This window comes from Halarcobacter bivalviorum (genome assembly GCF_003346815.1).
GTDB lineage: Bacteria > Campylobacterota > Campylobacteria > Campylobacterales > Arcobacteraceae > Halarcobacter > Halarcobacter bivalviorum.
Genome location: NZ_CP031217.1, coordinates 2,537,548 through 2,595,218, shown reverse-complemented (window position 1 = coordinate 2,595,218; position 57,671 = coordinate 2,537,548). Strand labels below are relative to the sequence as shown.

The following is a 57,671-nucleotide window of genomic DNA, read 5'->3' as shown; positions in this document are numbered from 1 at the left end:
TTTTTATATTTGAATATCATAATACCACTACACTCCTTTTTAAACTCCTGAGTTGTATTAAACCTTTTTAAACCAATATATTTATCTTTTTGGTTTTGGGCAATACAAAAATTATCATTAGTTTGGGAATAATTAAATAAGAAGATAAGTATAAAAATATGTTTTTTCATAGTTATAGAAATAAAAAAAGGCCAGCTAAAAGCTGACCTTTGGATAGAAAACGAATATTACAGCCTAGATTCGTATCTTCTAAGCATGTATAATCTCTTAAGCATTTTCTTTCTAGCGTTAATTTTTTGCTTCTTTCTTTTTTCAGTCATCGGCTCAAAAAATCTTCTAGCTCTAGTTTCAGTAACAATAAGATTTCTATCACATTGTTTCTTAAACCTTCTATATGCTTCGTCAAAAGATTCGTTATCTTTAACTTTAATGCCTGGCACTAAAATCACCCTCTTTCTTTTAAAATTTAGGCTCACATTATATTTAAAGTTTACTTAATTTCTATTTAACTAATAAAAAGATATAATAAAGTGAATAACTTTAAAGGTTTTATTTTGAAATTAACACACTTAGATGAAAATGATAGACCAAAAATGGTTGATGTATCAACAAAAAATGAAACAAAGAGAATTGCCGTTGCTTCGGGGCTTATTACAATGAGCCAAGATGCATATGATGCAATTATTGATAATACAGCAAAAAAAGGACCAGTATTGCAAACAGCAGTTATTGCTGCAATTATGGGAACAAAAAAAACAAGTGAATTAATACCAATGTGCCATCCTTTATTATTAACTGGTATTAATTGTGATATTGAAGAAAAACCTGAATTACCGGGTTTTAAATTAATGGTAAGCGCAAAGTTAAATGGACAAACTGGTGTAGAAATGGAAGCTTTAACAGGTGTTTCTATTGGCTTACTTACAATTTATGATATGGTAAAAGCTATTGATAAATCAATGGTTATTTCAAATGTTCAATTAGAATCTAAAAGTGGTGGAAAGAGTGGAGATTTTACTAGATGATTGATTTAAATAAACAACAACTTCAATTAGATTATCCATGTTCTTGGAAATATAAAATTGTAATTCTTGAAACAAGTAATGCAAGAAAAATTACAGAAGAGATATTAATTCAAAGAGAATTCTCTTTAGAAAAATCGAAAGTAAGTAAAAAAGGTAAATTTAAAAGCTATTCTTTAGAGCTATTAGTTCATAATGAAGATGATAGAAAAGAGATTTACAAAATGTTAGGCGATCATAAAGATATTAAAATGGTGCTTTAGGATATTAAATGAAAAGAAGAGATTTTTTAAAGTCTACGACTGCTTTTGCATCTTTATTTAGTACTTCAACACTTTTTGCAAATAATTCAGATAATAATTTTGAAAAGTTGTTAAATGAGATATTTGGATTAAAAGAAAATAGTGTTGAAAACTATGAAAAACTAAATAAAATAAAAGATGATTATATTCTTACAGAAGAAGAGTATATAGGGGAAGTTAAGGATTCAATAATTATTGAATCTAAAAGTGATTCAAAGGCTTCAATTATAAAAGAGAAGAAGTCTATTTTAGAAGATGTTTTTATTGAAGAGAAGTTTTTATCTGCTTTTAAAAGTGTAAGAAAAAAACTTAATTTAGTACAAAGTCATGTGGGTTATGGTAATTTTAATATTCTTAGTTTTGATGAGATGATTAAAATAGCTAAATATTCTAGTCAAATAGGAAGTTTCACTAAAGATGAATTAGCTTTTTTAGAATCTATTTTTTACTATGATCCTTCAATTCATGGATTTTACGGAAAGAAAATTTCTTTAAATATAACAGATAGCATAAATAAAAAAGAAGTAGTAAAGATTCCTTATACAGGACATTATTTATTTAAAGGTGAGCCTGAAAAAATCTATTATCAAATGGTTGCAGATATTGGGGATAGTTTAACTTTAACTTCAGGTGTTAGAAGTATTGTAAAGCAAACGAAACTTTTTTTAGATAAAGTACAAAGTGTAGATGGAAATTTAACGGATGCTTCAAAATCTTTAGCCCCACCAGCATATACTTACCATAGTATTGCTGATTTTGATGTTGGTAAAAAAGGTTTTGGGACAGCTAATTTCTCATCAAGATTTGCACTTACAGATGAATTTTTAAAGATGAGAAAATTAAAATATATTGATATGAGATATACAGTAAACAATAAGGATGGAGTAAGGTATGAACCTTGGCATGTTAAAATTATTTAAACTTTTTTTCTTGGTTATTATTTTACAAAATCTTTATGCTCATGAACATAACTTTGATTTTGATTTTATTAAAAAAGGTAAAGAAGATAATAATACTTTATTAATAATTGGTGGTATACAAGGAGATGAACCAGGTGGTTTTATGGCTGCTTCTCTTATTGCTACTCATTATAAAATTAAAAAAGGTTCTGTATGGATAGTACCTAATTTAAATTTTTATTCCATTATTAAAAGAGGTAGAGGTACTTTTGGGGATATGAATAGAAAGTTTGCCAAAATTTCTAATAATGACCCAGATTATAACTCTATTCAAAAAATTAAAAAATATATAGTTTCTGATGAAGTAAAGTTAGTATTAAACTTACATGATGGAAGTGGTTTTTATAGAGAAGAATATATTGATAATATGCATTCTCCTTTAAGATGGGGACAAACTGCTATTATTGATCAAGCTAAATTAGATACTCCGTATTATGGTAATTTAGAAGAGATAGCTCAAAAAGTATGTGAATCAGTTAATAAAAATTTAATTAATACTAAACATCAATACAAGGTAAAAAATACAAATACAAGACTTGGTGATAAAGAGATGGAAAAAACTTTAACATATTTTTCTATCAATAATAAAAAAGCTGCTTTTGCAAATGAAGCAAGTAAATCTTTATCATTACATGAAAGAACTTATTATCATCTTCTTGCTATTGAAAAATATATGGATATTATGGGAATAGAGTATGAAAGGTATTTCCCTTTAGAACCAGTTGCAGTTAAAAATGTGATTGATAATGATATTTATATTAGTTTTTATGATGAAAAAATACAATTACCTCTTAGTGAAATTAGAAGTACATTAAGGTATTTCCCTGTTAAAAAAGATGGAACTTTAGAGTTTAGCCCTTCAAGTCCTTTATTAACGGTAATTAAAAAAGAAGAGGGTTATGTAATTCATTATGGAAATAGAAGACTATCTTTATTAGCTCCTGATTATTTCGAGCATGAGAATATAGATGAAAATATAAATATTAATATTGATGGAAAAGATTTTGATGTTCCTTTAGGTTCAATAATCAATGTAAATAATAGTTTTAAGATTAAACCTATAAAAGATTTAAGAGTTAATGTAATTGGTTTTGTACATGAAGAGAATAATGAAGCGGGTGTTCTTGTAAATAAAAATAGTTTACTTAAAAGATTTTCTATTGATAAAAGTGGAAAAATATTCCGTGTAGAGTTTTATAAAGAGGATAAGTTTGCAGGAATGGTTCTTGTAAACTTTGATAAAGATTCTACAAGAGTTTCATATAATAAAACAAACTATAAGAGTTTTACAAATTCTTTGTAAAACCCTTATAAATCAACAAGTTCTTTTTTGATTTTCTCTTGATTTACTTTTTTGCAAGCAACTTTATATAGTTCTTCTACTCTTTCTTCATCATCTTTAATAAGTTCCATTGTTTCTTGAATAGATTTTCCCTCTTCAATGGCAATAAAAACTTTTAACTCTTTTTTTGTAAGTTTTCTTTTTAGTACTTCTTTTAAATCTTCTTCTGATTTTAAAGTTCCAACAAGCTTATCTATATGCTTTGTTAAAGATTCTGTAAAGTTCACTTTATTCCTTTATCCATGTATTTAATTTATCTATATCATCATATGAAGTTAAGTCTAGCATTATAGGAGTAATTGATATATAGTTTGCTTTAACAACTTCAAAATCACAATCTTTATTTTCACTTTCTTGCCAAATTAATGGATGTAGACCTATCCAGTAGTATTCTTCTCCTCTAGGATTATAATGTCTGTGTGTATCATTTCCATACTCTCTATAACCAGCTTTTGTGATTTTGATACCTTTACACTCCTCTTTTTTAATTGGAGGAATATTTACATTTAAAAATCTTCTCTCTCCTAAAGGGAATTGATTATTTAAAATCTTTTTTGCTAATTTTGCAATAGTTTCTTTAGCAAGTGCAAAATCCCAACCATTTTTAATATCCTGACATCTATCTTTGCATACTTGTGAGATAGCAATTGCAGGAACTCCTTGTAATACTGCTTCCATCGCTCCTGCTGCTGTACCACTGTAAGTAACATCTTCTCCCATATTTGCACCAATATTTATACCACTAATTACTAAATCTGGTTTATAGCCTTCTTTAAAGAGATTATTTAATGAGATAAAAATACAATCTGTTGGTGTTCCATCATCGATTTTATAAAAATCATCATCCACATGAACCATTCTTAATGGTCTATCAAGTGTTAAAGAGTGGCCACAAGCTGATTTATTTTTAGCAGGAGCTACAACAACAATCTTTGCAATAGGAGATAAAGCTTCAATTAAAGCTTTTAATCCAATTGCATCAAAACCATCATCATTTGTAATTAATATTTGTTTCATCATGCTACTACATAAGCCCCTTGTATTTGCTCGATTAAATTTTCAACCTTTGAGTTAACACTAAATCCTGTTTCAAGTTCCACATCTGCAAGCTTAGATTTTACAACTATTTTTAGATTTCTTTTTCCTTGATTATTTGCAACTATCTCAAAAAGTTTATACATAGTTTCATCACTATTTATAAAAGGTAAAGCAATAGTTATAGGTGGTTCTTCTTTTTCTCTATGTTTTGTTTTAATTTTCTCTTTTTGTGCATCTTCTAATGATTCAATCTTTAGAATATTCATTCTTGTAAAATCACCATCTTTTGTTACTCTTACTTTAAAAGCAATTGGCTCATTTAAATCAAAATTATCTTCTAACTCTTTTAGCCTATTTTCAAAAAGCATAATCTCAATATTCCCATGAAGGTCAAGGATATTGGCAATACCAAATTTATTACCTTTTTTAGAGATTTTTTCTGTGATTTCTTCAATCTTTCCTACAAGAATTGCTTGACTTCCATCTGCAACTTCATCAAGTTCAGAACTTAGAGTATATTTAATCTTATCTAGTTGTTCTCTATAACTATCAAGTGGGTGTCCAGATACATAAAATCCTAAAGAAGCTTTTTCAAATTCAAGTATCTCTTTTCCTTCATATTCAGGAAGGTGTTCTAACACTAATTCTACTCTTGTAAGTTCTTCACTATCACCAAAAAGTGAGCCTGTAGCCATTTTTTTGGCTTGCATTGCTTTTCCTACAGTATCCCCAATAATTTCTATTTGTTCTAATAGTGATTTTCTTGAGTATTTAAATGAGTCAAAAGCTCCTGCTTTTGTTAAAGATTCAATTACTCTTTTATTTACTTTACTTCCATCAATTCTTGAGATAAAGTCAGACATGTCTTTAAATTCACCATTTGCTTGTCTCTCTTTAATAATTGAGTTAATTGCAACATCTCCAGCACCTTTAATAGCACCCATTCCAAACATTACAACTTCTTTTCCATCAATTTTTTTTGCAGAGAATACTGAGTCTGATTTATTAATATCTGGTGGGAATAGGTCTAAACCTAACCTTTTTACTTCATCTACATATTTTACAACTTTATCTGTATTATCTTTTTCTAAAGTTAGAAGTGCTGCCATAAATTCTGCTGGATAATAGCACTTTAAATATGAAGTATAGAAAGTCACAAGACCGTATGCAGCTGAGTGAGATTTATTAAAACCATATCCGGCAAATTTTACAATAAGGTCGAAAAGCTCTTCACAATGCTCTTTTTTATAACCTTTAACAACTCCTCCATCGGCAAACTCACCTTTAAGTCTATCCATCTCTTCTTTAATTTTTTTACCCATAGCCCGTCTAACTAAGTCGGCACCACCTAGTGAGAAGCCACCAATAGATTGTACAATCTGCATAACTTGCTCTTGGTAAACAATTACTCCATAAGTTGGCTCTAAGATAGGCTTTAAAGGAGCTATAAATTCATCATAGAAGTAGCTGATTTCGGCACGACCATGTTTTCTATCGATAAAGTCATCAAGCATTCCTGATTCCATAGGCCCTGGTCTATACAGGGCAAGCATCGCAATAATATCTTCGAATCCTGAAGGTTTAAGTTTTTTTGCAAGATCTTGCATTCCTGAAGATTCTATTTGAAATAGTCCAATAGTATTACCAGTTTGAATTAACTCATATACTCCTTTGTCATCTACGTCAGTTTCAAGGAAATTAACTCTTTTCCCATGTCTTCTTTCAATAAGTTTATTTGCTTCTTCAATAACAGTTAGGGTCTTAAGACCTAGGAAGTCGAATTTAATTAAGTCAACATCTTCAACATATTTACCATTATATTGTGTTGCGATAGTATCTAAACCAGAGGGTTTAAAAAGAGGAGTTTTCTTCCATAAAGGTTCATTTGAAATAACTACACCAGCTGCGTGAGTACCAGCATTTCTATTTAACCCTTCAAGAGCAAGGGCAAACTCCCAAACTCTTTTTGCTTGTGGATCAGTATCACATAACTCTTTTATTTTTGGCTCTTTTGCATAAGAGTCTGTTAGATTAATTCCTAATTCATCTGGAATAAGTTTAGCCATTGCATCTGCTTTTGCATAAGGCATATCAAGAACTCTAGCTACATCTCTAATAACTCCTTTTGCAAGAAGTTTACCAAAAGTGATAATTTGAGCAACATTGGCTCTTCCATATTGTTGCACAACATAGTCGATAATTTCACCCCTTCTACTTTGGCAAAAGTCCATATCGATATCGGGCATTGAAATTCTTTCTGGATTTAGAAATCTCTCAAAAAGTAGACCATAGGGAATAGGGTCAATATCTGTAATTTCCATACTAAAGGCAACTAAACTTCCAGCTGCTGAACCCCTTCCTGGTCCAACAGGAATTTTCATCTCTTTTGCAACTCTTACAAAATCCCAAACAATAAGCATATATCCTGGGAACTTCATATTATTGATAATATCAATCTCTACTTGTAGTCTATCTTTGTACTCTTGATGTCTTTCAACAGCAACATGTTCAAGTCTTTTTTCTAAACCTTTCCAGCACTCATGGATAAATAGGGTTTTATCATTTTCTAAAGAGTATTCATTTTCAGGCTCAGGTATGGCGATACCTTCTTCTTCAAGTTTTTGTCTTGTAAATTTAAAGTTTGGTGGAGTAGGGTCTCCTAATTTTATCTCTAAATTACATTTAGCTGCAATCTCTTGAGTTGCTTCAATTGCTTCAGGAATATCTGCATAAAGCATGGCAATTTGTTCTGGAGATTTTAAATAAAACTCATGCACTGAGTGTCTTAATCTATTTGGGTCATCATAAAGTTTATTCATAGCAATACACATAAAAGCTTCATGTGCATCAGCATCTTTTTGTTTTAAGTAGTGAGTATCGTTTGTCGCAACTACTTTTATTCCTGTCTCTTTAGAGATTTTTAAAATTTGGTCATCAACAAAGTGCTGGTCACCAATACCATGTCTCATAATCTCTAAGTAAAAATCATCTCCAAAAATCTCTTTATACTCTAAAGCAATTCTTTTTGCTTCTTCATAACCTTTTGCCCCATTTTTTACATTTCTTTCATTTTGAAGATTTAGATGCCAGTTTACTTCCCCTTGTAAACAAGCGGCAGAACAAACTAGACCTTCTGAGTTTTCTCTTAATAGTTTTTTATTGATTCTTGGATAGTAATAAAAACCATGCATATATGCTTGAGAAGATAAATACATAAGGTTTTTGTATCCCACATCATTTTTTGCATATAAACATAAGTGAAATCTCTGTTTTGTAGATTTATCATCAATCTCTTCTGAATTGTGAATATAAGCTTCCATTCCAATAATAGGCTTTATTCCCTCAGCTCTCATTGCATTATAAAAATCAATGGCTCCAAACATATTACCATGGTCTGTCATGGCAACACTTTCCATTCCTAGCTCTTTAATTTTTTTTGCAAGGGGTTTAATTTTGTTTGCACCATCAAGTAGAGAATATTCTGTATGTAAATGTAAATGGGTAAATTTTGGTATATCTGACATAGTTTTACTTTTTTAGATTAATTTTATTATAGTATTGATTATATCTAAAAATGTTTTTGTGCTTCTTTATATCCTAAGTTAAAACAATTCTTTAGCTCTTTGAAAGTAAACATTTTAAAGTCTAAAATTTCATAGTTTGTAATATAGTGATTTGTATGTTCTATAGAGTATTTTGAGTTTTCAATTAGTTGTTTAAAGATTTTCTTTTTTATTTTTTTTAAGGGGCTAAAACTCTTTTTTGGATTGAAACTATTTTTACTAGGCATAATATCAACAGTATATATTTCATGTTTTCCATCAAGTAGTGGTTTAATAGGCATATTATCAAATAAACCTCCATCTATAAGTTCCATATTTTTATATTTTATAGGTTTAAATAAAGGAGTCAAAGCACTTGAAGCCATACAGAGTTTATGACTATCTCCTTTATCAAAATAGTAAAGTTTTTTCGATTTTAAATCATAGGCATTTACAAATACCTTTTTATTTAAATCTTCAAGTCTTTTAATTGGTAAAAGTTCATCTAATATTTTGTGTTTAGTGTCAATTTTTAGCAAACCTTTGTTGAGGTAGTTAAATTTTAAAACCTCTTTTATCTCTTTAGAAGAGAAGATTTTTAGTTGCTCTTTTGCACTTACTCCACTTGCATGAGAAACAGAGATTATAGCTCCAATAGAGCTACCAGAATAGGAATCTATATTTATATTTTGTTCTTCTAAAAATTGAAGTATTCCAAGATGAAAAGCACCTCTTGCAGCACCTCCACTTAAGACAAGTCCAAATTTCATTTGTTTAACCAATTAATAATTTTGAATTCTCCCTCATAGGTTTCAACAATAGCAGTACAAGATTCTACCCAATCTCCGCAATTTAGGTACTCAATACTATCTATATCTCGTATTTCTGCTTTATGTATATGTCCACATATTATGCCATCATATTGTTTATGTTTTGCATGCTTTGCTAGAGTATCTTCAAAGTCAGTTATAAAAGATACAGAGGATTTAACATTGTCTTTTACATATTTCGATAGTGACCAGTTTGATTTAATACCAAATTTATTTCTAAAGAAGTTTAAAAACTGATTTACTTCTAGTAATAAGTCATATCCATAATCTCCTAACACAGCAAGCCATTTTTTTGTCATTGTTATTGAATCAAAGAAATCACCGTGTGTTACAAGATATTTTTTACCAGATAAAGACTCATATTCATACTCATTTTTTATATCTAAAGAGTCTCCTAATACTAAAGGTACAAAGGGTCTTAAAAACTCATCATGGTTACCAGTTATAAAAACAATATTACAACCTTTTCTTGCTTTTTTCAAAATCTTTTGAATTACATCTGAGTGACTTTGAGGCCAAATAAGTTTTCTTTTTATTGACCAACCATCTATTATATCTCCTACTAAAAATAGATTTTCACTCTCATTATGTTTAAAAAAATCAAGAAGCATTTTTGTATTCGAATACTTTGTTCCTAAGTGAACATCTGAGATAAAGATACTTTTATATTTCATGAAAAGAAGTTTATGCCAACTTGGTTACAAGTTAATGACATGTAATACCTTTGTAATTATTGAGTAATAAAATATCAAAATGAAAGATATAAAAGTATGTTTAGTTAGTGATACAGTATATGACTTAAATGGAGTATCAAGGTTTATTCAAGATTTTGCAAAAGAAGCAAAAAGCTATAAGAAAGAGTTTACTGTAATAACATCAACTAAGAAAAATCATTATGAAAGTATTGAAAATATTTATAATCTAAAACCTATCTTTAGTATTAAAATGCCTTTTTATAAATCCTTAGATTTAGTAATGCCAAATTTTTTTAAAATAAAGAATAATATTAAAAAGTTAAAGCCTGATATTTTGCATATTTCAACACCAGGAACAGTTGGTTTATGTGCTTTGATTAGTGCAAAATTATTAAAAATACCAGTTGTAGGAATATACCATACTGATTTTCCCTCTTACTTGTATGAAAATACAAAAAGTGAGTTTGTAAGAAAAATCACACTTTTATATTTAAAAGTCTTTTATAAAAATTTTATTGCTTTATTTTCTCGGTCTAATGAGTATGTTGATATTATTCAAAAACAGTTAGTTTTTAAAAAAAGAGATTTGTATCTTTTAAAAGCAGGAATAAATATTAAGAATTTTGATAAGTCTTTTAAAGATGAAAATATTTGGGAAGAATATAACATTGATAAAAACAGTTTTAAAGTTTTATATACAGGAAGAGTATCTATTGAAAAAAATGTAGATAAGTTAATAAATATCTGGTTGGAAGAGAACTTTTTAGATATAAAACTAATAGTTGTAGGGGATATAGAGATAAAATTAGATAGTTCGAAACTAGAAGAGAAAGGAGTTTATCTCCTTGGAAGAAAACAAAAAGAGGCTTTATCTAAACTATATGCTTCAAGTGACTGTTTTATTTTCCCCTCTACCACAGATACTTTAGGGCAAGTTGTTCTAGAAGCCATGAGTTCAGCTTTGCCTGTAATTGTTAGTGATAAAGGTGGTCCTAAAACTTTTGTAAGTGAAGAGTTTGGTTATATTATAAATATTGAAGAAAAAAATCAAATAATTAAAGCCATCAAAGAATTAAAAAATAAAGATGAGGTATATAAAAATAAAAGTGAAAAAGCTTATAACTATATGAGAGATAAATCTATCTCTCATAGTTTTTTAGATTTTTGGGAAATAAATCAGAAGATATTAGAAAACTTATTTAAGAAGTAAATCTTCTTTTAACTCTTCATATATTTCATCACCTTTTAGAAGTTTCACTATTTCAAGTGCAAATTCTGCTGCAGTTGCAGGGCCTCTTGATGTAATTATTTTATCATCTAAAACTACATTTTGGTCAGCTATATAATTATCAGGATCTATTTTTTGCTCAAAGCTTGGATAACAAGTATAGTTTTTATTTAATACTTCTGCTTTGTGAAGAGCATATGGTGCAGCACAAATAGCTGCAATATATTTATCACTAGCTTTAAACTCTTTTAAAATATCTTGCACATACTTATTTTCAGCAAGAGTAAAAGCATTTGGAAGCCCTCCAGGAAGGGCAATCATGTCAAAATCATCTTCCTCAACATTTTCAATTTTGCAATCTGCTGTAATTTTTATATTATGTGCTCCTGTAGTTACTATATCTTCTACTGCTGCAATAACTACATCAATATTGGCTCTTCTACAAATATCGATAATAGAGATTGCCTCAATCTCTTCAAATCCATTTGAAATAGGAACTAATAGTTTTGACATATAATCTCCTTATAAATTTTTTCATATTTTAGACTATATTAGATTAAATTACTAAATGCTAAAATAAGGAGCTTTCAAGAATTTATAAGTTGTTTTTAAATAAAATTTATTCAATTATAAAAAGGGGACTTTATGCTTAAAACTTTCGCTAAAGCTTGTCTTGCAACAGCAACACTTACATTATTTTCAGGATGTCTTTCTCAAACTATGTCTGCTAGTAATTCTGCCGTTTCTTCAGCAGACAACGAAGTACAAGTTACTAAAAAATATATTGAGATTGCAGAGGATCAACAAATTAATGTTACAAATCAAAGAACATTAGAAGGTACAATCAATTCATTAGCTACTCAAATGATGAGAAACAAAAAGATGAATACAAGTAAACCTGTACTTATTACTTCATTTGTTAGATTAGATAATTTTAAAAAGACTACAGAATTTGGAAGAATTGTAAGTGAAAGTATGATCAATGAAATGTCAAATAGAGGTTTCAATATTATTGAATATAGAGGACAACTTGCAGTTTCAATTAATGAACAAGGTGAATACTTTATAACAAGAAATCCTTATAAATTAAAAGATGAAATACCAAATACATATGTAGTTGTAGGAACTTATTCTAGACAATTTGGTAAAGTAATGTTAAACGCAAGAGTTATTGATAATATCACAGGTAGAATAATCTCAAGTGCAAGAGCAACATATCTTCACAATAAAAGAGATGATTGTGTTTTATTTAAAGATTGTAAACCAGCAAGAACAATTAAAATTATTCAAGAAAAATAGATTTTATGAATAAAACTCTTTTTAGAATAACTAAACTAATTGTTTTAGTTTCTATTCCTCTTTTCTTATTCACTTCTTGTTCTTTAAAAAAAATAACAGGAAGTGAAGATCTTCCATCTTTTATGGATAAAATTGCAAAAAAATCTCCTGATAACCATAAAAATGTGACTGGTTCAAATGATTTCAATTCTCTTGTTTCTAAGTTGATTAAAAAAACTTCTACAAGATTTGACAAATATGTTTTAGAAGATGATGTTGTATTAGTTTCTGATTTTGTGAATATTGATAAATTAGAGAATAAATCAAAGCTAGGTTTTTTATTGTCTGAGCATTTAAAAGATGCTTTACTTAATAAAAATATCATTGTAAGACAAGTTGAATTAAGTGAGAACTTTACTTTTGGAGAAAGTGGATTAAATCTTTTAACAAGAAATCAAAAAGATATAACTAAAAAGACTGTTGATGGTAAGTTTGCAGTTGTTGGAACTTATACAATAACTACTGAAACATTAATTGTTTTTATTAAACTAATTGATGTAAATAATGGAAATATCTTAGCTTCTGCAAATTCAAGTACAAGTATAGATGATGAGATATTAGAATTAGAAGGAATCAAAAAAGGAAAAGAGATTTCTCTTCCTCCTCAAATGATTTTATAAAATATCTTGAATTAGAAATTGAGGACTTATTTGTCCTCTAAATTCATTTTTATTTACTGAAACTACTAAACTGATATTTGAATAATCAAGTTTTTCATCACAGTAAAACTTAATTGCTTCAAATAAAAAACCATCGCTATTTAGAGTTAATTTTAAATGATTTTTATCTTTTCCAAATAGTTCTGATTTTATAATTTGAGAGTTTGAGATACTAAAAATAGGTCTATGGTTTTTAAGTCCATAAGGTTCAAACTGTTCTATAATATTCAAAAACTCAATATCAACAGAAGAAACATCTAATTCTCCTAAAACATCATGTTCTATATGAAGTTCTTTTTTATGATTTTCAAGAGTTTTATTTATTCTATTTTTAAACTCTTCTAAATTTTCAGCTTTTAAAGATAATCCAGCTGCATTTTTATGGCCACCAAAACCTAATAATAAATCAGAAGTTTCTGTAATTATTGTATGGAGATTTATATTTGCATTCGCTCTAGCACTTCCTTTTGCAATTCCATTATTAATAGAAAAGATAAAAGCAGGTTTTTTAAAAGCATTTGATAGCTTTGAAGCAACAATTCCTATTACTCCTTCATGCCAACCCTCTCCCCAAACAATAACTGCATTCTCTTCTGGATTAGTTGCATTTGTAGCTTTTTGTGAAATCTCTTCTTGTAGATTCTTTCTAAAACAATTTAACTCTTCTAATAATTGTAAAGCATCATTTGCTTCATATTCAGAAGAAGCTAATAAAAAATTTAGTGCAATTGAAGCATCTTCCATTCTTCCTGCACTATTTATTTTAGGAGCAATAGTAAAACCAATATCATCTGAAACAAAAACTTCTTTAGAAATCATTTCATTGATTTTTTTAAAAGCAGGTCTTGAAGAATCTTTAATTTTTTTTAGTCCATGTTTAACCATTGTATAGTTAAGACTTGTCATTGGCATAATATCAGCAATAATTGCAACACAAAGTAAATCAAAAAACTCTTGAAGGTTAACATCTGCACTTATCTCTTTTTTTATTGCAGCACAAAGATACCAAGCTACTTGCGCTCCACAAATATCTTTGAAAGGAAAAGTGCACTCTTTTTGTTTTGGATTTATAATTGCAAAAGCCTCTGGGATTTCTTCTCCTACTGTATGATGGTCAGTAATTATTAAATCAATATTTTTTTCTTTTAGAAGTTTTGCAGCTTTACATGCTGAAATACCATTATCTACAGTTATAACTAAACCTTCTTCTATCATGTCAACAATTTTAGGACTTAATCCATATCCATGTTCAAAACGATTAGGAATGATATAGTTTACAGTTTTTCCAATTTTTTTAAAGAAATCAACTATTATTGTAGTAGAAACAACACCATCAACATCATAGTCACCTACAATTGTTATTGTTTCATTTTCAAGTAAGGCTTTTTTTATTCGTAAAGAGGCTTTTTTTATATCTTTAAAACTATCAGGTGAGGGTATATGTGCAAGTCGAGAATAGGGATTATTCTCGTGTCTTGCTGATAATAGTTCGTAAAGTCGGTCTTTAGTTACCTTAGACATTAGTCTTTTTTATTTGCTTGTTTTACAAACTCTAAGATAATTGGGTTTGGAGTCTCTAAGTGAGAAGTAAATTCTGGGTGGAATTGTACCCCTACAAACCATGGGTGGTCTTTAATCTCAACTGCTTCAATTAAACCATTTGATTGTCCAGAAATAATCATTCCTGCTTCTTCAAGTCTTTGTCTATATGCTGGATTTGCTTCATATCTATGTCTATGTCTTTCATAGTATACTTCTTCATTTCCATATGCTTTTTGAAGGTTTGTTCCTTTTAATGGCTCAAATGGATATTCTCCAAGTCTCATTGTTCCACCCATTGGTGATTCATGAGTTCTTAATTGTTTATCTCCGTTTTGGTCAATAAATTCATCAATTAAATAGATTACTGGCTCAGAAGTATTTTCATCAAATTCTATAGAGTTTGCATTTTCAATACCTAATACATTTCTTGCATACTCAATAATAGATAATTGCATACCTAAACAAATACCTAAATAAGGAATTTTATTCTCTCTTGCATATTTAATTGCTTCTAGTTTTCCTTTAGCCCCTCTGTGTCCAAATCCACCAGCAACTAAGATAGCATCAGAATTTCCAATGATTTCATAAGCTCCACTATCTTCAATTCTTTCTGAATCACACCAATGAATATTTACTTTTGTACTTAAGTGTGCACCTGCATGGATTAAGGCTTCAATTAAAGACTTATATGACTCTTTTAAATCTAAATATTTACCAACAAATGCGATAGTTACTTCATCTTGAGGAACAAGAATATTTTTAACTAAAGTATCCCATTTTTCCATATTTGGTTTGATTTTAATATTAAAATGCTCAGATAAAGGAGTTAAAATTCCTTCTTTAATAAAATGTAATGGAACTTGATAAATTGATTGTGCATCTCCTGCTTCAATTACTGCATTTCTATCAATATCACAAGATAAAGCAAGTTTTTCTTTTAGATTTTTTGGTAACTCTTTTTCTGTTCTACATACAAGCATATGAGGAGTAATACCAATTCTTCTAAGCTCTTGTACTGAGTGTTGAGTTGGTTTTGTTTTTAATTCACCAGCAGCTTTAATATATGGAACTAAACTTACATGAATATTCATAGTATTTGATTTTGGTTGCTCATGTCTAATAGCTCGAATTGCTTCCATAAATGGTAAACCTTCGATATCTCCTACTGTTCCACCAAGCTCAATAATTAGAAATTCATTCTCTTCTGCTGCATCATAGATTCTATCTTTAATCTCATCTACAACGTGAGGAATTACTTGAATAGTTTTTCCTAAGTAACCACCCTCTCTCTCTCTTTTAATTACACTTTGGTAAACTTGTCCAGTTGTAAAAGAGTTTTTTGCAGTAAGAGTTTTGTCAATAAATCTTTCATAGTTTCCTAAATCCAAGTCAGTCTCTGCTCCATCTGCAGTTACAAATACTTCACCGTGTTCAAGTGGACTCATTGTTCCTGGATCAACATTTAAGTAAGGGTCTATTTTTAGCATACTTACTTTAAATCCAGATTGTTTTAAAATTGTTGCAATAGATGCAGAAGTAATACCTTTACCAAGTGAACTGAGTACTCCACCCGTAACAAATATGAATTTAGTCATTAAAAAGCTCCATGAATTAATAATAGTTAAATATTTCGCGATTATATCTAATGCGAGGTTAATAAGTATTTAAGTGAAAGAGGCACAAGGCCTCTTTAAGATTATTTTAGTTTATCTGCTCTTGGATAGATAAATACAGCATCTCTTATTACTGATATTTTATTTGGCTCATCAACTGCATAAGCTCTCAGTTTTACTGGAATAGGAGTATCTTTTGTATTATCGTTTACAAGTATTTTATCTGTTTCAAGAATAATTACTTTTTTTCTTAATTTTCCAGGATTTAGTTTAAATGGGCTAAATCTTTTAATTACAATATCATCTCTACCTATAACTTCAATATTATATGTATGTGTTTTTGAATCTGTATTTTGGAAAAGTAATAAGAAGTTATTTGAAACAGTATTATTTTCATCAATTTTATATAATTGAGTTGTTTTATTAACATTTAATAACATATACTCTTTTTTCCCACCCATTACAAAAAGTAATCCAACAACAACAACTAAAGCAACAGCATATAAGATTGTAGATTTTCTCAGGAATTTAGTTGCTTGTCCTTTTTCAATATCACTTGTACTTGTCCATTGAACTAAAGACTCTTTCCCTAATTTACCCATAACTTTTGTACAAGCATCAACACACTCTAAACAGTTGATACACTCTAACTGTAAACCTTTTCTAATATCAATATGAGTAGGACATACAGTTACACATGACTCACATGTTGTACACTCATTTGTTTCCTCAGGTAAATCTTTTTGTTTGAAGATAATTTTTTCTTTACTATCATTATAAATATGTCCACCTCTTTTTGTAGAGTAGATAGCTTGATAAGTATCATCATCATAAAGTACAGATTGAACTCTTGAATAAGGACATACATATACACAAAAATCTTCTTTTAACCAAATTACATCATAAACTAAAAAACCAGCAATAGCAAGAACAAACCCAATTAAAAACCAGTGTTCTGTAGGGTTTTGAATATAAGCAAAGAAGTCTTCAGGTGGTACAAAATACCACATAAAATCAGCTGCTGCAATTAAAGAAAGGATTGACCAAAGAATAATAGCAACAACTTTTTTTGATGCATTTTCTGGTTTTGACCAATTTGGCTCTTTTTGTTTGTTTTTAATTCTTCTTAAACCTAAAAGTTTTGATTCAATTAAATCTCTATAAACTACTCTAAAAATAGTTTGAGGACAGGCCCAACCACACCATGCTCTCCCACCAATAGCAGTTACAGCAAAAATTCCTAAGAAAAGAAGCATTAATAAAAATGGCATAAGATAAAGTTCTTGCATATCAAATGCAATACCCATCAGATGTAATTGCTTCTTATCAAAAGATAGTAAAAATATATGGTTACCATTAATCTTAATAAATGGTAAACCTAAAGCAACAACAGTTGCTAAAATATATGCATAATATCTTTTAAATCTGTACGGCGTTTTTTTTAAAACAGCAGCATTTCCTTCCATAATATAATCCTAATATTTTTTTAAAATTATATATAAAGCTAGCTTATGATAAGCATAAATTATTATAAGCAGTAGTTATAATAATGGGCTAAAATACTTATAAAATTAAACAATGACAATTAATATTTATATTTAAATTATTTGATAGAAGAAAAAATAGTGATAAAACTACTTATATTTAAATGGAGAATTTCTTATGAAAAGTATAAATTTCCTGCAATAGCAAGGATAGTTAATACTTTTACTATTAGGATTTGTGCAATTTTATTCTTTTTTATTTTTTCAATCATATATATCCTTTTTATTTGAGCATAATTTCTAGACTAGAAAAATGACTTTTAGGAGTCAAATTTCTGGTCGAAGTAAGTATCTGATACTTACTTATTTTGTGTTTTGTACCTTAAATTTATGTACATGTGAATAATATCAAGTGCAGCAGGTGTTACACCCGAAATTTCACTAGCATTGAATAGTGTAGGTGGGTTAAATGTTTCAAGCTTTTCAACTACCTCATTTGAAAGTCCAGGAATTGATTTAAAATCAAAGTTTTCTGGAATTTTTAATTCAATCATTTTTTTCATTTTTTCTATTTGTTTTTTCTGCTTATCAACATATCTATAATATTTTGCTTCAATGATGATTTGCTCTTTTAAATAGTTATCTGTATCTTTTAATGAAGGTACTAATCTATCAAGTTTTTCTATAGTAACTGTATTTCTACCTACAATATCAATAAGTTTTGCTCTATCTTTGATTTTATCTTCACCAAGTTCTTCTAATAATTCAAGGTTCTCTTTCTTAGAAGTAAACCACTCTTCTGCCATAAGTTCTACAGCTTCATTGATTACTTTTCTTTTATGTTCAACTTTTTGTAATTGTTCGTCATTGATTAGCCCAAGTTGATGTCCATAAGGAGATAATCTTAAATCAGCACTCTCTTCTCTTAGAAGTAGTCTGTATTCAGCTCTTGAAGTAAACATTCTATATGGTTCATTAGTTCCTTTTGTAACTAAATCATCAATTAAAACTCCTATATAGGCCTCATCTCTTCTAAGAACGAAAGGTTCTTTTCCATCAATTGCTAAACAAGCATTGATACCAGCCATTAATCCTTGTGCACCAGCTTCTTCATAACCAGTTGTTGCATTAATTTGACCAGCATTATAAAGGTTTTTTATTTTTTTTGTCTCTAATGTATGTTTTAATTCTGTTGGGTCAACATAATCATATTCAATTGCATATCCATATCTAATAACTTTTGCATTTTCTAATCCCTCAATAGAGTGAATCATCTGTTTTTGAACATCAATTGGAAGAGATGTAGATAATCCATTGATATAATACTCTGTTTTCATTGCAGTTTGTGGTTCTAAAAATAGTTGGTGTCTATCTCTTTCTGCAAATCTATTTACTTTATCTTCAATACTTGGACAATATCTTGGCCCTCTTCCTTCAATTTGACCTGTAAACATAGGTGCACGGTGGAAGTTACCAGTAATAGTATCATGTGTTCCTGTATTTGTATATGTGATAAAACAAGGAAATTGTGTAGGATTAAAATTCTCTTTATCTGTTCTAAAAGAGAAAGGCATAGGTTTTTCATCTCCACCATGCTCTTCCATTACAGAAAAATCAATACTACTTGCATCTAATCTAGCAGGAGTTCCTGTTTTTAATCTTCCTACATTTAGCCCTAACTCTTTTAATTGGATAGATAGTGTTGAAGAGGGTAGTTCCCATGCTCTTCCTGCATCATAAGTATTCTCTCCAATGTGAATAAGTCCCCTCATAAAAGTACCAGTTGTAAGGATTACTTTTTTTGAATGAAACTCTTCTCCCAGTTTTGTTTTTACTCCATATACTTCATTATCATCTTTCACTAATAAAGCTGATACTTCATCTTGATAAACTTCTAAATTAGGAGTGTTATGACAAACTTCTCTCATATACTCTCTATATTTATCCATATCAATTTGGGCTCTACTTCCTTGAACAGCAGCACCTTTTGAAGCATTTAAAACTCTAAATTGAATACCTGTAGCATCTGTGCAAAGACCCATCTCTCCACCAAGGGCATCAATCTCTCTTACTAGGTGACCTTTTGCAAGTCCTCCAATTGCTGGATTACAACTTGCTGCTCCAATTTGCTCAACAAGCATAGTTATTAGAAGAGTTTTTTTACCCATTCTAGCACTTGCTAATGAAGCTTCAATTCCAGCATGACCTCCACCTACGACTATTACATCATACATATTATTTTCCTTAAAAATAGTCCTTGATAAAGGACTTTATTTTTTAGACTTCTTTTAAAAGGAAATAAACTAACCTTTAAAGAAGCAGACTCTAAGAAGAGTAACTTATTACTCTTATTGAATGTATGAAATCTCTTAGATAAATGTTTTCTTCCACTTATCTAAAAGATTTACATTAATAAATTTTCGGTATTATAACAAATTGATATTATGGAATACTTTATATTAGAAATTAATATATTTTAAAGCAAGGATATTTTTTGTTTACTGGTTTAATTCGAGAAATGGCAAAGGTTGTAAGCCTACAAAATAACTTCTTAACTCTAAAGGCAAAATACTCTCCTAAGATTGGAGACTCAATTGCAGTTAATGGAGCTTGTCTTACTGTTGTTAGACTTGCCAGTGATACTTTTACTGTAGAATTATCCCCTGAATCTCAAAAGATATTAGCAATGGAAAATTATAGAGGTGAAGTTCATATCGAACCTGCAATGATGATGGGAGATAGATTTGAAGGTCATATTGTTCAAGGTCATGTGGATTGTCTGGGAACTATCAAAGCTATAAATAAAAATGGAAATTCAACTGATTATATAATTTCATTGCCAAGTGAATATTCAAAATATATTATTCCTAAAGGTAGTGTTACTATTGATGGGGTTTCTTTAACTGTAAATGAGGTTTTAGAAAACGCTTTTAGATTAACGATTATCCCTCATACAATTGAAAATACACTTTTTAAAACTTATAAAATTGGAAGCAAAGTAAATCTAGAAACTGATATGTTTGCTAGATATATTTATAATATGTTTCAAGGAAACAAAAAAGAGAGTTTAACTTGGGATAAAGTAGAAGGAATTATGGCTTCTTATTAGAAGTTTCACTTTTCTCTTCTTTTATAGGTTCTTCTTTTAACTCTTTATTTTTATAAACAAAGAAATATTTTTGTCGTAATACTTTTGCATATGGCTCGATTTCAACTTTTTGCATATCTTGCATTTTCTTTATCTTTACAACTTTTCCTACTTTTAAGCCTTCAAAGAAAATATTGTCCATACCAGAAGTTATAACTTCATCTCCAATTTTTATGTTGTACCAAATAGGAATATATTTGGCAACAAGATTATGTCTATTCTTTGATTTATGAATAATTCCAGGAGCTTTCTCTTCTCCTACAAAAATAGAGTAGTTACATTTATCATTACCATTTAATAAAGCTTTAGCTTTTCCATCTTGATTTACTACAATTCCAGCTGCAAAGCCATTTGAAATAACTCCTAAAATAGAGTCATCTTCTTTTTTATAGTCAATCCAAACCTTTGTAAAATCATCAAATTTTACATAAGATAAAACTTTAGTAAATTTAATATCATCTTCTGTTTTTTTATTTGCATCAATTGCTTCTAAAACAGAGTGTAATTCATTATTAGAGGCTAAGTATAACTCTTTATAGTTTTTTAATGTAGCATTTTCTGTTTGTAATTTTGCAATTGTAGCTGCTTGATTAAAATATCTCTCAATATTGTTTTGTAATTTTGCAGCATTATTCACATATACTTTTTTTAATGTTGTAAGGGGGTTAAAATTTCTAGCAATTAGCTGGTCAATCTCAAAGATATAACCTAAGCTAACTGCTATAAAAAGAAGGAAGAATAGAAATTTATTCATTAGTTATTAGTTTTAATAATGCAGCCTGATCTAATACATTGCTTGTACCATAAGCAACAGCTAATAATGGCTCTTCCGCAACTTTTACTGGAAGTTTAATAATATCAGCTAAATATTTATCTAAACCTCTAATTAGTGCTCCACCACCTGTTAAAATAACACCATTATCTACAACGTCACCAGCTAAATCAGGTGGCATATCTTCTAATACCGATCTTACTGCAGATACAATTTCTCTTAAAGGCTCTTTTATTGCAGTGCGTACACCTTCACTACCTAATTCAATAGTAGATAAAAGACCTGAGTTATCTCTACCTTTTACTTTGATTTTTAGTTCACTATCAAGTTTAATAGCAGTACCAATTTCAATTTTGATATTTTCTGCTGTTCTTTCTCCAATATAAAGGTTGTAGTTTTGTCTAACATAATCAATGATTGATTTATCAAACTTATCTCCAGCTACTTTAATTGATTTAGAAAGTACAAGTCCACCAAGTGAAGTTACACCAATCTCTGTAGTACCACCACCAATATCAACAACAACATATCCTGATGGGTCAGAAACAGGAATACCAGCACCAATTGCAGCTGCCATTGGCTCTTCTACAAGGAATACTTCTCTAGCTCCTGCACTTAATGCTGATTCTTTTACTGCTTTTCTTTCAACTTGTGTAATTCCATATGGAATACAAATAATAATTCTTGGTCTAATAAAAGATTTTCTTGCATGTGCTTTTTCAATGAAATATCTAATCATTCTTTCAGTCATTTCAAAGTCAGCAATAACCCCATCTTTCATTGGTCTAACAGCTTGAATATTTAATGGTGTTTTACCAATCATCTGTTTAGCTTCTTGCCCAACTGCTAAAATCTTATCTTTTCCAAATCTATCGTTTTGTACTGCAACAACTGAAGGCTCATTAATAATGATACCTTTACCTTTGACAGAAACAATTGTATTGGCAGTACCCAAGTCAATTGCCATGTCGCTTGAAAATAGACCTATTAGTTTATCTAATAACATGTTCTTCCTTCTTTCTTAAGCTATTTTTGGTTCTTTTTTCTTTGTTACTACATCTTTTGTAATAGTAACAGTTTTATTCTCATATTCTGGTAGATCATACATAATATCAAGCATGATATCTTCTAGTATTGATCTTAAACCTCTTGCACCTGTTTTTCTTTCAAGTGCAAGTTTTGCAATCTCTTTTAATGCATCTTTTTCAAACTCTAATTTTACATTATCAAGTTCGAATAGTTTTATATATTGTTTAATAAGTGCATTTTTTGGTTCTGTTAAAATATGAACCATATCATCTTCTGAGATTTCATTTAATGTAGCTATCATATGTAGTCTTCCAATTAATTCTGGAATAAGTCCATATTTTACTAAATCATGAGCTTCTACATTTGAAATTAAATCTTTCTCTTCTTTATTTCCATTTTTCTTTTGGTTAAATCCAAGAACATTTGCACCTTGTTTTTTCTTTACAATCTCTTCAAGTCCATCAAATGCTCCTCCACAAATAAATAGAATATTTGTAGTATCAACTTGAATTGCATCTTGTCCCGGATGTTTTCTTCCACCTTTTGGCGGAACATTTACAACTGAACCCTCTACAATTTTTAATAAAGCTTGTTGTACACCTTCTCCTGAAACATCTCTAGTAATAGATCTATTTTCACTCATTCTTGCTACTTTATCAACTTCATCAATAAAGATAATTCCTGTTTCAGCTTTTTTTACATCTCCATTTGCAGCTTGTAAAAGTCTTGTGATAACATTTTCAACATCATCTCCAACATAACCAGCTTCTGTAAGTGATGTAGCATCTGCAATCGCTAAAGGAACATCAAGGTATTTTGCAATTGTTTGTGCAAGTAATGTTTTTCCTGAACCTGTTGGTCCTATTAATAAAACATTTGATTTACTAATTTCTGTATCATCATCAATTTCATCTTTTCTAAAGATTCTTTTATAGTGGTTATAAACAGCAACTGATAAAACTTTTTTAGCTCTATGTTGACCGATTATATAATCATCTAAAATCTCTTTTAATTGAGAAGGAGTTTTTAGTTTAATCTCTTTTGGTGTTTCAATATTTTCTAAATAACTACTATCTTCATCTTCTGGATGGCTACCTGTCATTATCTCATAAGCAGCACTTACACAAGCTTTACAAATAAAAGCATTATCTCCAGCAATTACAGGATTTGTTTCGCTATCTTTTGAACCGCAAAAGTCGCATATAATCTCTTTGCTCATTAATTATTCTCCTGTCTTTCTATCAAATGGAATACCTCTTGTCGTATTAATTACAAAATCACACATTAATTTAGTGTGTTCATTACTTGATTCTTCTAAAAGTTCTTGTGCTGAATCTTTTAGAGCTTTTGAACCTCTAAATAGAGCTTTATAGGCTTTTTTAATTTCATTGATATCTTCTTTATTTTCAAATCTTCTTCTAAGACCTGTTAAGTTAAGACCTTTTAGTTTAGCTCTATTACCTTCTGCTAAACAATAAGGAGGAATATCTTGAGTTACAACAGAACCACCAGCAATCATTGAGCCTGTTCCTATTTTACAAAATTGATGAATAGGTGTCATTCCACCAATTACTACAAAATCATCAATTTCAACATGTCCTGCTAGAGTTGCACAGTTTGCAAAAATACAACTGTTTCCAATAATACAATCATGAGCCACATGAACATAACCCATAAATAGATTATTACTTCCAATGATAGTTTTTGAACCACCACCTTGTGTTCCTGGATTAAATAGAGTATATTCTCTAATTTTGTTATTATCCCCAATAATTAATTCAACATCTTCCCCATTGAATTTTAAATCTTGTGGAATTGTTCCTATTGAAGCATGTGAAAAGATATGATTGTTTTTACCAATTGTAGTTTTCCCATCAATTACTGTATGAGAATCAACAACTGTTCCATCTCCAATTTTTACATCTTTACCAATAATTGTATATGCTCCAATAGTGATATTCTCTCCTAGTTGTGCGCCTTCTTCAATTATTGCAGTTTTGTGAATATTATTCATTTACGTTCCCGATTATTTATCAACTACCATTGCTTTTAATTCAGCTTGTGCAACTAACTTATCATCAACATAAGCTTTTCCATCAAGAACAATTAAAGTACCTTTTAGTTTGATAATTTCAATTTTATAAACTAATTTATCTCCTGGTTTAACAGGACTTCTAAATTTTGCTTTATCAATACTCATAAAGTAAATAACTTTACTTTTTAATTCTTCATTTGAAAGGTCATTACTTTTTAGTGCAAGTACTCCACCTGCTTGTGCCATACCTTCTAAAATTAGTACTCCTGGGTAAATTGGGTGTCCAGGAAAGTGTCCCATAAATGCAGGCTCACTAATTGAAATATTTTTATATCCCGATACACTAACACCTTTTTCCATCTCTGTAATTCTATCTACAAGTAAAAAAGGATATCTGTGTGGTAATATTTCTTGTATTTCGTTTATATCTAGCATTCTTATTCCTATAATTCAAGTTTTTTAAAAATCATTCATTTTATCTAAAAAAATATTAGCTTTGAATTATGTCAGCTACATTTTTAGAACTTCCATGTTTCAAATATTCTCTCAGTACTTTAGAGGTTTCTAAAAAATCATTTTTATTTATATTTTTATATTCAGAATAAAGGTTCTCAAAAGTTACATCCTCTTGGAAAAATTCTTTATGAATAGCCTCTTTGTCTGATTTATATAAAAAGATATTTGCTAAACCAATATATGGTAATTTAACAAAAAGTCTTCCTAAAAAGTAATCAACTTTTTTCGCCACATAACTCATAACAAAAGGAGTTCCTATTAGTGCTGCTTCAAGTGTAGCTGTTCCACTACAAATAAAACCAAATTCTGCTTCTTTCAACTCTTTATGTGAATCATTTGAAACTTTAAATAGTGAAATATCTCCATAGTATTTCTTGATAAACTCTTCATCAAATTTTTTAGGAATAATCAAAATATGCTCTTTATTTTCTATTTTTGAAGCTAACTCTCTATAAACATTCATATGATTTACAATCTCTGTTTTTCTACTTCCTGGCATATAGATAATTTTATTTGATTGTGTTAACTCTTCTTTGAATTCATGAATCTCATCAAGTAAGGGATGCCCCACATAAGTTATTTTTTCTTTGTCTGTATACATTTGTGATTCAAAGGGAATAATAGAACATAGTTTTGTACAATATTTTTCTAGTTTTTCTACTCTTTTTTTCTTCCAAGCCCAAGCTTGAGGTAAGATATAGTAGATTATCTCTTTGTTTGGATATCTTTCTTTTAGTTTTTTAGCTAAGGGAAGGTTAAACCCCGAGCTATCCATAAGTAAAACTTTATCACAATCATTTGCTAATTCTACAAGTTCATCACGAAGACGAAAAAAGAATCTAAGTTTTTTTATAGCATCAGTAAATCCCATGATAGCAAGAGAAGTTAGGTCATATAAAGGGTTCCCTAATGAGTTATCAAAAACTCCTTTTAGTTCAACATTGTCATTTAGGTGTTTTTTTAACTCTTTTAAGTGAATATTTGATGAAGCTTCCATTGCGCAAACTAGAAGTTTCATATAAGTACTTCCTTTACATCCTCATAAATTACTGAGTCAAGTTCAATCTCATATTTTCCATCAATTACTTCATCAACAATTACAATAGTTGAAAGACCATAAGGATTTTGAGTAATTGCATTTCTAATATTTAATTCTGATTCAAATGTTGGTGGGTTATACATAAGTTTTAATACATTTCTAAAGGTGCTATTCCCAATAGAGTTGAACATATCGATACTTAAAACTTTTACTTCATCTCTATTTAAATAAGCAATCTCATCTTTTTCATAAGCAATAGTACCGTTCATCTTTTTTCTATTTAATGTTGAATAACATAAAAAATATGAAGGAACTGTTTGTTTATTGATTTTAACTTTACCACTTAAAAGTCTATAGTTTAAAAATCTTTGTTTAATGATTTGATATGGAATACCTTGCTCTTCCATTTCATCTCTTTTTTTATATAGTTCAAGTCTACTTTCAATTGATTCTGGAAGTATTTGGTGAGAAAGGGGAGAAAACATCTCATCCATAATTTTCTTTTGTTGTTCTCTTTGTTGTGTTAATCCAAATAGACAGCCACAGTAGTTTTGTCTATATAGACTATTCTCTTTTACAACTTCACCTTGAATTTGAGTTCCATTTCCACTTCTATAATCTTTGAAAATAAACTCACAACCAAGTTCTTCTGTTAGTTTTGCTCCAATTTTTTCTAATTTATCTTGAGATTTTTTTGGAGAGATAAGTAAAGAAGTAGTAAATTTATCATGTCCTAATTCAATAGCTTTTTTTGCACTAACTTCCAGTCTATCATCATAACATACTGTGCATCTATCACCTTTTTCAGGTTCATTTTCAAGACCTTTTACTTTTTTTAGCCACTCTTCTAAATTGTATGGACCTTCAAGAAGTTCAATTCCTAATTTTTTACATGAGTATTCAACATCAAGATATCTAAGTCTATATTCATTATAAGGATGAATATTTGGGTCATAAAAAAAACCTACAAGTTTTTCCTCAGGAAAGTCTTCTTGTAGTCTTTCAAGAAAGTAATGTGAATCTACAGCGCAACATATATGTACTAACAATGATAACCTTTGATTAATTATAAATTTTGTTGTATTATAGTGGAAATTTTTATAATAAAGGATTAGGTATTAAAAAATTATCTTTCTTGATTTTATCTATTTTTCTTTTTGCAGGATGCTCTTTTAATCAACCAAAAATTGTTTCAAGTGCCACTATACTTATAAAAACACCTAAGTTAAAATTTTATGATAAAGGCTTTATTTCTAAATTTCAAAATTTTACTAGAGTTGAGGTTTTTTCAGCTGGTGTTACTGTTTTACGCTTAGATATTTATGAAAATCAAATCTGCAAAGATACCTTTAAATGCCAAAAAAGTGAGAATTTTAATCAAGAATTTTTACATAGTTCTTATGAAAAAGATTTTTTAAAAAAACTTTTTGAAAAAGATGAAAGAAATATTATTCATAAAGATAATCAACACTCAATCTTAATAAAAATCAAAAAAGATTAATAGTACAATCCAAAAAAATAGACAGAAATAGAATAAAACTGTTCCTTTAAATATGGAACATTTTGAAAGGACTTAAAGATGAAATATGTTGGAGCACATGTAAGTGCAAGTGGAGGAGTATATAATGCCCCAATAAATGCTGCTAAAATTGGCTGTAAAGCCTTTGCTCTTTTTACAAAAAATCAAAGACAATGGAAAGCAAAAGAGTTAGATACTAAAACTATTGATAAATGGTTTGAAGAGTTAGAAAAAACTGGAATTCAAGCAAAACATATCTTACCTCATGATTCATATCTTATTAATTTAGGTCATCCAAGTGAAGAAGCAAGAGAGAAATCTTTAGATGGGTTTATTCATGAAATACAAAGATGTGAAATTTTAAAGCTTGATAGATTAAATTTTCATCCAGGTTCTCATCTTAGAAAAATCTCAGAGGAAGAGTGTTTAGATAGAATTGCCTTATCTATGAATCAAGCAATTGACGCTACAAATGATGTAAAACTTGTAATAGAAAATACAGCAGGACAAGGTTCTAATCTAGGGTATAAATTTGAGCATTTAGCTTACTTAATTGATAGAGTTGAGGATAAAAGTAGAGTTGGTGTTTGTATTGATACCTGTCATATGTTTACGGCTGGTTATGATATAAGAACTAAAGAGGCTTATGATAAAACATGGAATGAGTTTGATTCTATTGTAGGAAGACAATACCTTATGGGAATGCATATAAATGATTCAAAACCAGAACTTGGAAGTAGAGTCGATAGACACCACTCTTTAGGTATGGGACAAATTGGTTGGGATGCCTTCAAATTCATTATGAATGACGATAGAATGGATGATATTCCTTTAGTACTTGAAACAATTGATGAAGAGATTTGGGCACAAGAGATTCAAGCTTTATATGATTTAGTAGAGAAGTAAATACTTCTTTGCTAATTTTTTAATAATAATTTTTCTATACATATGTCTCCATTTTCAAAAACAAAAAAATTTATACCTTTTTCTTTTTCAAAAATTTGATAAAGAGTAATCATCTCTTTTGTTTGTATAGCAGAAGAAATCATTCCTTGGGAATTCTTTATTAATATCGAATTTGCCCTTTGCCTATAGCTTTTATAACATAAATATCTTGTCATTAATTTTTCATTCTCAATAATTGAGATTATATTTTTCATAATAATAATACCTTTAAATACTAAAAACTTTTTGAATTATCCAGTTAAAAATATTAATATTCCCTATAGGGAATATAATAATAATTCTATCTCTTATAAACTTACAAAAAACTTCACTATAGGGAACAGCTTGCTATTGCATTTAGATATTGATGAACAAGAGATTGTAGAACTTCATAAAACTATTGCTGAAAATGTGAAAAGAATAAGAAAGAATAAAAAAGTTTCTCAAACAGATTTAGCACTTAGTATTGGGCATAAATCAGTAAGTATGGTAAGTAAAATAGAAGCTGGCTTAGAAAATAAACACTACAATATAGAACAACTTTATAAAATATCAAAAGCATTAAATGTAGATTTAGCAGAGTTTTTTAAATAATAATACTTATAGAAAATCCTTAAAGCTAAACTAATAAAAAAGTTATAAAATACCATAAAATTAATATTACTTTTGAAGGATTATTATGTCAAAAATAGGAATTCTAGTTGCAAGTGCAAATAATAACCTAAAATTAGGACAAAGATTAGCTCAACTTGCAGAAGAGTTAGGTGTAGAAACAGAACTTATTAACTTAGTTGACTTAGATTTACCACTTTATAGTACAGTTGAAGAGGAAAGAAATGGTCTTCCAGCTTCTGCTCAAGAGTTAGCAAATAAAGTATTAGCATTAAAAGCTTTTATTGTAGTAGCTCCTGAATATAATGGAGTTATGCCTCCTGTATTAAATAATGCAATGGCTTGGACTTCAAGAAGCACAAAGGATTGGAGAGATGCTTTTAATGAAAAAGTTGTAGGTTTAGCAACTCACTCTGGTGGTGGAGGACAAAAAGGTCTTCAAGCTATGAGAATTCAGTTCCAACACTTAGGTGCAAATATTTTAGCAAGAGAGATTTTAACAAGTTATGATAAACCGTTAAATGAAGATACTGCTAAAAATATGATTCAACAATTAGATAAACTTTCAAGGGTATAATTTCCCCTTGAAGTAATAATACTTAAAAACTTTCTTCTAAAAAGCAAAAGAAGAGTATAATCTCTTTATGCAAAATATTATAGAAGCCTTATTACCAATTTTTTTCCTTATTATTTTAGGATACTTTTTTAAAAGAATAAAATTCCCAAATGAAGAGTTTTGGGCAAGTTCAGATAAATTTACCTATTATGTACTCTTTCCAGCTCTTTTAATATATAAACTCTCAACCGCTTCCTTAGAAGGAATTGATGGCTTTAACTTTATTCTTTCTGCTTTTTTAACAATGATTGTTTTAACTCTTTCTCTTATGTTATTTAATCGTTTTATAAAGAAGTTCAAAGGGGATGCTTTTACCTCTATTTATCAAGGGGCAATAAGGTTTAATACTTATGTTTTCTTAGCTCTTATAGATGCAATTTTTGGAGATAGTGGTTTAGTATTAGCTGCTCTTCTAATGACTTTTATGATTCCTCTTATAAATGTTTTTTGTATCTCTATTTTTTCTGTTTATGCAGCAAGTAATAAGATAACTATAAAATCATTTCTTTTATCAATTATAAAAAATCCTCTAATTATGGGATGTGTAGTTGGTGGTTTATTAAATTTCTTTGGTATAACTCTTTTTACTCCACTTGAGAAAACTCTAGGTATTTTAAGTTCAGCAGCACTTCCTTTAGGTCTTTTATCAGTTGGGGTTGGACTTCATCTATCTCATATAAAAGAAGCAAAACTTGAGTTAATAGTAGCAATTATTGTAAAGCTTGTAGTTTACCCTTTTGTAATCTATTTTATTGCAAAGGCTTTAGGAATTACAGGTTTAGCTCTACTTGTTTTAGTGGTTTTTGGTTCTATGCCAACAGCTTCATCAGCATATATTTTAGCAAGGCAACTAGGAGGGGATTTAAAGCTAATGTCTGCAGTTATTACAATGCAGACACTGCTTTCTATTTTATCTATTTCAGCAATATTAATGATTTTACAAAATCAGTTTTAAAAGATAGATTACTTTTTTAGTTTCTCTATCTTTTCTAACTCAATTTTTGCTTTTGAATGTTTTGATTTAAGATACCAGCTTTTAGCTTTTTCAAGATCTTTTTTTACTTTACCTTTTCCATAATGATAAACTAGTCCTATATTATAAGCTGCAACATCTTTTTGCGATTTATCATAATAGTTTTCATAAGCTCTTTGGTAATATTTAACAGCTTCTTCTACATTTTTTTCTGTACCTAAACCTTTTTCATGCAGAATCCCAAACTCAATTTCAGCTGCAGCATCCCCTTTATCTTTTCCAATTTTAAAGTATTTGAAGGCATTTTTATAATCTTTTTTCTCTTTATAATATTTAGCTAAGTGAATAGCTGCGTATTTATCATAATAAGCTGCTTTTTCAAATAAAGGAATTGCTTTAGTCATATCTTTTTTTACACCTAAACCATCTTTATAGAATACACCAAGTAGATTCATACTTTCATAATGATGTTTTTCAATTCCTTTTTCTAAGTACTCTTTTGCTTTTAGATAATCAAGTCTAATTAATTTTAAATCTTTAAATCTATCATCTTTATAATATAACCAAGCTAAATTATAATATGCTGCATAATAACCTTTTTGGGCAGCTAATAAATAATACTCTTCTGCTTTTAATAAATCTTGTTCAACACCTTTTCCATAATTATAAGACCATCCCATTGAAGCATAATCTCTTGGTGTTTTTCTTATTTCAAAAAGTTTTTTTAAGTAGTAGAAACCTTTTACTTCATCCTGTTTTGGACTCTCTTTACAAGAATTACAAAGATGATAATTTAAAAGTTTTTCCATTGCTTTAATATCGCCTTTTTCAGCTAATTCTTCATAAACAGCTAATCCTTTTTCATGATTTGGCTTTTCATCCATATAATAAGGAGGGTTCATATAAAAATCTGCAAGTCTATATGTAGCTTTAACATCACCTTTTTGAGAAAGATTAATTAAGATTTTTTCTGCCTCTGCATATTTTTTAACTTTTCTACCTATATAGATATTGATTAACTCTAAAGAACTTTTAATATCTCCAGCTTTAGAAGCTTTTTCGTAAAATTTGATGCTTAACTCAGGATTGTTGTATCTATTTTTTTGTGCAAATTCTCTAAGCTCAATAATATTATTAGAAGCTAATTTTTCTTCATTAAGTTTCTCTATAAGGTCAGGGAAAGCAGTTTTAAATGAGTAGTTTTTAGTAGCTTTATCTAAAAAGTTAGTTTTTAATTCATCATCTTTACTTTCAAAAATATATTTTTGCCATTTTTGTGATATTACATACTCTTCTGGATTGAAGTAATATCTTGAAGGAATTCTAAGAGCTAAATCTATAATTGCTTCTTGATTTCCTAGTGTTGCAAGTTTGTCAAAGATTGCATCGGCTTTCTCTGTTTGTCTTTTCTTTTTATAATATTTGGCAAGAAGTAAAAGAGTCTCTGGATTTTTTTCTATTTTATGTTTTAGTTTAAAGTATTTATTTACTGTCTCTCTGTTTTGAGAATAAGCTTTTAGAAGTTCTAAAGTAGCTTCTTCGTGATTAAGAGCAGCAGCTTTTTCTAAATACTCTTCTGCTTTTTCAACATCTTTTTTGATATTTTGTCTAGAGTTTCCATTAGCATAAATTGTTGATAGTTTGAAATAAGCATTTGCATTGTTAGTATCAAGTTTTAAAATCTCTTCATATATTGTTGATGCTTCTTGGAATCTATATTTATCTTTAAATAAATCAGCAGCATTTGACATTTTTTCAATATCTTGAGTTTTTATAACATTTGAAATAAACGCCTCAATCTTTTCTTGAGAATCAACTTTAAAGAAGATACTTTTTATCTCTTTCATTTGTTCATCAAAAGGAAGTGAGCCACCTCTTTCTACAATATATGAAACAACTTTTTCTGCTTCAATTCTTCTATATTTATCTGTATAGATAGTATATAGATTTTGAAGTTGTTCTAATGAAAGTTTATCAATAATCTCTTCTTCTAACTTTTTTGCTTCATAAATTTTATATGTAGTTACATAGTGTTTGATTAAAGTAACTTTTGCTTCTAAGCTTCCTTGATTTGCAGCTTGATTTAATAGTTTTAACGCTTTGTTCTCTCCATCTAAGAACATATCATTATATGTATAATAAATATCTGCAATTTGAGCAACTAACAGGGGGTCATCTTTTTCATCAATAGATGCATACCATTTATCAAAATATTGTAATCCTTCTATTACTTCAGGATATTTATAATATTTTGCCAATTCTAACATGGCTGTAATATCGCCATTATTAGCCTTTTTAATTAAAGTCTCTTTAGAGTATTTACTCTCAGTTGGAAGATTGTTTACCGCACATCCAGTAAGAAATAAAAACACTAAAATAAGTGATAAAATTTTTTTCATAATTTTTTCCTAACAATTGAAAAATAAACTAGAATCGAATCTTATAAAAATAATCTTAATATAGATTTAATAACAAAAAATATAGCTCATTAATAGTTAAGAGATTTTAATGTAATATGATTATAAATTGATATAATTGAGGTAAAATGATTTTTCTAATTTTCTTTGGAATTATTGCACTAATTTTTCTTGGCTTAAATATTTATGACAATTCTAATTTACAAAAAATTGAAAATTATTACTTAAAGAAAAAATGCTTAAATGTCGTCTACTCAAAGGGGGAATACAAGGGATTTTGTCAAGATTCTATTGTAAAAATACCTAACAGTTTTACTCCGGATTTACAAAAAGACAAAGAAATTGTAAAATTTAGTGAAATAAATGAAGTAAAAAAAGAAAATTTAATGATAATTATAAATAAAAATTATAAAATACGGTTTCAAAACAAAGAGAACCTCGAAAAATTTTATAAAATAATTGAGGAAAGAAAAAATTGATGAACGAAATAATAGAATTTATTAAATGTAAAAATGTTGAAAAGTCAACTTTTTTCAAACAACTAAAATGCTCAAAAGAAGAAGCACAGATTTTACAATTCATTACTAGACAATATATCTCAGGTAGAGATACTTCAATGGTAATTGATATTTTAAGTGAATTTTATGATGTAGAAAATTATGAGCATTTAAACAAAATTCAATTAATTAAATCATTATTAGAGTTTGGATGGCTTGTTCAAAGTGGTTTTGACCAAATAAAATTGAGTGAAATGTCTCAACTTGAACTTTTAAATTCTATCGTAACTCTATCTCCTGCATTTTTAAAACTTTTAGAAAAAGGTTCTTTAGAATTTGTTTTGCCAGAAGTAAAAAAATATGAAGATCATTTAGAGTATTTACAAGACCAATTTTTTAGAATTGATTTAGCACAACAGTTAAATTTAGTAAAGAGTAATTTTGATGAAAACTCACCAAATATAAATAGATTAAGGTCAAAACTAACTCTTCTTGAAAATAGAATAAAAGAGAGAATAAAAGAGACTGATGGCTCAATTATGCTTGAAGACTTTTTTAAACAGCACTCTTTAAATGAACAAGAACAAATTTTATTTTTAGCTCTTTTAAAAGAGGAGTATTCAGGTGGAGATGGAACTTTAAGAGATATGAACTCTTTAATTACTTTGATTTCAAGTGATGATTATGAAAAGATAAAGTTTAGGTCTCTTCTAGAAGAGGGTTCAAATTTAGTTTCAAACTCTTTAGTTGATTATGATGAGGTTTTAACTCCTTTTGGAGGAATAAATAGAAATTTCTATATTCCTGATGATATCTTATATAGAATCTCTCATCCAACTAAAAAAACAAGTAGAAGTACAAAAATGAAACTTGATTCTTTGATAAAAGAGCAAGAGACTTTTGAACTTGTTACTACAAATAAGACTTTAGATGATGTTGTTTTAAATGAAAAAACAAAAGAAGTTTTAGACTCACTTTTAAAGCAGATGGATAAGCAAGTATTCACAAGACTTAAAGAGTGGGGAATAAAAGATAAAAGAAATATTGAAGCAAGAATTATCTTTTATGGTTTTGCTGGAACAGGTAAAACTTTAACAGCTCTTGCTTTTGCAAAGACTTTAAAAAGACAAGTTCTAAGTTTTGATTGCTCTAAAATTCTTTCAATGTATGTGGGAGAGAGTGAAAAAAATGTAAGAGCTATCTTTGATAAATATTATGAATTAAGAGATAAAAGTAAGTCTGAACCAATTTTATTATTAAATGAAGCAGACCAGTTTTTAAGTTCAAGAACAACATCAAATGCTAGTGGAAGTGAAAAGATGCATAATCAAATGCAAAATATTTTCTTAGAGCAGATTGAGAGATTTGATGGAATTTTAATTGCTACAACAAATCTTTTAGAGTCTTTAGATAAAGCATTTTCAAGAAGATTTAACTATAAAATTGAGTTTAAAAAACCAAATTATGAACAAAGAGTTGAACTTTGGAAAAAGATACTTCCAGTAAATCTTCCTTTGTCAAAAGATTTTAATCTTGAAGAGCTGGCAAAACATGAGCTAACAGGTGGTCAAATTGAGATGGTAATCAAAAACACAGCATTTAAAATTGCTGTTGAAGATGCCCCTTTATTTAAAAATAGCTCTTTTGAAGAACAGATTTCAAAAGAGTTAAAAGGGAATTTTGACTCTGAAAATAAAGTTGGATTTTTTTAAATTAGACTTTATAAATAAAAATTAACTATAATTAATAACTATAAAAAAATATTAAGCAATCTTATAGGTTTGTAAAAGAGATAGTTATAAACTAAAATTTTTTAAGGATAAAACATGACACATATGGAGTTTTCACATCCGTATTTTGGCGTTTTTGTTATGTTTGTTTTAAGTTTTGGTATTTTTCTTACTGTAGTTTATATTGCAAGAGTTCTTGGTAGAAAAATTGCAAGATTAAATACAGAAAAGCTAAAAACTTCACTTTATGAGTGTGGACCAGAAGTTACAAAACAACCAAGTAGTGTATCTATACAATTTTATTTAATGGCACTACTTTTTATTTTATTTGATATTGAAATTATATTTATGTTTCCATGGGCAATCAATTTCCAAGTACTTGGATGGTTTGGCTTTGTTGAGATGATTTTATTTATTTTATTATTAACAATTGGATTTATATATGCTTGGAAAAAAGGAGCTTTAGAATGGCACAACATAAAGTAGACTATTTTAAAGATGGTGGAGCTCCAATTGCTTTAACTACAGTTGATAAGTTAGTAAACTGGGGAAGGTCAAACTCTTTATGGCCTTTAACTTATGGATTAGCATGTTGTGCTATTGAGATGATGGCAACGGGTGCGTCAAGATATGACTTTGATAGATTTGGAACAATTTTCCGTGCAAGCCCAAGACAAGCAGATGTAATTGTAATTGCTGGAACACTTACAAAAAAACACGCAGAGTTTATGAGAAGACTTTATGACCAAATGCCTGAACCAAAATGGGTTATCTCAATGGGTTCATGTGCTAATACGGGTGGAATGTTTAATACTTATGCAACAGTTCAAGGGGCAGATAGAATTGTACCTGTTGATATCTATCTTCCTGGTTGTGCTCCTAGACCAGAGACTTTACAATATGCACTAATGATGCTTCAAAAGAAAATTAGAAGAGAGTCTATCTTTAGAAAAATCAAGAAAAAGAGGCTTGTATAATGAGAAAATATACTCCTAAACATGATGTACAAAAAAAGTCTTATTTTAGTGATAGATTTTATATTACTCCTGCTACACCTAAAAAAGAAGTAAGTAGTGATGAAGTATATGCTTTAGATACAAAGCTTTTAAGTGAAAAGTATGAGATTTTAAATTCATATATAGAAATAGATGAGTTAGTTTTATATATAAAGCCCGAAGATAATGTCGCTGTTCTTACTTTTTTTAAAGAAGTTTTAGCTTACGAGATGTTAATGGAGCTTTCTGCAATTGATTATATTGCACAAAGAGGTGGATTTGAGATTTTTTATGAACTTTTATCTTTAAATAAAAGAAAAAGAGTAAGAGTAAAAACTTTTATCCGTGAAAAACAAGCACTTGAATCTGTATCTTCTGTTTTTAAAATGGCAAATTGGTCTGAAAGAGAGATGTTTGATATGTACGGAGTAAAAGTTGCAAATCATCCAAATCTAAAAAGAATTATTATGCCTGATGATTGGTATGACCATCCCTTAAGAAAAACTTATCCTCTACAAGGGGATGAGGCAGCATCTTGGTATGAAGTTGACAAAATCTTTGGTAAAGAAGCTAGAGAAGAGATAGGGCCTGAAATAAGAGACTCAGCAGCTATTGATAGATATGATACAAAAAGATTTGCAAGATTAGGACATGAAGTTCCATATGGAGTGGATATTACAAATGGAAATGAGCCTGAACATACACCTTTAGCTTATCAAGAAGAGGGTGGAGTTCCTATTATCAAAAAGTTTGATGAAAACAAAAGTGTTACACTAAAGAAGAGAAGATAAGATGCGACAAACAGCAAATAGATTAAAACCTTTCTTTGAAAATATTAATTTTGAGCGTGAAGATAATACCATGATGGTAAACTTTGGGCCTCAACACCCCTCAGCTCATGGTCAAATGAGACTTATGCTTGAACTTAAAGGGGAAGAAGTAGTAAAAGCAACACCTGGAATTGGATACTTACACAGAGGTATGGAAAAAATGGGTGAGAATATGATTTATAATGAGTTCTTACCTACTACAGATCGTATGGATTATATTGCTTCAACTTCAAATAACTATGGTTTTGCCTTAGCAGTTGAGAAACTACTTGGAATTGAAGCTCCAAGAAGAGCAGAGATAATAAGAACAATGCTTTTAGAGCTAAATAGAATTATGTCTCATCTTTTTTGGTTAGCAACTCATGCACTTGATGTAGGAGCGATGTCTGTATTTTTATATGCCTTTAGAGAAAGAGAATATGCAATGGACTTAATAGAAGACTATTGTGGTGCAAGACTTACTCATAGTGCAGTTAGAATTGGAGGAGTTCCTTTAGATTTACCAGATACTTGGTGTGAAGACTTAGAAAGATTTATTACTAACTTTGAAAAAGAAATTGATAGATACGAAGGCTTACTTACTGAAAATAGAATCTGGAGAATGAGACTTGAAAATGTAGGTGTTATAGATGAGAAACTTGCAAAGTCTTGGGGTTGTACTGGAATAGTTTTACGAGCAGCTGGTGTTAAATGGGATTTAAGAAAAGAGATGCCTTATGGTCTTTATCCTGAACTTGATTTTAATGTACCAATTGCAAGCACAGGGGATGCTTATGGAAGATATAAGTGTTATATTCAAGAAATGAGAGAAACAGCAAAAATCTTAAGACAATTAATTCCTATGTATAAAGGAAGTGAATCTTCTTTAATGGCTCATGCTCCTGAATATATCTCTGCACCAAAAGAGCAAATTATGACTCAAAACTACTCTTTAATGCAGCACTTTGTTCTTGTAACACAAGGAATGAGACCACCAAAAGGTGAAATCTATGTGGCAACAGAGTCTCCAAAAGGTGAGCTTGGGTATATGATTGTAAGTGATGGAACACCTTATGCTTATAAAATGAAATTAAGAGCACCATCTTTTTGGCACACAGGAGTTTTAGAAGAGATGTTACCAGGACATCAATTAGCTGATGTTGTAACTATTATTGGTAATTTAAATATTGTATTTGGTGAGATTGATAGATGAGAAGCATTAAAAAAGTAAATAGCTTTAATTTTTTAGCTTCAGAACCGAAATGGTTGGAAAGAAGTAAAGCCATGGAAGTAGGGTTATTATGAAAAGATTTGACTTAAGATTACTAAAAGATAATTTTTATGAGCGAATGTTAGAGCTTATGGATAAGGATATTTCAAAAGGTGAAAATGCAATTTTCCTTTTTGAAATAGGGGATTTTTCATCTGTTCAAAAAAGTGCAGATTTAATAAAAGAGCATGGATATACACTTATGAATTCAATTAAATTCAATGAGGTTGATTGGACAATTGTTGTAAAAAAAGAGACTCCAGCAGTAGAGATTAAACAAGAAGATAAAGAGGAAGAATGAATAATAAAATAGAGAAAATTTTAAATAGTGATTATATTATCTCATTTGGGTCATTTTTAGCCCAAGATAATGAGGAAGTGAAAGAGGCTATTATTCAAACAATAGCTAAAAAAAATGCAGAATTTATTTATATGCATCCTATTGATAATATAGATTTAAAAGTTTACTATTCACAATTAATTAAATATGAAGTTGGAAGTGAAGAAGGAATCGCCTCATTATTATTAGAAACTTTTGCTACTTCTCCAAGCTCAAAAATTCAAGGATATTTAGAAGATTTAGATATTGGATATATTTCTGCAGAGAGTTCAGCTGGAGAAGAAGAATTTGAAGAAGCAAAAGAAAAGAGTGAAGAGAAAACTTCAAAATCTTTACTTGTGGGAAGAGATATTACAACACACGAAAGAGCAGAAAATATTGTAAAAATATTAGCTGCAATAAAAAAATATACTGATTTAGACGTTATCTGTTTAGATGAGAAGACTCAAAAAGCAGTTGACTCTTGTGAAGATGAAAACTTAGAAGAAGTAGAAGAGTTAGATTCATATAATGGAACAGTTGTTTATACAATATTTGATGAAGAGAATTGCCAAAAGTTAGTAGGAAGCCAATCTTTTGCAAGAATTGCTAAGATTCAAAACAAAGATGAGGTTTATTTAAATTTCAATGGTCAAAAAGTAAAAAAAGAGTTTATTATAAATGAAGATTTATATGGAACTGTAGCTTTATGTCCAATTGAGACAGATAATATTAGCTTTTTAGCCGAAAATTATAGATACAAACAAGTTAGGATAGAGAAGGCTTAATTATGAGTGATTTAATAAGCTTAACAATAAATGGAAAGGTTGTTGAAGCTAAAAGTGATGAAACTATTTTAAATACAGCAAGAGCAAATGATATTTTTATTCCTGCTTTATGTTATTTAACAAGATGTTCGCCTACTTTAGCATGTAGACTCTGTCTTGTAGAAGCAGATGGAAAACAGATTTATGCTTGTAATGCTAAAGTAAAAGAGGGTATGAATGTAGTTACTTCAACTGCAAATATTGAAAAAGAGAGACGAGCTATTATGGAGGTTTATGATGTAAACCATCCATTACAGTGTGGAGTATGTGACCAAAGTGGAGAGTGTGAATTACAAAATTATACTCTTTATATGAAACTAGATTCGCAAAGCTACTCTATTAAAGATGTTCCAAGACCAACTCAACACTGGGGTGTAATGAATTATGACCCAGGACTTTGTATTGTTTGTGAAAAGTGTGTAACTGTATGTAAAGATATGATTGGTTCAAATGCTTTAAGCACTGTAAAAAGAGGTTCTGAACCAATTGATAAATATTATAAAGATGAGATGCCAAAAGATGCATACTCAATGTGGAATAAATTAAATAAATCACTTATTGGTTTTGAAGAAGATAATTGTACTGATTGTGGAGAGTGTATCTCTGTTTGTCCAGTTGGAGCTTTAGTTTCAAATGATTTTCAATATAAATCAAATGCTTGGGAGCTTACAAGAATTCCAGCAGCAAATCCACACTCAAGTGATTGTGCTTATATGTATTATGAGACAAAACATACTTCAATAGAAGATTCAAGTCCTAAGATTTATAGAGTTACAAATGAACATCATTATTCAACTTTAAATGGTGCAGCAAGATTTGCATATGATTTTGAAAATAAAGCACAAGGGAAAGATGAAAAAGCTTTTAATGAAGCAATTGAAGCTTTCAAAAAAGCAGAATCTATAAAATTTAATTCATATATTACAAATGAAGAGGCTTTATTACTTCAAAAGATTGCCCAAAAAACAGGAGCAAAATTAGTAAATAAAGATGCCTTTAGATTTAAAAGATTTTTAGAAAACTATAGTTTAACTTCTGGAAGTTCACTTTACTCTTCAACACTAAAAGATGTACATGATTCAAATTTTGTAATTTCTGTTGGTGCTTATTTAAAATCTGATTTACCTAGTGCAAGATATGCTTTAAATAACTCTGTTATTATGAATAAAGGAGCAGCTCTTTATTTCCATCCAGTACAAGACCCAGTTATTGAAAAAATTGGTAAGCGGGGAAAAACAACAGAGTTTATTTATCATAAGCCAAATGTAGAAAGCTCAATTTTATACCTTATCTTACATCTTTTTGCTAAAGATTTACCTCTTGAAGTTCAAGAATTTATAGATTCTAAAAAAGAACAAAGAGTAAAAACTGTTGTTGAAACAAAAAAAGAGCAAGTGGTTGAGCTTATAAAAGATGAAGAGACAAAAGAAGAGAAAGAAGTTAAAAAATTAGTTACAACAAAAGAGGAAAAACAAGTTGAATTTGAATATATAAAATTTTTAGATGATATTCAAAAAGATGAGACTCTATTGGAATTAATTGAGCTTCTAAGAGAGAAAAAAGATAAATTCTCATTAATTATAGGAGAGGATTTAATTCATAATGAAAATTATGAAACTCTAGGAAAACTTTGTGGATTAATTGATAAATATACTGCTTTTGATGTGGTAATTCTTCCTCCTCAAACAAATAGTTTAGGGGTAAGTTTAATTTGTGATAATCTATATGAAAAAGAGAGTGGTTTTACTCTTGGGTACAATGAGAAAGCAGATTTTGAGTTAAGTGCCTTAGGTGAAGCAGATTTAGATATTCCAGCTTTAAATCAGCAAGAAGGGACTTTTACTAATATTGATAAAAAAGTAATTCCTACAAATGCAGCTCTTGATTATAAAGCTTATGTTTTAAATGACCTTGCAAATAGACTTTTAGAAGTTGATGTGGATTATACGATTGAATATACAAAAGAGTTACCTGAAGATAAAGGTTTTAGTGCTATAGACTTTGATAGATTACCTAACTACTTTGGAAATAATAGATCTGAATATAGAGGTTATGATTTAAGAGAATTTGAAACTAAAACCAAACTAGAACTTAAAAAAGATGAAAGTTTAGCTTTAGAAGCAGAGGAAAACGAGATTATTATTTATAAGGCTAATCCAATAAATCAATTTAATGAGTTTACAGCAATAGCTCATGAGTTTAAAGAGAATCTTCAATCAGGAATATTCTTCTCTAAATCTTTATTTGAAAAACTACAATTAGAAGAGAAGCAAGAGCTTATAGTAGAAGTTGGTACGGTACAAAGAAAATTAAAAGCTTACTGTGAAAAACAGATTGAGGGAGAGATTGCTTTAGTCTCTACTTTTGAAAAAGAGTTAGATACAAAAGTTTTCTTTGAAAATTCAAGATATGCAAAAGCTACTGTGAAAAAGGCATAAAATGGAAACTGCAATTATTATAGAAACTATTATAAAAGCTGTAATTATTCTTTCTGTATTTGCTGCACTTGCAGGATTTACAACATATATTGAAAGAAAAGTTTTAGCCTTTATGCAAAGAAGGCTTGGACCTATGAATGTAGGACCACATGGACTTTTACAACTTGCAGCAGATGGAATAAAACTTTTCACAAAAGAGGATTTTATTCCTGCAAATGCTGCTAAACCTGTATTTATGATAGCTCCAATTATTACTGCTTCAACAGCTTTTATTGCTATGAGTGCAGTTCCTTTTTTCCCAGAGTTTGAGCTTTTTGGTTATACCATAAGACCAATTATTGCAGATATAAATGTTGGGGTTTTATTTGTAATGGGAGTAGCTTCAGTAGGACTTTATGGACCACTATTAGCTGGAATGAGTTCGGCAAATAAGTGGGCTCTTTTAGGAGGGGCAAGAACAGCAATCCAACTTCTTTCTTATGAGGTAGTTTCAGGGCTTGCTTTATTAGCTCCTTTAATGTTAGTTGGTTCTTTATCATTAATTGATATAAATAATTATCAAGCAGGTGGTATTTCAAATTGGATTATTTGGTATCAACCTTTAGCTTTTATTCTATTTGTAATGGCAGGTTTTGCTGAAACAAATAGAACACCTTTTGATTTACTTGAGCATGAAGCTGAAATTGTTGCGGGATATGCAACAGAGTATTCAGGACTTAGATGGGGAATGTTTTTTATAGGTGAATATGCAAATCTATTTACAATATGTTTTTTAATTTCACTTATTTTCCTTGGGGGATTTAATGATTTATGGTTTATTTCAGGTGGTTTAGCAATTGTTTTAAAAGTTATGTTTTTAATCTTCTTTTTCCTTTGGACAAGAGCTTCATGGCCTCATATTAGACCAGATCAACTTATGTGGTTATGCTGGAAAGTATTAATGCCATTAGCAGTGATTAATATTTTAATCACTGGTTTTGTGATGATGTTTTAGGATTTGATTATGAGTTTAGAAAAACTAAAAAATAGAGATGTTAGTGTAGATGATTATATAAATATATTTGAAGATGAATATCCAAAAACTTCATGGGAGCAATTTAAACAAGTATTAAGAAGGTCAGTAAAAGGTGAGCTTTTTAAAGGTTTAGGAATTGTTCTAAATATTATGAGACAAGCACTATTTAAAGGTGAGATGCAAACAGTACAATATCCCGCTGAAAAGCTTCCAATCTCTCCTAGATATAGAGCAGTACATAAATTACTTGCACTTTTAGAATCTGGAGAAAACAGATGTATTGGATGTGGTCTTTGTGAAAAGATTTGCATAGCTGATTGTATTAGAATGGATACTAGAATAGATGAAAATTCTAGAAAAGAGGTATTAGAATATACAATTAATATGGGAAGATGTATCTTTTGTGGTTATTGTGCTGAGGTTTGTCCAGAACTTGCAATTGTTCATGGTGGAAGATATGAAAATGCAAGTGAACAAAGAGCACACTTTGCTCTAAAAGAGGATTTATTAACTCCTCTTGATAAATTAAAAGAGCAAAAAGAGTATTCAGGTTTTGGTGCAATCTCCCCTGATGCAGATGAAAAAATTAAAAAAACACCACTATCATATTAAGGAGTTTGAATGTTTGAGATTGTAGCTTTTTATCTTTTCGCATTTTTAACTGTAACTATGTTTTCAATTACAGTTTTTACAAATAACTCCTTATATGCATTAAGTTCGCTTGCAGCAGGGATGATATTTATTTCAGCTTTCTTTTTTCTTTTAGGAGCTGAGTTTTTAGGAGCAGTACAAATAGTGGTTTATACAGGGGCAGTAATGGCTTTATATGCCTTTGGTATGATGTTTTTTGACTCTTTATCAACAGTTAAAGAGAATATAAAAAATCCAAGACTAGTATTTTTATTAACAGGTATTGCCTCTTTAATTGTAGTTTTAATTTTTACAGCTCCAATTATTGCAACAAATATTGAAGCACACTATCCTATAAATAGTGAGTGGGGAAATTCACAACAAGTAGGACTTGTACTTTTTACAAAATACTTAGTTCCTTTTGAAGTAGCAGCAGTAATGCTTTTAGTTGCTATGATAGGGGGAATTATTTTAGCTGGTAAAAAAATGGATGTTTCATATTCAGAATTAAGTGAAGAACAAATAGACAAATTAGAAGAGGAGAAAGAGAGATGAGTTTAAATGCCTATTTAATTTTATCAGCTATTCTTTTCTTTATAGGAATGATAGGTGTTTTAAGAAGAAAAAATCTTCTTATGCTTTTTTTCTCTACAGAGATTATGTTAAATGCAGTAAATGTTGGACTTGCAGCAGTATCAAAATTTCATGAAGATTTAACTGGTCAAATGTTTGCCTTTTTTATTATTGCAATTGCTGCAAGTGAAGTTGCTATAGGATTAGGATTACTTATTCTTTGGTATAAGAAAAATGGGTCAATCAATCTTGATAACCTACAAAATATGAAAGGCTAATGATGGAAAAATATCTATATATTGCTCTTTTCGCACCATTAGTAGGTTCTTTATTAGCGGCTTTATTTGCTACAAAAGAGAAGTTTACTTTTGTAGGAGTAATAACTTCTTTTTTAGTTGCTATTTCTATGTTTGCTTCTTTAAAACTTTTATATTTTGTTTACTCTACAGAAGTTGTAGTTTCAACAAAACTTTTTTCTTGGATAGAAATAGGTAATTTAAGTATTCCTTTTGGTTTTGTAGTTGACCAAGTAAGTGTAGTGATGATGGTAGTTGTAACAATTGTTTCAACAATGGTACATATTCACTCAATTGGATATATGGAAGCTGATAAAAGTTTTAATAGATTTTTCTCATATCTTTCTGCCTTTGTATTTTCAATGATGGTTTTAGTTATGTCTGATAACTTTGCAGGACTATTTATTGGCTGGGAAGGGGTAGGACTTTGTTCTTGGCTTCTAATTGGTTTTTGGTATCATAAAAAAGACCAAGAACTAACAAGTGAGATTAAAAAATCGCCATTTTCAACACTTTCGCCATTTTCATCTATCTCTCCTAGCTTTGCTGCAAATGAGGCTTTTATTACAAATAGAGTTGCAGATTTGGCTATGTTAATTGGAATGTTCTTAATCTATTGGAATCTGGGAAGTCTACAGTATGATATTGTTTTTGCAAATATTATGACTTTAGATAATAGTTTAATTATAGCAATTGCAGTTTTTCTATTTATAGGAGCTATGGGGAAATCAGCACAATTTCCATTTAATCAATGGCTTGCAAATGCTATGGAAGGACCAACTCCTGTTTCTGCCTTAATTCACGCAGCAACAATGGTAACAGCAGGGGTTTATTTAGTAATAAGAGCAAATGAGATTTTTGTAGCAGTTCCAAGTGTAGGAAACTTTATTGCCTCTCTTGGAGCTTTTGTAGCAATAGGTGCAGCACTTATGGCTTTAGTTGCTACAAATATTAAGAAAATCATTGCTTTTTCTACTTTAAGTCAGTTAGGTTATATGTTTGTAGCTGCTGGACTTGGAGCTTATTGGGTAGCACTGTTTCATCTTGCAACTCATGCTTTTTTTAAATCAGTTCTATTTTTAGGAGCAGGAAACGTTATGCATGCTCTTAATGATGAGATAAATATTAAAAATATGGGTGGTCTATATAAACATATGAAAGCGACGGCGATTATTATGATAATAGCTTCAGTTGCTCTTGCTGGTATCTTTCCTCTATCTGGATTTTTCTCAAAAGATTTAATTTTAGAAGTTGCTTTTGGAAATGGAAGTTTTATAATTTGGGCAGTACTATTTGTAACAGCAGGACTTACAGCTTTTTATTCATTTAGGCTTATTATGTATGTGTTTTTTGGAAAAGAAAACTTTAAAGAGTTTAATTATCATCCCCATGAAGCAAAGAGTTTTGTAATAGCTGCAATGTCTATTTTAGCAATTTTAGCAATTGTTTCTGGATGGTTCAAGCCTCTATTTATAGAGTTTACTACAAAAGTTTTACCTGAGTTAAATATTCATTTAGAGTATTCAACAATATATCTTTTAATAGTACTTACAAGTTTAATTGCACTTTTTGGTATCTTTTTTGCAATTATTAGATTTAGAAAAAAAGAGACTTATTTTTCACAAGCTTTTGAAAATAGATTTTGCTACAAATTATTAGCAAATCAGTTTTATATTCCTCATTTTATTGAGAGTGTTATAAACAAATCATATCTACTTCTTTCAACTATTGCCTTTAGAATTTTTGATATGAAAATCATTGATTTTATAGTTGATACAATAGGAAGAGTAATTTATAAGAGTGGTGATAAAGCAAGAGTTACTCAAAATGGAAACTTATCAAGCTCATTGAGGCTAATGGTTTTTGGAATAGTTTCTCTTTTAGTATTAGGTATTGTCTTAGCAGTGGCAAGCCAAGGGGTTTATTAAGATGGAATATATTTTAACAATATTAATATTTTTCCCAGCATTTGCAGCATTAATAGGGTTTATTGTAAAAGAGAACTCAATTAAAGCTTATGGGATTATTGTAACTTCTATGCAGTTTGTTCTCTCTTTACTATTATGGATAAATTTTGATGTAAATGAAGCTCAAATGCAGTTTACTCATATAATTCCTATAATTAGTGCATATGGGATAAACTATCATGTTGGAGTTGATGGAATTTCACTATTTTTAGTGATCATGACAACTTTTATGACAATGATTTCTATTATAGGTCTTAGTGAAAAAAGAGATTTAAAAAATCTAATTATTACTATACTATTTTTAGAAATGACTATGGTTGGAGTTTTCCTTGCACTTGATGCAATTATTTTCTATGTTTTCTGGGAATTATCATTAGTACCTATGCTTTATATTATTGGAGCATGGGGAGGAAGTTTAAGAATCTATGCTTCTGTTAAATTCTTTTTATATACTTTCTTAGGTTCTTTAATTATGCTTGTGGGAATGCTTTATTTAGGGTATGTATATTATATAACAACAGGAACTTATAGTTTTAGTTTACAAGATTGGAATATGATGATTCTTCCTTTTGATATGCAGTTTTGGTTATTTATTGCATTCTTTTGTGGTTTTGCTGTTAAAGTTCCAATGTTTCCCTTTCATACTTGGCTTCCATATGCCCATGGACAAGCACCAACAATTGGTTCTGTAATACTTGCAGCAGTTCTACTTAAAATGGGAACTTATGGTTTTGTGAGATTCTCTTTACCACTATTTCCTGATGCAAGTGTTTATTTTACAATTCCTATGGCTATTTTAGCTCTTATTGCGATTATTTATACAGCAATGGTCGCTTATGCTCAAGAGGATATGAAACAAGTTATTGCATACTCTTCTGTATCTCATATGGGTGTGATTATTTTAGGTATTTTTGCACTAAATGTTGAAGGAATTGGTGGAGCAATTTTTCTTATGATTTCACATGGTATTGTATCTGGGGCTCTGTTTATGTTAGTTGGAGTGGTTTATGATAGAACACATACTAAGATGATAAAAGATTATGGAGGAATAGCTTCTATAATGCCAAAATATGCAACAATTTTTGCCATTATGCTTATGGCTTCAATTGGTTTACCTCTAACAATAGGTTTTGTAGGAGAGTTTTTATCACTCCTTGGTTTCTTTAAAGTAAGTGCTTCTTTAACTTTTATTGCAGGTCTTACTATTATTTTTGGGGCAATTTATATGTTAACAATGTATAAAAAAGTTTTCTTTGGTCCTATTAAAAATGAGAAAAACAAAGAGTTAAAAGATTTAAACAAAAGAGAGTTAAGTGCTCTTATTCCACTTGTTGCTTTAGTTCTAATCTTAGGTGTTTATCCAAAACCTATTTTAGGTCCAGTTGAGAAATCAGCAAATCATCTAGTTGAGATTATGAAAATTAAAGCTTTAGAAGATAATACAAGAGTTGAAATATTAAATAGAAACTCAATTGAAGGAGCTAAATAATGAATAGTATCCCACCAATTGCAATTGAGTTTGCAAGTTTAAACTTCCCAACAATTATTCCTATGATTGTAGCTATTGTTGGGGCATTAGTTATTTTAATTATTGATTTAGTAAATAAAAATCTTGATAAATCACTTTATGTGATGATTGCAGTTTTATTTTTACTTATAGATTTAGGAACACTAATAGGTTTTACTTCTGATGTAAGAGGTTTTTTTGACCTTTTATTAGTTGATGGAATTGCTATTTTATCTCAAATAATTATTGTAATAGCCTCTTTCCTTTTTGTTTTAACTGCAATGGGAAAACTAAGATTTCAAGAATATAGATACCCTGAATACTTTGCCCTATATCTATTTATGGTAGCAGGTTTTCAGTTTATGGTAAGTTCTGATTCACTTATTTTAATCCTTGTGGGACTTGAAACAGCTTCAATGGCTCTTTATACAATTATTGCAATGCATAATAGAGCAAATGCTTTAGAAGCAGCTATCAAATATTTTACAATGGGTGCTTTATCAACTGCTTTTTTTGCTTTTGGGTCTTTGATTTTTTATGCTTTAACTGGAACTGTAGAACTTGGAAAAGTATCTGAGGTTTTAGTTGCTTCTGAATATGAGAATTATCCTTTAGTTCTGTTAGGTGTAATTTTTATGTTAGGTGCTTTAGGTTTTAAACTATCTCTTGTACCTTATCATACTTGGGTAGCAGATGTATATGAAGGTTCAACTGCAGCACTTGCAGGATTTTTATCTATTGTTCCAAAGATGGCAGGTTTTGTAGTAGCACTGAGATTCTTTGAAATTTTTATAGCAAGTAATGACCCTTTTGTTGAGATTATTTTATACCTAACCGTTGTATTAACAATTACAATTCCAAATATTATTGCTCTTTTACAAAATGATATTAATAGAATGCTTGCTTACTCTTCTATTTCAAATGCAGGTTTTGCAATGACTGCTATTTTAATTGGAAGTACACAAGCAACACAAGCACTATTTTTATATTGGTTAATGTTCTTAATTACAAACCTTGGGGCATTTTCAATGCTATGGATAAATAGAAGTAAAGATTATAATACTTTCTCTTCTGACCATGAGATGGAAAAATATTCAGGATTAATAAAAAAAGAGCCATTTTCTGCACTTATGATGGGACTATTTTTATTCTCTCTTGCAGGGATTCCTCCTTTTGCACTATTTTGGGGAAAACTATATTTAATAGGGAGTGCTGTAAATGCAGGTTATATAATTTTAGCCTTAATTATGGTAATCAACTCAGCAATTGCAGGATATTATTACTTAAAACCTATAGTATTTATGTTTTTAAAAGATGCAAATAAAGAAGTTGAGGTTAAATTTTTATCAAATTCAACACCAACAATAAAAGGTCTTATTGGATTTTGTGCTGTATTGGTAATATTTTCGATTTTCTTAATAGAGCCATTATTAGAAATAATCTCTTATTATGTACAAATATCAGGATACTAGGAAAAATCCTAGTATCTAAATTTTCTAAAAAGAGTAAGTTACAGTAAGATTTATTTGGTCTTGGTCTGTCTCTTCTTCGTCATCACTATCTACATTTACATGAGTAAGTCCAAGATTTGCACTTAACTCTTTATTTATTTTATATCCTAACCATAAAGTAGTTTCATCTTGGTCATAAGATTCATCTGCTTTATCATATTGAGTATTTCCATAAAGTAGTGTTGCACTTAAATCTCCAAAAGCTTTACTAAGTCCTAAATAGTAAGTTCTTGCATCTTTTAAATAGATTTGGTCACCCTCTTCAAATGGGTTAATAATCTCTCCTGCAAGATGAGTAAAACCTTGGTCTTTATCAATTTGAATATACCCTAAATATGGTGTGAATCCAGCTATAGAAGTACTAAGCATTAAATCAATGATACTAGAATCTTCTTCATTAGAATCATCTGGTTTATTTACAGCATAGTGAGCTCTAAATGAAGTATCTGCATATTTTAAATTTACTCTTCCACCAATAATATCTCTATTATCAGGAGCAATAAAATCATAAATAGTAGCAGAGATATTTTCATTAAATTTTTGTGTCAAAGCTATTTTATAAACACCTTTATTTTCATTCATTTTAGTCATAGGTCTATAATCTCTTGAATAGATTCTACCGTGTCTTTGAGACCAAATAGCTTCAATAGAAGTATTATCAAAGTTTGCATCAACTTTTAAGGCGTCTTGAGTTTTATTCATCCAATCTGTAGAGATAAATTGTCTACCAGCTTTTACAGAAATTGCTTCATAATTATAGGCTAAGAAAAGCTCTTCTAAATCTACACTTCTTCTACTTCCATCTTTATACCAAAATCTTTCAGCAGCATCACCTTTACCTTGATAATGAAATTCATCTTCTCCACCTTCAAAGATTGTTTTATAGGCTCTAACTTTTGAAGTTAAACTTAGATTATTCCAAATTCCACTTTCATATTTTAGTGCAAAAGAACCAACTGAGTAATCTGTATCATTATAATAGTTACCCCATTTAGTTAACTCTTTATCCATTTTCCTTTGTTCATATGTAACTGCAAACTCTCCACTTATCTTTCCACTTGTTAATGCTTCTTGTAAAGATGAAGCACTTGAAATAGAAGGAATACCAATTGCTAAAATAGCAATAAGACTTAATTTTGTAGCTTTCATTTTCTTGCCTTTATATAATATTTTAAATAAAACTAAAACTTATAAAGTAGTTTTATTTTTTATGTTTGGGAAGTATAAATAAAAAATGTAGATAAAAAATCGAATAAGTAAATTTGTAAAAAAATAGATATAATTTGTAGGATTTGCTATTTGCAAATAGCTTTTATCTTTATATAATAATAGAGAAAATTTTTGAAAGGATAAATTATGACATATACATATCATAACCCTACAGTTATTGAGTTTGGAAAGAATAAAATAGAGTCAATCACAAATTATATTCCAAAAGATTCAAAGGTATTATTTGTTTTTGGTGGTGGTTCTATTAAGAAAAATGGTGTTTATGAACAAGTAATTAAAGCTTTAGAAGGATATGACTTTTTAGAGTTTAGTGGTGTTGAACCAAATCCTACTGTTGAGACTATGAATAAAGCAGTAAAGTTAGTAAAAGAAGAGAATATAGATTTTGTTTTAGCTGTTGGTGGAGGTTCAGTAGTTGATGGTTGTAAATATCTAGTTGCAGCAGCCTTATATGAGGGAGATGCTTGGGATTTCTTAGATGGAAGTGCCCAACCTAAAGAAGCTTTACCTTTAGGTGTTGTTTTAACTCTTCCTGCAACAGGTAGTGAATCAAATAGTGGAACAGTAGTTTCAAGAAAAGAGACAAATGAAAAGAGATACTTTTTTTCTCCTTTTATTTTTCCTAAGTTTGCAGTACTTGACCCAAGTGTAATGAGTTCATTAGATGATAGACAACTTGCAAATGGATTAGTTGATGCTTTTGTTCATACTTGTGAACAATATATCACTTGTCCAAATGACTCTTTATTACATGATGGATATAGTGAAACTATTTTAAAAGGTTTAGTTTCTCTTGCAAAAGATTGGGATAAAAGAGATACTTATAATTGGCAAGAAAATCTAATGCTTCTAGCAAATCAAGCTTTAAATGGATTTATTGGTTCGGGTGTAGCACAAGATTGGGCAACTCATATGATAGGACATGAATTAACTGCCTTTTATGGACTAGACCATGGAAGAAGTTTAGCTGTAGTTCAACCACAACTTTTAAGAGTAATGTTTGAGGATAAAAAAGAGAAACTACTTCAAATGGGACAAAAGGTATTTAATATAAATGATGCACAAGAGACTATTGAAAAAATTGAAGAGTTATACCATTCACTTGGCGTATCAACAAATTTAAATGATTATGGAATTGATAATAAAGTTGTATCAAATGTTACAAGTGCTTTAGAAAAACATGGAATGACTGCAATTGGTGAAAACCAAAATATTACACTTGATAAAGTAGAAGAGATTCTTAACTTAGCAGCAAAATAGACTTAAAGAGGTTTAGCCTCTTTAGGTAGAAAGCCAAAATAGTTTTTAAAATCCTTACTAAATTGTGAACTATTTTCATATCTCACCTCATAAGCACAATCATTTATTACATCATTATCTTATATAAGTCTATTCACTTCTTTTAAAATTATAGCCATATTGCTCTATTTTTAAAATGTCAAATTCTTTAAAAAGCTTGTTTGATTCTATAAATTTAGAAAAACATATATATTCGATTTTTTTTCGATTTTTTTTTCTTATACTTCTTTTATAAATTAAAAAAAGGATTGAAAATGAACAATTCAAGAAGAGACTTTTTAAAAGCAGGGGCAGTAGCTTCAGCTGCATTAGCAGGAAGTGGAACATTAAGTGGAGCTGTTGCAAAAGAGTTTGCAAGTAGAACTAAAAAAATTCCAAGTGCTTCTCACTTTGGAGCTTTTTATGCTCATGTAAGGGACAATAAAATTGTTGATATTACTTCACAATTAGATTCAGATGCAAATCCAACTGTTATGGTAAAAGCTTTAGCAGATAGAAATAGTTCAGACTCAAGGGTTAAATATCCAGTAGTTAGAAAAAGTTACCTTGAAGGAAAAGGAAGAGGTGATTTAAGAGGGAAAGAAGAGTTTGTAAGAGTTTCTTGGGATACAGCTATTGATTTAGTTGCAAAAGCAATTAAAAAAGCACAAGAAAAAGGTGGAAATGAAGCACTTTATAATGCTTCTTATGGTGGATGGGCACATCCAGGTGCTTTTAAACCAAATGCACTAGCTGGAAGATTTTTTAACCAAATAGGTGGAGCTGTTAGAACATCAGGTGAGTATTCAAATGGTGCAGCGGGACAAGTAAATCCATCTATTGTTGGAGATATGGAGGTTTACTCTATTCAAACTGCACATGAACAAATTATTGAGAATACAGAAGTAATGGTTTTATGGGGAGCAGATTTATATAAAACAAATAGAGCAGGGTATTCTGTACATAACCATAGATGTTTTGATGCTTATGAAGAGTATAAAAAAGCAGGGATTAAAGTAATCTCAATTGACCCAATCTATACAATGTCTGCACAAGAGTTCAAAGCTGAGTGGATTAAAATTAGACCAGGAAGTGATGTTGCTTTAATGTTAGGAATGATGAACTACTTATATAAAAGTGGTAAATATGATAAAAAATTTATTGAAACATATACTTATGGTTTTGATAAATTCTTACCATACCTTTTAGGTAAAGAAGATGGTATTGAAAAAACACCTGAATGGGCAGAGAACTTAACAGAAATCCCGGCAGAAACTATCAAACAGTTAGCTGATATTATGGTTTCAAAAAGAACATTTATAGCTGGAAACTGGGCGATGCAAAGAGCACACCATGGAGAGCAAGTTGACTGGTCTATTATTACTTTAGCTTCAATGCTTGGACAAATTGGACTTCCAGGTGGTGGTTTTGGTTTCTCTATGCATTATGAGGGTGGAGGAGATGCAAACTCTGGTAAAAATACTGTTGGTGGTATGAGTCAAGGTGGAGGAGATAAAGTAAAAATTGCTATTCCTGCTTCAAGAATGAGTGACTTAATTAATAAACCAGGTGAGACTGTAACTTACAAAGGTAAAGTTATCAAATATCCAAAAGTAGAGTTTATGTTAAGTGCAGGTGGTTCACCAATTGGTCACCAACCAGATGTAAATGAATTAATTGAAGCGATGAGAAAGCTTGATACAGTAGTTGTAGTAGAGCCTTGGTGGACACCAACAGCAAAAATGGCTGATATTGTTTTACCGGCAACAACAACTATGGAAAGAGATGATATTGCAGGGGCTATGTCTTATTCAGCAGATAGAATCTATGCAATGAAAAAGATTGTAGAGCCAAGATATGAATCAAAAGATGATTATGAAATCTTTACTTTACTTGCTGATAAATTTGGTAAAGGAAGAAGATTTTCAAGAGGTAGAACTGTAAAAGAGTGGTTAGAAAGATTATATAAAAGATCTTCTGCAAATAGAGAGATGGGAATTACTTTTGATAAATTCTGGGAGATGGGAGTTATTAAATATGATATTCCTGATAGTGCAAGAAAATTTGTTAGACATGAGGCTTTTAGAAAAGACCCTGTAAATAATGCACTTAAAACAGAGACTGGAAAAATTCAAATCTTCTCAGATAAGTTTGCTTCTTATGGATATGATGATTTTAAAGGTCATGTAATGTGGTTTGAACCAGCAGAGTGGTTAGGAAATAAAGAGTTAGTGAAAAAATATCCACTACATTTAGTCTCTCCTCACCCAACATATAGAATTCACTCACAGTTAGATAATACTTGGGTGCAAAATGTACATAAAGTACAAGGTAGAGAACCTATTAGAATCTCTCCAAATGATGCGAAAAAATTTGGAGTAAGAGATGGTGAGATTGTAGAAGTTTACAATGATAGAGGAAGTTTACTTGCTGGTGTTGTTGTGACAAATACAATTAGAGATGGTGTTGTAGCTATTGAAGAGGGTGCTTGGTACTCTCCTGAAGATGCCAATGCTGGCGATTCATTCTTTGGAGGAAATGACCAAAGAAAAGTAAGATGTAATTCTGGTCAAGTAAATGTTTTAACATCTTCAAGACCAACATCACAAATGGCACAAGCAACTACAGCAAATACTGTACTTGTAAGTATAAGAAAAGCAGGGACTGTAACTCCAAATGTAGCTTACAATCCACCAAAAATTATAGGAGCTTAAGATGAAAACAATTATAAGAAATACAATAGTACTATTAGCTTTACTTGGAAGTTTTTTCCAAGTAAATGCGGAGCAAAACTTTATCTATCAAGATTCAGTTTTAAAAGATGAAAATGGAAAAACAGCAAAAGTTTTTGTAGGTGTTCCCGTAACTATTATAGAAGAGATGGGAAAAGAAGTAAAGGTTTCAATTAAAGGTTTTATGTTTAATGATGAACTTTATTCTTCTAAAACAAAAGAGCTTTTAATGGCAAAACTAGATAAGGGATTTAAAGTTAATAAACTTAGTGCTAATGAATTTGAGTTAGTGGGTACATTAGCAAAAGAGTTAACTTCAAACGATCCAGTAGATGTTTGGGGAGAGCATGAAGAGTTCTATTTTGAAATGTGTACTCAATGTCATGCAGGACCAGAAGTAAATCATCACTCTATGATGGAGTGGGAGGCAATCTTTGGAACAATGAAAGGATTTGCAAAACTTGATGAGGAAGAGGCTTCATATCTACTTAGATATTTAAAAGCTAACTCTTCAGATGGCTTTATAAAAACAAAACACTAAGTTTTGTTATAATTAAAGAAAAAAGGAGTCTTCATGCAAAAGGAGTTTTTAGATAAGTTAAAAGGTTTAAAAATCCTTTATGCTGAAGATGAGGTAGGTATAAGAGAGAATATCGCTGATAGTTTAAGTTATTATGTAAAAGAGGTTTTTCAAGCTTCAAATGGGCAAGAGGCTTTAGAGCTTTATGAAAAAGAGAAACCAGATATTATCTTAAGCGATATTCATATGCCTATTTTAAATGGAATAGAGTTTGTAAAAAAAGTACGCCAAACAAATAGAACTATTCCAATAGTAATGATTACAGCCCATACAGATAAAAAATATTTACTTGAAGCTGTTGAACTTCATATGGAAAAATATATCATAAAACCAGTTGAGCTAGAGGCTTTATTTGAAGTTTTAGAAAAATGTGTTTCTCTTCTTGTTCTAAATAAAAAAGTTTTTCTAAAAGTGGATGAAGATTATAGTTATGATTATGATAAAAAAGAGCTACGATATAAAGATGAGGTTATTATTCTAAACAAAAAAGAGATGAACTTCTTTGAAGTTCTTATCTCTAACCAAAATCGAATAACTACATATGAAGAGCTTCAAGATAAAGTTTGGGGTGATGATATTATGACAGATAGTGCTTTACGCTCATTAGTTCGAAATCTAAGAAAAAAACTTCCTACGGATATAATCTTTAATCTATCAGGAACAGGATACCGTTTTGTTTAAAATTCTAATTTTAATATCTTTACTTTTCTCTTCATTATTCTCTTCTTCTCATCTTATCAAAAAATTAGAATTTAGAGAGGATAGGAGTTCATTAAATAAAGCCCAAAGATTAGACCCAAATTCTCATATAAATATTTTTCTTCCTTCAATCCCTTATTCATATATTGCAAAAGCTACAAATGCAGGACTTATTCGTTCATATGATAATGAAAAAGGTTGGGTTTATGACTTAGCAGAATCTCATAAAAGAGTAGATGATTATACTTATATTTTTACTCTAAGAGATAATCTAAGATTTCAAAATGGGGAAGCTTTTACTATTGATGATGTGATATACAATCTAAACTATTTTAGAAAATATCCTTTTTTGTATACAAATATTAACAAGATAGATTTTGAAGTTAAAAAACTTGATGAAAGAAGAGTTAAAATCATTTTAAAACAAAAATATGAGATGTTTTTAACTGACCTTGCAAGAGTATATTTTTATACAAAAGAGTATATCCAAAAGTATAAACCAGTAGGTGCTGAAACAGGGACTGCTAATAAAGTGCCTGGTGAGTTTGGAATGGGACCTTATATTATTAAAAGTGGTTATGCAATAGGAAGTGAACAAACAAATAAAATTGAGTTAGAAGCAAATCCTTACTATTGGAATAAAGAGTTTCCTAAAATAAAACGAATTACTGTTTATACGCAGTTGGATATAAATAAAGCAATAGATGATATTACTAAATATGAAGGAAAGTTAGATTTAATGCCTATTCCTTTTAATAAGAAATTTGAAGTAATTTTATCAAAATACTCAAAACTTATTATCTCTAAATCAACAGATAACTTTGTAATATTTTTTAATTTAATAAATGGGAACAAAAAGCTTCTTAATGAAGAGGTAAGAGTAGCTTTAAATCAAGCTCTTGACCAAGAGAGGCTTTTAAATTTTGTATATAAAAAAGAGGGACGAGTTTCTCCTTTTACTACTTCAATAAACTATAAAGTAGTTGAAGAAGTAGCAAAAGAGTATGAAATAAAAGAGAAAAAACTTACAGAAGAGAAGTTACATAGTTTATTAAATGGGCTGAAATTAAAAGTCTTTACTCAAGATAGATTTATGTTTTTATTTAAAGGAATAGAGTTTCAGTTAAAAAAATATGGAGTAAGTTTTGAATATGCTGTAACAAATAGTGAGAAAGATATTTATAAACAACTTCTAACAACAAGTTCAAATAAAAATACAAAAGAGTGGGACCTTTTAATTTGGGGAGATGATGACTGGTATTATCAAAATCCTTGGACTGTATTTTTTATTTATGAAATAGGAAGTGCCTGGTCAACTATTCCTAAAGATGACACAATGAAAGCTTATATAGAAAACTATTTTCTTACTAAAACAGGAACTTTGGAATATAAAGAACTTGTTAAAAATATTTTACATAGAGCAAGACAAAAGGCATATACTTTAAGAGTACCCTCTTTAAATAAAGTTATTGCAGTAAATAAAGAGCTAATATATAAGCCTTATGAAGGTGGAATAATTCCTTTATGGGAGATAGAATTAAGTAAAGACCACT

Annotated in this window: 56 protein-coding genes (2 of these 56 only partly in view); 34 read left to right on the top strand and 22 right to left on the bottom strand. The window is 29.5% G+C overall.

Annotated features, from left to right (window positions below):
• Together ABIV_RS13645 and rpsU are read right to left on the bottom strand one after the other, a co-directional pair.
• A protein-coding gene (locus ABIV_RS13645) for a DUF192 domain-containing protein (RefSeq protein WP_162918023.1) crosses the window boundary here: on the bottom strand, nucleotides 1–20 show its 5' portion. It extends 139 nt beyond the left edge of the window; the window shows 20 of its 159 coding nt (coding positions 1–20); the start codon lies at nucleotides 18–20; the stop codon falls past the left edge of the window.
• 207 nt (nucleotides 21–227) lie between these two features.
• On the bottom strand, nucleotides 228–440 hold the full coding sequence (rpsU, locus tag ABIV_RS13040) for a 30S ribosomal protein S21 (protein WP_114840528.1): 213 nt from the start codon (nucleotides 438–440) through the stop codon (nucleotides 228–230).
• Nucleotides 441–554: 114 nt separating this feature from the next.
• Here rpsU and moaC point away from each other — a divergent pair, with 114 nt between their 5' ends.
• The 4 genes from moaC to ABIV_RS13020 are packed head-to-tail and all read left to right on the top strand — an operon-like array spanning nucleotide 555 to nucleotide 3,586.
• Entirely contained in the window at nucleotides 555–1,025 is a 471-nt protein-coding gene (moaC, locus tag ABIV_RS13035) for a cyclic pyranopterin monophosphate synthase MoaC (protein WP_114840309.1), read from the top strand.
• Entirely contained in the window at nucleotides 1,022–1,285 is a 264-nt protein-coding gene (locus ABIV_RS13030; protein WP_114840308.1) for an HP0495 family protein, read from the top strand. The genes moaC and ABIV_RS13030 overlap by 4 nt, the downstream gene beginning before the upstream one ends.
• 8 nt (nucleotides 1,286–1,293) lie before the next feature.
• A complete protein-coding gene (locus ABIV_RS13025; RefSeq protein WP_114840307.1) occupies nucleotides 1,294–2,244 on the top strand; it encodes a M15 family metallopeptidase in 951 nt (316 codons plus the stop codon).
• Nucleotides 2,228–3,586 carry a M14 family metallopeptidase gene (locus ABIV_RS13020; RefSeq protein ID WP_228254309.1) on the top strand — a complete coding sequence of 453 codons (1,359 nt, stop codon included), beginning with the start codon at nucleotides 2,228–2,230 and terminating at the stop codon, nucleotides 3,584–3,586. The genes ABIV_RS13025 and ABIV_RS13020 overlap by 17 nt, the downstream gene beginning before the upstream one ends.
• 5 nt (nucleotides 3,587–3,591) lie before the next feature.
• On the opposite strand, the gene ABIV_RS13015 is transcribed toward ABIV_RS13020, so the two are convergent.
• From ABIV_RS13015 to ABIV_RS12995, 5 genes are read right to left on the bottom strand one after another with little or no spacing between them, the layout of a single operon-like run.
• Nucleotides 3,592–3,852 (bottom strand): hypothetical protein, encoded by a 261-nt coding sequence (locus tag ABIV_RS13015; protein ID WP_114840305.1) that lies wholly within the window; start codon nucleotides 3,850–3,852, stop codon nucleotides 3,592–3,594.
• Between the two features lies 1 nt (nucleotide 3,853).
• On the bottom strand, nucleotides 3,854–4,642 hold the full coding sequence (gene surE, locus ABIV_RS13010; protein WP_114840527.1) for a 5'/3'-nucleotidase SurE: 789 nt from the start codon (nucleotides 4,640–4,642) through the stop codon (nucleotides 3,854–3,856).
• Nucleotides 4,642–8,187, bottom strand: a complete 3,546-nt coding sequence (dnaE, locus tag ABIV_RS13005) for a DNA polymerase III subunit alpha (RefSeq protein ID WP_114840304.1) — start codon at nucleotides 8,185–8,187, stop codon at nucleotides 4,642–4,644. The genes surE and dnaE overlap by 1 nt, the downstream gene beginning before the upstream one ends.
• Nucleotides 8,188–8,231: 44 nt before the next feature.
• Nucleotides 8,232–8,975: a patatin-like phospholipase family protein gene (locus tag ABIV_RS13000; protein WP_114840303.1), complete on the bottom strand. Its 744-nt coding sequence runs from the start codon at nucleotides 8,973–8,975 to the stop codon at nucleotides 8,232–8,234.
• On the bottom strand, nucleotides 8,972–9,709 hold the full coding sequence (locus ABIV_RS12995; RefSeq protein WP_114840302.1) for a UDP-2,3-diacylglucosamine diphosphatase: 738 nt from the start codon (nucleotides 9,707–9,709) through the stop codon (nucleotides 8,972–8,974). The genes ABIV_RS13000 and ABIV_RS12995 overlap by 4 nt, the downstream gene beginning before the upstream one ends.
• A 79-nt stretch (nucleotides 9,710–9,788) precedes the next feature.
• On the opposite strand from ABIV_RS12995, the gene ABIV_RS12990 reads away from it, so the two are divergent.
• Entirely contained in the window at nucleotides 9,789–10,940 is a 1,152-nt protein-coding gene (locus ABIV_RS12990) for a glycosyltransferase (RefSeq protein ID WP_114840301.1), read from the top strand.
• Here ABIV_RS12990 and ABIV_RS12985 read toward each other — a convergent pair.
• Nucleotides 10,926–11,471, bottom strand: coding sequence for a DJ-1 family glyoxalase III (locus ABIV_RS12985; protein WP_114840300.1), 546 nt, complete (start codon nucleotides 11,469–11,471; stop codon nucleotides 10,926–10,928). The genes ABIV_RS12990 and ABIV_RS12985 overlap by 15 nt on opposite strands.
• Before the next feature lie 132 nt (nucleotides 11,472–11,603).
• Between ABIV_RS12985 and ABIV_RS12980 the strand changes: the two genes are divergently transcribed.
• Both ABIV_RS12980 and ABIV_RS12975 read left to right on the top strand, forming a co-directional pair.
• Nucleotides 11,604–12,257: a FlgO family outer membrane protein gene (locus tag ABIV_RS12980; RefSeq protein ID WP_114840299.1), complete on the top strand. Its 654-nt coding sequence runs from the start codon at nucleotides 11,604–11,606 to the stop codon at nucleotides 12,255–12,257.
• A 5-nt stretch (nucleotides 12,258–12,262) separates the two neighbouring features.
• The gene (locus ABIV_RS12975) at nucleotides 12,263–12,916 is read left to right on the top strand and encodes a FlgO family outer membrane protein (protein WP_228254308.1); all 654 of its coding nucleotides are present in this window, start codon (nucleotides 12,263–12,265) and stop codon (nucleotides 12,914–12,916) included.
• On the opposite strand, the gene recJ is transcribed toward ABIV_RS12975, so the two are convergent.
• The 4 genes from recJ to mnmG form a co-directional block, all read right to left on the bottom strand.
• On the bottom strand, nucleotides 12,911–14,476 hold the full coding sequence (gene recJ, locus ABIV_RS12970; RefSeq protein ID WP_114840298.1) for a single-stranded-DNA-specific exonuclease RecJ: 1,566 nt from the start codon (nucleotides 14,474–14,476) through the stop codon (nucleotides 12,911–12,913). The genes ABIV_RS12975 and recJ overlap by 6 nt on opposite strands.
• Nucleotides 14,476–16,092 carry a CTP synthase gene (locus tag ABIV_RS12965; protein WP_114840297.1) on the bottom strand — a complete coding sequence of 539 codons (1,617 nt, stop codon included), beginning with the start codon at nucleotides 16,090–16,092 and terminating at the stop codon, nucleotides 14,476–14,478. Before ABIV_RS12965 ends, recJ begins: the two co-directional genes overlap by 1 nt.
• Before the next feature lie 101 nt (nucleotides 16,093–16,193).
• Nucleotides 16,194–17,576, bottom strand: a complete 1,383-nt coding sequence (gene ccoG, locus ABIV_RS12960) for a cytochrome c oxidase accessory protein CcoG (RefSeq protein ID WP_114840296.1) — start codon at nucleotides 17,574–17,576, stop codon at nucleotides 16,194–16,196.
• A gap of 377 nt (nucleotides 17,577–17,953) precedes the next feature.
• Nucleotides 17,954–19,828, bottom strand: coding sequence for a tRNA uridine-5-carboxymethylaminomethyl(34) synthesis enzyme MnmG (gene mnmG, locus ABIV_RS12955; protein ID WP_114840295.1), 1,875 nt, complete (start codon nucleotides 19,826–19,828; stop codon nucleotides 17,954–17,956).
• 260 nt (nucleotides 19,829–20,088) lie between these two features.
• Here mnmG and ABIV_RS12950 point away from each other — a divergent pair, with 260 nt between their 5' ends.
• A complete protein-coding gene (locus tag ABIV_RS12950; protein WP_114840294.1) occupies nucleotides 20,089–20,703 on the top strand; it encodes a riboflavin synthase in 615 nt (204 codons plus the stop codon).
• On the opposite strand, the gene mreC is transcribed toward ABIV_RS12950, so the two are convergent.
• The 7 genes from mreC to ABIV_RS12915 are packed head-to-tail and all read right to left on the bottom strand — an operon-like array spanning nucleotide 20,687 to nucleotide 27,182.
• Nucleotides 20,687–21,496, bottom strand: coding sequence for a rod shape-determining protein MreC (gene mreC / locus ABIV_RS12945; RefSeq protein ID WP_114840293.1), 810 nt, complete (start codon nucleotides 21,494–21,496; stop codon nucleotides 20,687–20,689). The two genes, ABIV_RS12950 and mreC, sit on opposite strands and share 17 nt — an antisense overlap.
• Nucleotides 21,489–22,520: a rod shape-determining protein gene (locus ABIV_RS12940; RefSeq protein WP_114840292.1), complete on the bottom strand. Its 1,032-nt coding sequence runs from the start codon at nucleotides 22,518–22,520 to the stop codon at nucleotides 21,489–21,491. The genes mreC and ABIV_RS12940 overlap by 8 nt, the downstream gene beginning before the upstream one ends.
• Nucleotides 22,521–22,535: 15 nt before the next feature.
• A complete protein-coding gene (gene clpX, locus ABIV_RS12935; RefSeq protein ID WP_114840291.1) occupies nucleotides 22,536–23,762 on the bottom strand; it encodes an ATP-dependent Clp protease ATP-binding subunit ClpX in 1,227 nt (408 codons plus the stop codon).
• A 3-nt stretch (nucleotides 23,763–23,765) separates the two neighbouring features.
• Entirely contained in the window at nucleotides 23,766–24,557 is a 792-nt protein-coding gene (gene lpxA, locus ABIV_RS12930) for an acyl-ACP--UDP-N-acetylglucosamine O-acyltransferase (RefSeq protein WP_114840290.1), read from the bottom strand.
• A 12-nt stretch (nucleotides 24,558–24,569) separates the two neighbouring features.
• On the bottom strand, nucleotides 24,570–25,013 hold the full coding sequence (gene fabZ, locus ABIV_RS12925; protein WP_114840289.1) for a 3-hydroxyacyl-ACP dehydratase FabZ: 444 nt from the start codon (nucleotides 25,011–25,013) through the stop codon (nucleotides 24,570–24,572).
• A gap of 55 nt (nucleotides 25,014–25,068) precedes the next feature.
• On the bottom strand, nucleotides 25,069–26,112 hold the full coding sequence (lpxB, locus tag ABIV_RS12920) for a lipid-A-disaccharide synthase (protein ID WP_114840288.1): 1,044 nt from the start codon (nucleotides 26,110–26,112) through the stop codon (nucleotides 25,069–25,071).
• Nucleotides 26,109–27,182, bottom strand: coding sequence for an epoxyqueuosine reductase QueH (locus tag ABIV_RS12915; protein ID WP_114840287.1), 1,074 nt, complete (start codon nucleotides 27,180–27,182; stop codon nucleotides 26,109–26,111). Before ABIV_RS12915 ends, lpxB begins: the two co-directional genes overlap by 4 nt.
• 86 nt (nucleotides 27,183–27,268) lie before the next feature.
• Here ABIV_RS12915 and ABIV_RS12910 point away from each other — a divergent pair, with 86 nt between their 5' ends.
• Nucleotides 27,269–27,634, top strand: coding sequence for a hypothetical protein (locus ABIV_RS12910; protein WP_114840286.1), 366 nt, complete (start codon nucleotides 27,269–27,271; stop codon nucleotides 27,632–27,634).
• A gap of 78 nt (nucleotides 27,635–27,712) precedes the next feature.
• Nucleotides 27,713–28,558, top strand: coding sequence for a deoxyribonuclease IV (nfo, locus tag ABIV_RS12905; protein WP_114840285.1), 846 nt, complete (start codon nucleotides 27,713–27,715; stop codon nucleotides 28,556–28,558).
• A gap of 11 nt (nucleotides 28,559–28,569) precedes the next feature.
• Here nfo and ABIV_RS12900 read toward each other — a convergent pair whose 3' ends face one another.
• Nucleotides 28,570–28,812 carry a hypothetical protein gene (locus ABIV_RS12900; protein ID WP_114840284.1) on the bottom strand — a complete coding sequence of 81 codons (243 nt, stop codon included), beginning with the start codon at nucleotides 28,810–28,812 and terminating at the stop codon, nucleotides 28,570–28,572.
• Between the two features lie 136 nt (nucleotides 28,813–28,948).
• Here ABIV_RS12900 and ABIV_RS12895 point away from each other — a divergent pair, with 136 nt between their 5' ends.
• The 3 genes from ABIV_RS12895 (at nucleotide 28,949) to ABIV_RS12885 (ending at nucleotide 30,780) form a co-directional block, all read left to right on the top strand.
• Complete coding sequence (locus tag ABIV_RS12895) at nucleotides 28,949–29,191, top strand: helix-turn-helix domain-containing protein (RefSeq protein WP_228254307.1); 243 nt, start codon at nucleotides 28,949–28,951, stop codon at nucleotides 29,189–29,191.
• A gap of 85 nt (nucleotides 29,192–29,276) precedes the next feature.
• The gene (locus ABIV_RS12890) at nucleotides 29,277–29,786 is read left to right on the top strand and encodes an NADPH-dependent FMN reductase (RefSeq protein WP_114840282.1); all 510 of its coding nucleotides are present in this window, start codon (nucleotides 29,277–29,279) and stop codon (nucleotides 29,784–29,786) included.
• Between the two features lie 67 nt (nucleotides 29,787–29,853).
• The gene (locus ABIV_RS12885) at nucleotides 29,854–30,780 is read left to right on the top strand and encodes an AEC family transporter (RefSeq protein WP_114840281.1); all 927 of its coding nucleotides are present in this window, start codon (nucleotides 29,854–29,856) and stop codon (nucleotides 30,778–30,780) included.
• Nucleotides 30,781–30,788: 8 nt separating this feature from the next.
• On the opposite strand, the gene ABIV_RS12880 is transcribed toward ABIV_RS12885, so the two are convergent.
• Entirely contained in the window at nucleotides 30,789–33,197 is a 2,409-nt protein-coding gene (locus tag ABIV_RS12880; protein WP_114840280.1) for an SEL1-like repeat protein, read from the bottom strand.
• Nucleotides 33,198–33,343: 146 nt separating this feature from the next.
• Here ABIV_RS12880 and ABIV_RS12875 point away from each other — a divergent pair, with 146 nt between their 5' ends.
• The 16 genes from ABIV_RS12875 to nuoN all read left to right on the top strand — a co-directional run bounded on the left by ABIV_RS12875 (nucleotide 33,344) and on the right by nuoN (nucleotide 49,560).
• Complete coding sequence (locus ABIV_RS12875; protein WP_114840279.1) at nucleotides 33,344–33,694, top strand: hypothetical protein; 351 nt, start codon at nucleotides 33,344–33,346, stop codon at nucleotides 33,692–33,694.
• A complete protein-coding gene (locus ABIV_RS12870) occupies nucleotides 33,694–35,424 on the top strand; it encodes an ATP-binding protein (RefSeq protein ID WP_114840278.1) in 1,731 nt (576 codons plus the stop codon). The genes ABIV_RS12875 and ABIV_RS12870 overlap by 1 nt, the downstream gene beginning before the upstream one ends.
• Nucleotides 35,425–35,538: 114 nt before the next feature.
• On the top strand, nucleotides 35,539–35,928 hold the full coding sequence (locus ABIV_RS12865) for an NAD(P)H-quinone oxidoreductase subunit 3 (protein WP_114840277.1): 390 nt from the start codon (nucleotides 35,539–35,541) through the stop codon (nucleotides 35,926–35,928).
• A complete protein-coding gene (locus tag ABIV_RS12860; protein ID WP_114840276.1) occupies nucleotides 35,910–36,419 on the top strand; it encodes a NuoB/complex I 20 kDa subunit family protein in 510 nt (169 codons plus the stop codon). Before ABIV_RS12865 ends, ABIV_RS12860 begins: the two co-directional genes overlap by 19 nt.
• Nucleotides 36,419–37,228 (top strand): NADH-quinone oxidoreductase subunit C, encoded by an 810-nt coding sequence (locus tag ABIV_RS12855; protein WP_114840275.1) that lies wholly within the window; start codon nucleotides 36,419–36,421, stop codon nucleotides 37,226–37,228. Before ABIV_RS12860 ends, ABIV_RS12855 begins: the two co-directional genes overlap by 1 nt.
• A gap of 1 nt (nucleotide 37,229) precedes the next feature.
• Complete coding sequence (gene nuoD, locus ABIV_RS12850) at nucleotides 37,230–38,459, top strand: NADH dehydrogenase (quinone) subunit D (RefSeq protein ID WP_114840274.1); 1,230 nt, start codon at nucleotides 37,230–37,232, stop codon at nucleotides 38,457–38,459.
• Nucleotides 38,460–38,547: 88 nt separating this feature from the next.
• A complete protein-coding gene (locus tag ABIV_RS12845; protein ID WP_114840273.1) occupies nucleotides 38,548–38,817 on the top strand; it encodes an NADH-ubiquinone oxidoreductase subunit E family protein in 270 nt (89 codons plus the stop codon).
• Complete coding sequence (locus ABIV_RS12840) at nucleotides 38,814–39,623, top strand: hypothetical protein (RefSeq protein WP_114840272.1); 810 nt, start codon at nucleotides 38,814–38,816, stop codon at nucleotides 39,621–39,623. The genes ABIV_RS12845 and ABIV_RS12840 overlap by 4 nt, the downstream gene beginning before the upstream one ends.
• Nucleotides 39,624–39,625: 2 nt before the next feature.
• On the top strand, nucleotides 39,626–42,100 hold the full coding sequence (locus ABIV_RS12835) for an NADH-quinone oxidoreductase subunit G (protein ID WP_114840271.1): 2,475 nt from the start codon (nucleotides 39,626–39,628) through the stop codon (nucleotides 42,098–42,100).
• A 1-nt stretch (nucleotide 42,101) separates the two neighbouring features.
• Complete coding sequence (gene nuoH / locus ABIV_RS12830) at nucleotides 42,102–43,094, top strand: NADH-quinone oxidoreductase subunit NuoH (RefSeq protein WP_114840270.1); 993 nt, start codon at nucleotides 42,102–42,104, stop codon at nucleotides 43,092–43,094.
• A 9-nt stretch (nucleotides 43,095–43,103) separates the two neighbouring features.
• Nucleotides 43,104–43,727, top strand: a complete 624-nt coding sequence (nuoI, locus tag ABIV_RS12825) for an NADH-quinone oxidoreductase subunit NuoI (RefSeq protein WP_114840269.1) — start codon at nucleotides 43,104–43,106, stop codon at nucleotides 43,725–43,727.
• Nucleotides 43,728–43,736: 9 nt separating this feature from the next.
• Nucleotides 43,737–44,300, top strand: a complete 564-nt coding sequence (locus tag ABIV_RS12820; protein WP_114840268.1) for an NADH-quinone oxidoreductase subunit J — start codon at nucleotides 43,737–43,739, stop codon at nucleotides 44,298–44,300.
• A complete protein-coding gene (gene nuoK / locus ABIV_RS12815) occupies nucleotides 44,297–44,596 on the top strand; it encodes an NADH-quinone oxidoreductase subunit NuoK (RefSeq protein WP_114840267.1) in 300 nt (99 codons plus the stop codon). Before ABIV_RS12820 ends, nuoK begins: the two co-directional genes overlap by 4 nt.
• Nucleotides 44,597–44,598: 2 nt before the next feature.
• Complete coding sequence (nuoL, locus tag ABIV_RS12810; protein WP_114840266.1) at nucleotides 44,599–46,542, top strand: NADH-quinone oxidoreductase subunit L; 1,944 nt, start codon at nucleotides 44,599–44,601, stop codon at nucleotides 46,540–46,542.
• 1 nt (nucleotide 46,543) lies between these two features.
• Nucleotides 46,544–48,070, top strand: coding sequence for an NADH-quinone oxidoreductase subunit M (locus ABIV_RS12805; RefSeq protein WP_114840265.1), 1,527 nt, complete (start codon nucleotides 46,544–46,546; stop codon nucleotides 48,068–48,070).
• The gene (gene nuoN, locus ABIV_RS12800) at nucleotides 48,070–49,560 is read left to right on the top strand and encodes an NADH-quinone oxidoreductase subunit NuoN (RefSeq protein WP_114840264.1); all 1,491 of its coding nucleotides are present in this window, start codon (nucleotides 48,070–48,072) and stop codon (nucleotides 49,558–49,560) included. Before ABIV_RS12805 ends, nuoN begins: the two co-directional genes overlap by 1 nt.
• A 24-nt stretch (nucleotides 49,561–49,584) precedes the next feature.
• Here the strand turns inward: nuoN and ABIV_RS12795 are convergent, their stop codons facing one another.
• Nucleotides 49,585–50,748 (bottom strand): Opr family porin, encoded by a 1,164-nt coding sequence (locus ABIV_RS12795; protein WP_114840263.1) that lies wholly within the window; start codon nucleotides 50,746–50,748, stop codon nucleotides 49,585–49,587.
• A gap of 207 nt (nucleotides 50,749–50,955) precedes the next feature.
• On the opposite strand from ABIV_RS12795, the gene ABIV_RS12790 reads away from it, so the two are divergent.
• The 5 genes from ABIV_RS12790 to ABIV_RS12770 form a co-directional block, all read left to right on the top strand.
• On the top strand, nucleotides 50,956–52,089 hold the full coding sequence (locus ABIV_RS12790; protein ID WP_114840262.1) for an iron-containing alcohol dehydrogenase: 1,134 nt from the start codon (nucleotides 50,956–50,958) through the stop codon (nucleotides 52,087–52,089).
• Between the two features lie 293 nt (nucleotides 52,090–52,382).
• The gene (locus ABIV_RS12785) at nucleotides 52,383–54,821 is read left to right on the top strand and encodes a molybdopterin-dependent oxidoreductase (protein WP_114840261.1); all 2,439 of its coding nucleotides are present in this window, start codon (nucleotides 52,383–52,385) and stop codon (nucleotides 54,819–54,821) included.
• Between the two features lies 1 nt (nucleotide 54,822).
• Entirely contained in the window at nucleotides 54,823–55,380 is a 558-nt protein-coding gene (locus tag ABIV_RS12780; RefSeq protein ID WP_114840260.1) for a hypothetical protein, read from the top strand.
• A 33-nt stretch (nucleotides 55,381–55,413) separates the two neighbouring features.
• Nucleotides 55,414–56,100: a response regulator transcription factor gene (locus ABIV_RS12775; RefSeq protein ID WP_114840259.1), complete on the top strand. Its 687-nt coding sequence runs from the start codon at nucleotides 55,414–55,416 to the stop codon at nucleotides 56,098–56,100.
• Nucleotides 56,093–57,671, top strand: partial view of an ABC transporter substrate-binding protein gene (locus tag ABIV_RS12770; protein WP_162918022.1) — the 5' portion only. It continues 71 nt past the right edge of the window; 1,579 of the gene's 1,650 nt are visible here — the first part of the coding sequence; its start codon is at nucleotides 56,093–56,095; its stop codon lies off the right edge, out of view. The genes ABIV_RS12775 and ABIV_RS12770 overlap by 8 nt, the downstream gene beginning before the upstream one ends.

What these genes read in the sequence shown, in the direction of transcription:
- ABIV_RS13030 (WP_114840308.1), top strand. Translation starts at nt 1,022, where the DNA reads ATGATTGATTTAAATAAACAACAACTTCAATTAGATTATCCATGTTCT.
- ABIV_RS13025 (WP_114840307.1), top strand. Translation starts at nt 1,294, where the DNA reads ATGAAAAGAAGAGATTTTTTAAAGTCTACGACTGCTTTTGCATCTTTA.
- ABIV_RS13020 (WP_228254309.1), top strand. Translation starts at nt 2,228, where the DNA reads ATGTTAAAATTATTTAAACTTTTTTTCTTGGTTATTATTTTACAAAAT.
- surE (WP_114840527.1), bottom strand. Translation starts at nt 4,642, where the DNA reads ATGAAACAAATATTAATTACAAATGATGATGGTTTTGATGCAATTGGA.
- dnaE (WP_114840304.1), bottom strand. Translation starts at nt 8,187, where the DNA reads ATGTCAGATATACCAAAATTTACCCATTTACATTTACATACAGAATAT.
- ABIV_RS13000 (WP_114840303.1), bottom strand. Translation starts at nt 8,975, where the DNA reads ATGAAATTTGGACTTGTCTTAAGTGGAGGTGCTGCAAGAGGTGCTTTT.
- ABIV_RS12995 (WP_114840302.1), bottom strand. Translation starts at nt 9,709, where the DNA reads ATGAAATATAAAAGTATCTTTATCTCAGATGTTCACTTAGGAACAAAG.
- ABIV_RS12990 (WP_114840301.1), top strand. Translation starts at nt 9,789, where the DNA reads ATGAAAGATATAAAAGTATGTTTAGTTAGTGATACAGTATATGACTTA.
- ABIV_RS12985 (WP_114840300.1), bottom strand. Translation starts at nt 11,471, where the DNA reads ATGTCAAAACTATTAGTTCCTATTTCAAATGGATTTGAAGAGATTGAG.
- ABIV_RS12980 (WP_114840299.1), top strand. Translation starts at nt 11,604, where the DNA reads ATGCTTAAAACTTTCGCTAAAGCTTGTCTTGCAACAGCAACACTTACA.
- ABIV_RS12975 (WP_228254308.1), top strand. Translation starts at nt 12,263, where the DNA reads ATGAATAAAACTCTTTTTAGAATAACTAAACTAATTGTTTTAGTTTCT.
- recJ (WP_114840298.1), bottom strand. Translation starts at nt 14,476, where the DNA reads ATGTCTAAGGTAACTAAAGACCGACTTTACGAACTATTATCAGCAAGA.
- ABIV_RS12965 (WP_114840297.1), bottom strand. Translation starts at nt 16,092, where the DNA reads ATGACTAAATTCATATTTGTTACGGGTGGAGTACTCAGTTCACTTGGT.
- ccoG (WP_114840296.1), bottom strand. Translation starts at nt 17,576, where the DNA reads ATGGAAGGAAATGCTGCTGTTTTAAAAAAAACGCCGTACAGATTTAAA.
- mnmG (WP_114840295.1), bottom strand. Translation starts at nt 19,828, where the DNA reads ATGTATGATGTAATAGTCGTAGGTGGAGGTCATGCTGGAATTGAAGCT.
- mreC (WP_114840293.1), bottom strand. Translation starts at nt 21,496, where the DNA reads ATGAATAAATTTCTATTCTTCCTTCTTTTTATAGCAGTTAGCTTAGGT.
- ABIV_RS12940 (WP_114840292.1), bottom strand. Translation starts at nt 22,520, where the DNA reads ATGTTATTAGATAAACTAATAGGTCTATTTTCAAGCGACATGGCAATT.
- clpX (WP_114840291.1), bottom strand. Translation starts at nt 23,762, where the DNA reads ATGAGCAAAGAGATTATATGCGACTTTTGCGGTTCAAAAGATAGCGAA.
- lpxA (WP_114840290.1), bottom strand. Translation starts at nt 24,557, where the DNA reads ATGAATAATATTCACAAAACTGCAATAATTGAAGAAGGCGCACAACTA.
- fabZ (WP_114840289.1), bottom strand. Translation starts at nt 25,013, where the DNA reads ATGCTAGATATAAACGAAATACAAGAAATATTACCACACAGATATCCT.
- lpxB (WP_114840288.1), bottom strand. Translation starts at nt 26,112, where the DNA reads ATGAAACTTCTAGTTTGCGCAATGGAAGCTTCATCAAATATTCACTTA.
- nfo (WP_114840285.1), top strand. Translation starts at nt 27,713, where the DNA reads ATGAAATATGTTGGAGCACATGTAAGTGCAAGTGGAGGAGTATATAAT.
- ABIV_RS12900 (WP_114840284.1), bottom strand. Translation starts at nt 28,812, where the DNA reads ATGAAAAATATAATCTCAATTATTGAGAATGAAAAATTAATGACAAGA.
- ABIV_RS12890 (WP_114840282.1), top strand. Translation starts at nt 29,277, where the DNA reads ATGTCAAAAATAGGAATTCTAGTTGCAAGTGCAAATAATAACCTAAAA.
- ABIV_RS12885 (WP_114840281.1), top strand. Translation starts at nt 29,854, where the DNA reads ATGCAAAATATTATAGAAGCCTTATTACCAATTTTTTTCCTTATTATT.
- ABIV_RS12880 (WP_114840280.1), bottom strand. Translation starts at nt 33,197, where the DNA reads ATGAAAAAAATTTTATCACTTATTTTAGTGTTTTTATTTCTTACTGGA.
- ABIV_RS12875 (WP_114840279.1), top strand. Translation starts at nt 33,344, where the DNA reads ATGATTTTTCTAATTTTCTTTGGAATTATTGCACTAATTTTTCTTGGC.
- ABIV_RS12870 (WP_114840278.1), top strand. Translation starts at nt 33,694, where the DNA reads ATGAACGAAATAATAGAATTTATTAAATGTAAAAATGTTGAAAAGTCA.
- ABIV_RS12865 (WP_114840277.1), top strand. Translation starts at nt 35,539, where the DNA reads ATGACACATATGGAGTTTTCACATCCGTATTTTGGCGTTTTTGTTATG.
- ABIV_RS12860 (WP_114840276.1), top strand. Translation starts at nt 35,910, where the DNA reads ATGGCACAACATAAAGTAGACTATTTTAAAGATGGTGGAGCTCCAATT.
- ABIV_RS12855 (WP_114840275.1), top strand. Translation starts at nt 36,419, where the DNA reads ATGAGAAAATATACTCCTAAACATGATGTACAAAAAAAGTCTTATTTT.
- nuoD (WP_114840274.1), top strand. Translation starts at nt 37,230, where the DNA reads ATGCGACAAACAGCAAATAGATTAAAACCTTTCTTTGAAAATATTAAT.
- ABIV_RS12845 (WP_114840273.1), top strand. Translation starts at nt 38,548, where the DNA reads ATGAAAAGATTTGACTTAAGATTACTAAAAGATAATTTTTATGAGCGA.
- ABIV_RS12840 (WP_114840272.1), top strand. Translation starts at nt 38,814, where the DNA reads ATGAATAATAAAATAGAGAAAATTTTAAATAGTGATTATATTATCTCA.
- ABIV_RS12835 (WP_114840271.1), top strand. Translation starts at nt 39,626, where the DNA reads ATGAGTGATTTAATAAGCTTAACAATAAATGGAAAGGTTGTTGAAGCT.
- nuoH (WP_114840270.1), top strand. Translation starts at nt 42,102, where the DNA reads ATGGAAACTGCAATTATTATAGAAACTATTATAAAAGCTGTAATTATT.
- nuoI (WP_114840269.1), top strand. Translation starts at nt 43,104, where the DNA reads ATGAGTTTAGAAAAACTAAAAAATAGAGATGTTAGTGTAGATGATTAT.
- ABIV_RS12820 (WP_114840268.1), top strand. Translation starts at nt 43,737, where the DNA reads ATGTTTGAGATTGTAGCTTTTTATCTTTTCGCATTTTTAACTGTAACT.
- nuoK (WP_114840267.1), top strand. Translation starts at nt 44,297, where the DNA reads ATGAGTTTAAATGCCTATTTAATTTTATCAGCTATTCTTTTCTTTATA.
- nuoL (WP_114840266.1), top strand. Translation starts at nt 44,599, where the DNA reads ATGGAAAAATATCTATATATTGCTCTTTTCGCACCATTAGTAGGTTCT.
- ABIV_RS12805 (WP_114840265.1), top strand. Translation starts at nt 46,544, where the DNA reads ATGGAATATATTTTAACAATATTAATATTTTTCCCAGCATTTGCAGCA.
- nuoN (WP_114840264.1), top strand. Translation starts at nt 48,070, where the DNA reads ATGAATAGTATCCCACCAATTGCAATTGAGTTTGCAAGTTTAAACTTC.
- ABIV_RS12795 (WP_114840263.1), bottom strand. Translation starts at nt 50,748, where the DNA reads ATGAAAGCTACAAAATTAAGTCTTATTGCTATTTTAGCAATTGGTATT.
- ABIV_RS12790 (WP_114840262.1), top strand. Translation starts at nt 50,956, where the DNA reads ATGACATATACATATCATAACCCTACAGTTATTGAGTTTGGAAAGAAT.
- ABIV_RS12785 (WP_114840261.1), top strand. Translation starts at nt 52,383, where the DNA reads ATGAACAATTCAAGAAGAGACTTTTTAAAAGCAGGGGCAGTAGCTTCA.
- ABIV_RS12780 (WP_114840260.1), top strand. Translation starts at nt 54,823, where the DNA reads ATGAAAACAATTATAAGAAATACAATAGTACTATTAGCTTTACTTGGA.
- ABIV_RS12775 (WP_114840259.1), top strand. Translation starts at nt 55,414, where the DNA reads ATGCAAAAGGAGTTTTTAGATAAGTTAAAAGGTTTAAAAATCCTTTAT.